General features: G+C 71.8%; 60 protein-coding genes and 1 riboswitch (2 of these 61 only partly in view). Of the genes, 29 read left to right on the forward strand and 31 right to left on the reverse strand.

Going from position 1 to position 54406, the window contains the following annotated elements:
• Nucleotides 1-587, forward strand: the 3' portion of a protein-coding gene (locus ABD140_RS18270) for a LytR/AlgR family response regulator transcription factor (RefSeq protein WP_344242063.1). It extends 496 nt beyond the left edge of the window; the window shows 587 of its 1083 coding nt (coding positions 497-1083); the start codon falls outside the window, past its left edge; it ends in the stop codon at nucleotides 585-587.
• A 355-nt stretch (nucleotides 588-942) separates the two neighbouring features.
• On the opposite strand, the gene ABD140_RS18275 is transcribed toward ABD140_RS18270, so the two are convergent.
• From ABD140_RS18275 to thiO, 5 genes are all read right to left on the reverse strand, one after another.
• Complete coding sequence (locus ABD140_RS18275) at nucleotides 943-1890, reverse strand: deoxyribonuclease IV (RefSeq protein WP_344242064.1); 948 nt, start codon at nucleotides 1888-1890, stop codon at nucleotides 943-945.
• 33 nt (nucleotides 1891-1923) lie between these two features.
• On the reverse strand, nucleotides 1924-3984 hold the full coding sequence (locus ABD140_RS18280; RefSeq protein WP_344242065.1) for a PASTA domain-containing protein: 2061 nt from the start codon (nucleotides 3982-3984) through the stop codon (nucleotides 1924-1926).
• Between the two features lie 135 nt (nucleotides 3985-4119).
• A complete protein-coding gene (locus tag ABD140_RS18285) occupies nucleotides 4120-4923 on the reverse strand; it encodes a thiazole synthase (protein WP_425544130.1) in 804 nt (267 codons plus the stop codon).
• Nucleotides 4920-5120: a sulfur carrier protein ThiS gene (gene thiS, locus ABD140_RS18290; RefSeq protein WP_344242067.1), complete on the reverse strand. Its 201-nt coding sequence runs from the start codon at nucleotides 5118-5120 to the stop codon at nucleotides 4920-4922. The genes ABD140_RS18285 and thiS overlap by 4 nt, the downstream gene beginning before the upstream one ends.
• A complete protein-coding gene (thiO, locus tag ABD140_RS18295) occupies nucleotides 5117-6220 on the reverse strand; it encodes a glycine oxidase ThiO (RefSeq protein WP_425544129.1) in 1104 nt (367 codons plus the stop codon). Before thiO ends, thiS begins: the two co-directional genes overlap by 4 nt.
• A riboswitch (TPP riboswitch) is annotated at nucleotides 6211-6318 on the reverse strand. It overlaps the preceding gene by 10 nt.
• Before the next feature lie 116 nt (nucleotides 6319-6434).
• Between thiO and ABD140_RS18300 the strand changes: the two genes are divergently transcribed.
• The 5 genes from ABD140_RS18300 to ABD140_RS18320 all read left to right on the forward strand — a co-directional run bounded on the left by ABD140_RS18300 (nucleotide 6435) and on the right by ABD140_RS18320 (nucleotide 9861).
• Nucleotides 6435-7616, forward strand: a complete 1182-nt coding sequence (locus tag ABD140_RS18300) for an NAD(P)/FAD-dependent oxidoreductase (RefSeq protein WP_344242068.1) — start codon at nucleotides 6435-6437, stop codon at nucleotides 7614-7616.
• A 27-nt stretch (nucleotides 7617-7643) separates the two neighbouring features.
• Nucleotides 7644-8021 carry an Rv2175c family DNA-binding protein gene (locus ABD140_RS18305; RefSeq protein ID WP_344242069.1) on the forward strand — a complete coding sequence of 126 codons (378 nt, stop codon included), beginning with the start codon at nucleotides 7644-7646 and terminating at the stop codon, nucleotides 8019-8021.
• Nucleotides 8021-8686, forward strand: coding sequence for a thiamine phosphate synthase (gene thiE / locus ABD140_RS18310; RefSeq protein WP_344242070.1), 666 nt, complete (start codon nucleotides 8021-8023; stop codon nucleotides 8684-8686). The genes ABD140_RS18305 and thiE overlap by 1 nt, the downstream gene beginning before the upstream one ends.
• 8 nt (nucleotides 8687-8694) lie before the next feature.
• The gene (locus tag ABD140_RS18315) at nucleotides 8695-8841 is read left to right on the forward strand and encodes a hypothetical protein (protein ID WP_344242071.1); all 147 of its coding nucleotides are present in this window, start codon (nucleotides 8695-8697) and stop codon (nucleotides 8839-8841) included.
• Between the two features lie 78 nt (nucleotides 8842-8919).
• Entirely contained in the window at nucleotides 8920-9861 is a 942-nt protein-coding gene (locus ABD140_RS18320; RefSeq protein ID WP_344242072.1) for a serine/threonine-protein kinase, read from the forward strand.
• Between the two features lie 27 nt (nucleotides 9862-9888).
• Here ABD140_RS18320 and ABD140_RS18325 read toward each other — a convergent pair whose 3' ends face one another.
• Together ABD140_RS18325 and ABD140_RS18330 are read right to left on the reverse strand one after the other, a co-directional pair.
• Nucleotides 9889-10362, reverse strand: a complete 474-nt coding sequence (locus tag ABD140_RS18325) for a GNAT family N-acetyltransferase (protein WP_344242073.1) — start codon at nucleotides 10360-10362, stop codon at nucleotides 9889-9891.
• 9 nt (nucleotides 10363-10371) lie between these two features.
• Complete coding sequence (locus ABD140_RS18330) at nucleotides 10372-11061, reverse strand: alpha/beta fold hydrolase (protein WP_344242074.1); 690 nt, start codon at nucleotides 11059-11061, stop codon at nucleotides 10372-10374.
• Between the two features lie 103 nt (nucleotides 11062-11164).
• Here ABD140_RS18330 and ABD140_RS18335 point away from each other — a divergent pair, with 103 nt between their 5' ends.
• Nucleotides 11165-12133 (forward strand): helix-turn-helix transcriptional regulator, encoded by a 969-nt coding sequence (locus ABD140_RS18335; RefSeq protein WP_344242075.1) that lies wholly within the window; start codon nucleotides 11165-11167, stop codon nucleotides 12131-12133.
• On the opposite strand, the gene ABD140_RS18340 is transcribed toward ABD140_RS18335, so the two are convergent.
• The gene (locus tag ABD140_RS18340; RefSeq protein ID WP_344242076.1) at nucleotides 12102-12986 is read right to left on the reverse strand and encodes a HEAT repeat domain-containing protein; all 885 of its coding nucleotides are present in this window, start codon (nucleotides 12984-12986) and stop codon (nucleotides 12102-12104) included. The two genes, ABD140_RS18335 and ABD140_RS18340, sit on opposite strands and share 32 nt — an antisense overlap.
• 113 nt (nucleotides 12987-13099) lie before the next feature.
• Entirely contained in the window at nucleotides 13100-14293 is a 1194-nt protein-coding gene (locus ABD140_RS18345) for a lipid-transfer protein (protein WP_344242077.1), read from the reverse strand.
• Nucleotides 14294-14442: 149 nt separating this feature from the next.
• Between ABD140_RS18345 and ABD140_RS18350 the strand changes: the two genes are divergently transcribed.
• A complete protein-coding gene (locus tag ABD140_RS18350; protein ID WP_344242078.1) occupies nucleotides 14443-16200 on the forward strand; it encodes a serine/threonine-protein kinase in 1758 nt (585 codons plus the stop codon).
• 6 nt (nucleotides 16201-16206) lie between these two features.
• Here the strand turns inward: ABD140_RS18350 and ABD140_RS18355 are convergent, their stop codons facing one another.
• The gene (locus tag ABD140_RS18355; protein ID WP_344242079.1) at nucleotides 16207-17259 is read right to left on the reverse strand and encodes a polyprenyl synthetase family protein; all 1053 of its coding nucleotides are present in this window, start codon (nucleotides 17257-17259) and stop codon (nucleotides 16207-16209) included.
• 107 nt (nucleotides 17260-17366) lie between these two features.
• Between ABD140_RS18355 and metF the strand changes: the two genes are divergently transcribed.
• Nucleotides 17367-18272: a methylenetetrahydrofolate reductase [NAD(P)H] gene (gene metF, locus ABD140_RS18360; RefSeq protein WP_344242080.1), complete on the forward strand. Its 906-nt coding sequence runs from the start codon at nucleotides 17367-17369 to the stop codon at nucleotides 18270-18272.
• Nucleotides 18273-18326: 54 nt separating this feature from the next.
• Here metF and ABD140_RS18365 read toward each other — a convergent pair whose 3' ends face one another.
• The 6 genes from ABD140_RS18365 to ABD140_RS18390 all read right to left on the reverse strand — a co-directional run bounded on the left by ABD140_RS18365 (nucleotide 18327) and on the right by ABD140_RS18390 (nucleotide 22270).
• Nucleotides 18327-18926: a GNAT family N-acetyltransferase gene (locus tag ABD140_RS18365; RefSeq protein ID WP_344242081.1), complete on the reverse strand. Its 600-nt coding sequence runs from the start codon at nucleotides 18924-18926 to the stop codon at nucleotides 18327-18329.
• A 34-nt stretch (nucleotides 18927-18960) separates the two neighbouring features.
• On the reverse strand, nucleotides 18961-19293 hold the full coding sequence (locus ABD140_RS18370) for a hypothetical protein (RefSeq protein ID WP_344242082.1): 333 nt from the start codon (nucleotides 19291-19293) through the stop codon (nucleotides 18961-18963).
• 2 nt (nucleotides 19294-19295) lie between these two features.
• Nucleotides 19296-20264 (reverse strand): hypothetical protein, encoded by a 969-nt coding sequence (locus ABD140_RS18375; protein WP_344242083.1) that lies wholly within the window; start codon nucleotides 20262-20264, stop codon nucleotides 19296-19298.
• Between the two features lie 158 nt (nucleotides 20265-20422).
• Nucleotides 20423-20770 (reverse strand): ArsC/Spx/MgsR family protein, encoded by a 348-nt coding sequence (locus tag ABD140_RS18380; protein WP_344242084.1) that lies wholly within the window; start codon nucleotides 20768-20770, stop codon nucleotides 20423-20425.
• A gap of 95 nt (nucleotides 20771-20865) precedes the next feature.
• The gene (locus tag ABD140_RS18385) at nucleotides 20866-21045 is read right to left on the reverse strand and encodes a sigma factor-like helix-turn-helix DNA-binding protein (protein WP_344242085.1); all 180 of its coding nucleotides are present in this window, start codon (nucleotides 21043-21045) and stop codon (nucleotides 20866-20868) included.
• 163 nt (nucleotides 21046-21208) lie between these two features.
• Complete coding sequence (locus ABD140_RS18390) at nucleotides 21209-22270, reverse strand: saccharopine dehydrogenase family protein (protein ID WP_344242086.1); 1062 nt, start codon at nucleotides 22268-22270, stop codon at nucleotides 21209-21211.
• Between the two features lie 101 nt (nucleotides 22271-22371).
• Here ABD140_RS18390 and ABD140_RS18395 point away from each other — a divergent pair, with 101 nt between their 5' ends.
• Nucleotides 22372-23319, forward strand: coding sequence for a helix-turn-helix domain-containing protein (locus ABD140_RS18395; RefSeq protein ID WP_344242087.1), 948 nt, complete (start codon nucleotides 22372-22374; stop codon nucleotides 23317-23319).
• Nucleotides 23320-23536: 217 nt separating this feature from the next.
• On the opposite strand, the gene ABD140_RS18400 is transcribed toward ABD140_RS18395, so the two are convergent.
• Complete coding sequence (locus tag ABD140_RS18400) at nucleotides 23537-25033, reverse strand: FAD-dependent monooxygenase (RefSeq protein WP_344242088.1); 1497 nt, start codon at nucleotides 25031-25033, stop codon at nucleotides 23537-23539.
• A gap of 86 nt (nucleotides 25034-25119) precedes the next feature.
• Between ABD140_RS18400 and ABD140_RS18405 the strand changes: the two genes are divergently transcribed.
• The 3 genes from ABD140_RS18405 (at nucleotide 25120) to ABD140_RS18415 (ending at nucleotide 27589) form a co-directional block, all read left to right on the forward strand.
• A complete protein-coding gene (locus ABD140_RS18405) occupies nucleotides 25120-25749 on the forward strand; it encodes a TetR/AcrR family transcriptional regulator (protein ID WP_344242089.1) in 630 nt (209 codons plus the stop codon).
• A 135-nt stretch (nucleotides 25750-25884) separates the two neighbouring features.
• Entirely contained in the window at nucleotides 25885-26286 is a 402-nt protein-coding gene (locus ABD140_RS18410) for a hypothetical protein (RefSeq protein WP_344242090.1), read from the forward strand.
• Nucleotides 26287-26440: 154 nt separating this feature from the next.
• Nucleotides 26441-27589 carry a trypsin-like serine peptidase gene (locus tag ABD140_RS18415; protein ID WP_344242091.1) on the forward strand — a complete coding sequence of 383 codons (1149 nt, stop codon included), beginning with the start codon at nucleotides 26441-26443 and terminating at the stop codon, nucleotides 27587-27589.
• A 152-nt stretch (nucleotides 27590-27741) separates the two neighbouring features.
• Here ABD140_RS18415 and ABD140_RS18420 read toward each other — a convergent pair whose 3' ends face one another.
• From ABD140_RS18420 to ABD140_RS18435, 4 genes are all read right to left on the reverse strand, one after another.
• The gene (locus tag ABD140_RS18420; RefSeq protein WP_344242092.1) at nucleotides 27742-28062 is read right to left on the reverse strand and encodes an aldo-keto reductase family protein; all 321 of its coding nucleotides are present in this window, start codon (nucleotides 28060-28062) and stop codon (nucleotides 27742-27744) included.
• Between the two features lie 249 nt (nucleotides 28063-28311).
• Complete coding sequence (locus ABD140_RS18425) at nucleotides 28312-28737, reverse strand: VOC family protein (protein WP_344242093.1); 426 nt, start codon at nucleotides 28735-28737, stop codon at nucleotides 28312-28314.
• Between the two features lie 123 nt (nucleotides 28738-28860).
• Complete coding sequence (locus ABD140_RS18430; protein WP_344242094.1) at nucleotides 28861-29058, reverse strand: hypothetical protein; 198 nt, start codon at nucleotides 29056-29058, stop codon at nucleotides 28861-28863.
• 81 nt (nucleotides 29059-29139) lie between these two features.
• Complete coding sequence (locus ABD140_RS18435; protein ID WP_344242095.1) at nucleotides 29140-29967, reverse strand: sulfurtransferase; 828 nt, start codon at nucleotides 29965-29967, stop codon at nucleotides 29140-29142.
• Nucleotides 29968-30072: 105 nt separating this feature from the next.
• Between ABD140_RS18435 and ABD140_RS18440 the strand changes: the two genes are divergently transcribed.
• A complete protein-coding gene (locus ABD140_RS18440; RefSeq protein ID WP_344242096.1) occupies nucleotides 30073-30540 on the forward strand; it encodes a MarR family winged helix-turn-helix transcriptional regulator in 468 nt (155 codons plus the stop codon).
• An 18-nt stretch (nucleotides 30541-30558) separates the two neighbouring features.
• Here ABD140_RS18440 and ABD140_RS18445 read toward each other — a convergent pair whose 3' ends face one another.
• Nucleotides 30559-31470, reverse strand: coding sequence for a LysR family transcriptional regulator (locus tag ABD140_RS18445; protein ID WP_344242097.1), 912 nt, complete (start codon nucleotides 31468-31470; stop codon nucleotides 30559-30561).
• 89 nt (nucleotides 31471-31559) lie between these two features.
• Between ABD140_RS18445 and ABD140_RS18450 the strand changes: the two genes are divergently transcribed.
• From ABD140_RS18450 to ABD140_RS18480, 7 genes are all read left to right on the forward strand, one after another.
• Nucleotides 31560-31859, forward strand: a complete 300-nt coding sequence (locus ABD140_RS18450) for a hypothetical protein (RefSeq protein ID WP_344242098.1) — start codon at nucleotides 31560-31562, stop codon at nucleotides 31857-31859.
• A complete protein-coding gene (locus ABD140_RS18455; protein ID WP_344242099.1) occupies nucleotides 31856-32839 on the forward strand; it encodes an alpha/beta hydrolase family protein in 984 nt (327 codons plus the stop codon). Before ABD140_RS18450 ends, ABD140_RS18455 begins: the two co-directional genes overlap by 4 nt.
• 89 nt (nucleotides 32840-32928) lie before the next feature.
• A complete protein-coding gene (locus tag ABD140_RS18460; protein WP_344242100.1) occupies nucleotides 32929-33381 on the forward strand; it encodes a MarR family winged helix-turn-helix transcriptional regulator in 453 nt (150 codons plus the stop codon).
• A 26-nt stretch (nucleotides 33382-33407) separates the two neighbouring features.
• Nucleotides 33408-34811 (forward strand): carboxylesterase/lipase family protein, encoded by a 1404-nt coding sequence (locus tag ABD140_RS18465; RefSeq protein ID WP_344242101.1) that lies wholly within the window; start codon nucleotides 33408-33410, stop codon nucleotides 34809-34811.
• A gap of 513 nt (nucleotides 34812-35324) precedes the next feature.
• Nucleotides 35325-36755, forward strand: a complete 1431-nt coding sequence (locus ABD140_RS18470; RefSeq protein ID WP_344242102.1) for a sulfatase family protein — start codon at nucleotides 35325-35327, stop codon at nucleotides 36753-36755.
• A 167-nt stretch (nucleotides 36756-36922) separates the two neighbouring features.
• A complete protein-coding gene (locus ABD140_RS18475; protein ID WP_344242103.1) occupies nucleotides 36923-38443 on the forward strand; it encodes an LVIVD repeat-containing protein in 1521 nt (506 codons plus the stop codon).
• Nucleotides 38444-38449: 6 nt separating this feature from the next.
• Nucleotides 38450-38971, forward strand: a complete 522-nt coding sequence (locus ABD140_RS18480; protein ID WP_344242104.1) for a hypothetical protein — start codon at nucleotides 38450-38452, stop codon at nucleotides 38969-38971.
• A gap of 21 nt (nucleotides 38972-38992) precedes the next feature.
• On the opposite strand, the gene ABD140_RS18485 is transcribed toward ABD140_RS18480, so the two are convergent.
• The 3 genes from ABD140_RS18485 to ABD140_RS18495 all read right to left on the reverse strand — a co-directional run bounded on the left by ABD140_RS18485 (nucleotide 38993) and on the right by ABD140_RS18495 (nucleotide 41084).
• A complete protein-coding gene (locus tag ABD140_RS18485; protein WP_344242105.1) occupies nucleotides 38993-39487 on the reverse strand; it encodes a hypothetical protein in 495 nt (164 codons plus the stop codon).
• A gap of 57 nt (nucleotides 39488-39544) precedes the next feature.
• Nucleotides 39545-40435, reverse strand: coding sequence for a trypsin-like serine protease (locus ABD140_RS18490; RefSeq protein WP_344242106.1), 891 nt, complete (start codon nucleotides 40433-40435; stop codon nucleotides 39545-39547).
• A 184-nt stretch (nucleotides 40436-40619) separates the two neighbouring features.
• Entirely contained in the window at nucleotides 40620-41084 is a 465-nt protein-coding gene (locus ABD140_RS18495; protein ID WP_344242107.1) for a YbaK/EbsC family protein, read from the reverse strand.
• Between the two features lie 47 nt (nucleotides 41085-41131).
• Here ABD140_RS18495 and ABD140_RS18500 point away from each other — a divergent pair, with 47 nt between their 5' ends.
• The 3 genes from ABD140_RS18500 (at nucleotide 41132) to ABD140_RS18510 (ending at nucleotide 43375) form a co-directional block, all read left to right on the forward strand.
• Nucleotides 41132-41989, forward strand: coding sequence for a sterol desaturase family protein (locus ABD140_RS18500; protein ID WP_344242108.1), 858 nt, complete (start codon nucleotides 41132-41134; stop codon nucleotides 41987-41989).
• A gap of 1 nt (nucleotide 41990) precedes the next feature.
• Entirely contained in the window at nucleotides 41991-42608 is a 618-nt protein-coding gene (locus ABD140_RS18505) for a lysoplasmalogenase (RefSeq protein WP_344242109.1), read from the forward strand.
• Nucleotides 42609-42934: 326 nt separating this feature from the next.
• Nucleotides 42935-43375 (forward strand): SAV_6107 family HEPN domain-containing protein, encoded by a 441-nt coding sequence (locus ABD140_RS18510; RefSeq protein ID WP_344242110.1) that lies wholly within the window; start codon nucleotides 42935-42937, stop codon nucleotides 43373-43375.
• A 572-nt stretch (nucleotides 43376-43947) separates the two neighbouring features.
• On the opposite strand, the gene ABD140_RS18515 is transcribed toward ABD140_RS18510, so the two are convergent.
• The gene (locus tag ABD140_RS18515) at nucleotides 43948-44517 is read right to left on the reverse strand and encodes a putative immunity protein (protein ID WP_344242111.1); all 570 of its coding nucleotides are present in this window, start codon (nucleotides 44515-44517) and stop codon (nucleotides 43948-43950) included.
• A 397-nt stretch (nucleotides 44518-44914) separates the two neighbouring features.
• Here ABD140_RS18515 and ABD140_RS18520 point away from each other — a divergent pair, with 397 nt between their 5' ends.
• Nucleotides 44915-45706 (forward strand): alpha/beta fold hydrolase, encoded by a 792-nt coding sequence (locus tag ABD140_RS18520; RefSeq protein ID WP_344242112.1) that lies wholly within the window; start codon nucleotides 44915-44917, stop codon nucleotides 45704-45706.
• A gap of 66 nt (nucleotides 45707-45772) precedes the next feature.
• On the opposite strand, the gene ABD140_RS18525 is transcribed toward ABD140_RS18520, so the two are convergent.
• The 4 genes from ABD140_RS18525 to ABD140_RS18540 form a co-directional block, all read right to left on the reverse strand.
• Nucleotides 45773-46768 carry a zinc-binding alcohol dehydrogenase family protein gene (locus ABD140_RS18525; RefSeq protein WP_344242113.1) on the reverse strand — a complete coding sequence of 332 codons (996 nt, stop codon included), beginning with the start codon at nucleotides 46766-46768 and terminating at the stop codon, nucleotides 45773-45775.
• Nucleotides 46769-46915: 147 nt separating this feature from the next.
• Entirely contained in the window at nucleotides 46916-48100 is a 1185-nt protein-coding gene (locus ABD140_RS18530; protein ID WP_344242114.1) for an FAD-dependent oxidoreductase, read from the reverse strand.
• Nucleotides 48101-48307: 207 nt separating this feature from the next.
• Nucleotides 48308-48991: a response regulator gene (locus ABD140_RS18535; protein WP_344242115.1), complete on the reverse strand. Its 684-nt coding sequence runs from the start codon at nucleotides 48989-48991 to the stop codon at nucleotides 48308-48310.
• Nucleotides 48988-50100 carry a sensor histidine kinase gene (locus ABD140_RS18540; protein WP_344242116.1) on the reverse strand — a complete coding sequence of 371 codons (1113 nt, stop codon included), beginning with the start codon at nucleotides 50098-50100 and terminating at the stop codon, nucleotides 48988-48990. Before ABD140_RS18540 ends, ABD140_RS18535 begins: the two co-directional genes overlap by 4 nt.
• 178 nt (nucleotides 50101-50278) lie before the next feature.
• Here ABD140_RS18540 and ABD140_RS18545 point away from each other — a divergent pair, with 178 nt between their 5' ends.
• From ABD140_RS18545 to ABD140_RS18555, 3 genes are all read left to right on the forward strand, one after another.
• Nucleotides 50279-50911 carry a hypothetical protein gene (locus tag ABD140_RS18545; protein ID WP_344242117.1) on the forward strand — a complete coding sequence of 211 codons (633 nt, stop codon included), beginning with the start codon at nucleotides 50279-50281 and terminating at the stop codon, nucleotides 50909-50911.
• A complete protein-coding gene (locus ABD140_RS18550; RefSeq protein WP_344242118.1) occupies nucleotides 50904-51449 on the forward strand; it encodes a hypothetical protein in 546 nt (181 codons plus the stop codon). Before ABD140_RS18545 ends, ABD140_RS18550 begins: the two co-directional genes overlap by 8 nt.
• 114 nt (nucleotides 51450-51563) lie before the next feature.
• The gene (locus tag ABD140_RS18555; protein WP_344242119.1) at nucleotides 51564-52946 is read left to right on the forward strand and encodes an MFS transporter; all 1383 of its coding nucleotides are present in this window, start codon (nucleotides 51564-51566) and stop codon (nucleotides 52944-52946) included.
• A gap of 99 nt (nucleotides 52947-53045) precedes the next feature.
• On the opposite strand, the gene bldD is transcribed toward ABD140_RS18555, so the two are convergent.
• Nucleotides 53046-53540: a transcriptional regulator BldD gene (bldD, locus tag ABD140_RS18560; RefSeq protein ID WP_106398443.1), complete on the reverse strand. Its 495-nt coding sequence runs from the start codon at nucleotides 53538-53540 to the stop codon at nucleotides 53046-53048.
• Nucleotides 53541-53905: 365 nt separating this feature from the next.
• On the opposite strand from bldD, the gene pyrR reads away from it, so the two are divergent.
• Nucleotides 53906-54406 carry the 5' portion of a bifunctional pyr operon transcriptional regulator/uracil phosphoribosyltransferase PyrR gene (pyrR, locus tag ABD140_RS18565; RefSeq protein ID WP_344242120.1) on the forward strand. Its footprint extends 87 nt past the window's final position, so the window shows 501 of its 588 coding nt (coding positions 1-501); the start codon lies at nucleotides 53906-53908; its stop codon lies off the right edge, out of view.

Consider the following 54406-nt stretch of genomic DNA (forward strand, 5'->3'; position numbering starts at 1 on the left):
ACTACGTGCGCCTGCACACGGTCGGCGAGGGCGCGGGCTACCTGGTCCGCATCCCGCTGACGGTGCTGGCCCGGCGCTGGGAGGAGGCGGGGTTCATCCGCATCCACCGCAGCACCCTGGTGGCGTCCGCGCACATCGAGGAGCTGCTCTTCGACGGGGGCCGCGCCTCGGTCCGCGTCGGTGGCGCGGTGCTGGCGGTGAGCCGCAGGCACACCCGCCGGGTGCGGGACCTCCTGGTCCGCGGCTTCAAGACCGACCGCCCTCCCACCCTCACGGGCCTCACCGTTCCCGCCCGTCCCAACAGCCCTGCGGGCCCCGCCCGTCCCAACGGTCCTGCCGGCACCACGGGCCCTGCCCGTCCCAACGGCCCTGTCGGCACCGCCGGCCCTGTCGGCACCGCCGACCCTGCCGGTTCCGCCGGTCCCGTCGGCACCACCGGTCCCGGCAATCCCACCGGTCCCGTCTCCGCCGGTCCCAGCGGTCCTGGACCCACCGTCTCCGCCGCCGGTCGGCGCGGCCTCGACCGTTCGTCGCACACGATCGGCCGTTCGTCCGAGGCTTACTCTACGTACATCGACGGCTACTGACCGTTGGTCGCGGGGGAGGGGCCGAGGTCTGCCCCTCGCCCGCCCGTCGGCCTACTGTTCTCTTCAGCAAGGCGATTCTGGAGGTCCTCCTCAGGGCCGGGGCTTCGGCCCCGGAACGGGAGGGTCACAGCCGCCGGATCCCGTACCGGGGGGGTGGGATCCGACGGTGATGGCTCAGGCGCCGAGCGGACAGTCGGGGGGTTGTCCGTCTCGGCGCCTGGGCGTTTCCGAGGCCTTCCCGGGGCTCACCGCTCATCCCGGGAAGGCCTCCTCCCGGTCTCTCAGGCCTCGCCCTTCTGCTCTTCCCGGCCCTGCTCGCCCCGGCCCTCGGCCCCGGCCCCCGGTCTTCCCGGCCCTAGTCTCCGGAACTCCGGGCCTCCCGGTCCTCGTCCCCGGCCTTCTCGGACTCCTCGCCTTCGAACGCCTCGTCCTCGGCGTCCTTCGCCTTCTCGGCGTTGGCGGCCCGCAGCCGCTTGAGGGTGTCGATGTCGGTCTTGTGGGGCTCGGCGGAGCGGCCCGGGGTCTCGATGATCAGGGGGACGCCCGCGGCGGCCGGGTGGGCCATCAGCTCGGCGAAGGGCCGTTCGCCGATGTGGCCGCGGCCGATGTTCTCGTGGCGGTCCTTGCGGGAGCCGCACACGTCCTTGGAGTCGTTGGCGTGGACGAGGCGCAGCCTGCCCTCGCCGACGGTGGCGACGAGGGCGTCGAGGGTCAGTTTCACGCCCTGGTCGGCGGTCAGGTCGTGGCCGGCGGCGAAGGCGTGGCAGGTGTCCAGGCAGACGCCGAGCTTGGGGTGGTGGTCCAGGGCCGCGAAGTAGGGGCCGAGCTGGTCGACGGTGGCGCACAGCATCGCGCCCTGCCCGGCCATCGGCTCCAGCAGCAGGCTCGGCGCGTCCTCGGGCAGCGCCTCCAGCAGCGGCAGCACCCGGGCGCGGATCTGCGCCATCGCCGCCTCCACCGGCTGGGAGACCGCGGAGCCGGTGTGCACCACCACGCCCCGCGCGCCGATCGCCGTGCCGCGCTCCAGCGCGTGCGCCACCGACTCCAGCGACTTCTCCAGGGTGTCGGCGTTCGGCGAGCCGAAGTTGACCAGGTAGGAGGCGTGCACGTAGACGGGCAGCTCCGAGGCGCGCAGCAGGGCGTCCTCCGCGGGCTTGCCCGCCGTCAGCGCCCACCCGCGGGGATTGCTGACGAAGACCTGGACGGCCTCGGCCCCGATCTCCGCCGCGTACTTCAGGCCCCCGGTGCCCAGCCCCCCGGCCACCGGCACGTGCGCCCCGATGGGGCTCGTCTGTGTGCTCATGATGGGGCCAGGGTAGTGGGCGCCGCCGACGTTTCAGTCGTGGATGGTGATCGTGGTGTTGGGGGGCACGCGGTCGCCGGGGCGGGGCTGCTGCTCGATGACCCGGCCGCTGTTCAGGCGGTGCTGCACGTTGACCTGGAAACCGCGCTCCTGCAGCTTCTGGACGGCCTCGTCGACGGCGCGCCCCAGCATCCACGGGACCTGGACGTTGCCCTGGCCGTCGGGGCCGTCGTCGCAGAACGGGTTGATGGCCGAGAGGAAGCAGCTCTCCTTCTTGTTGACGCCCAGGGTCACCGCGTCGCCCGGCTTGAGCAGGGTGCCCGGCGCCGGGTTCTGCCACAGGATGGAGCCGTCCTCCTTGGCCGGGTCGGTCTGCGTCTGCTCGTAGATCGGCAGGTCGCCGTTCAGCTGGCCCTTGAGGTCCTCGAGCAGGCCGTAGGCCTCGTCCTTCGACTTGCCCGACAGGTCGGGCATGGCCAGGCCGCTGCTGACGAACAGCACGAGCGGCTCGTCCCTGGCGTGCTCGGTGCCGGCCTTGGGGTCGGTGCCCAGGGCCATGCCCTCGGCGGCGGCGCCCGGCTTCTTCTCCTCGGTGAGGGAGACGAAGTCCTTGAGCGCCTCGCGCGCCTGCTCGGCCGACTGCCCCGCCACGTCGGGGACCTTGCGGGGGGTGAGGCCGCGGGAGAGCACCAGCGTGACGGTCTCGCCGGGGTCGACCTTGCTGCCGACGCCCGGGGCGACCGAGGCGACGGCGCCCTTGCGCGCGGTCTCGGAGTACTCCCGCTCGTCGGAGATCTCGTACGCGATGCCCTCGGCCTGCAGCGCCTCCACGGCGTCGGCCTGGCTCATGCCGATGATCTTCGGCACGTGGTCGTACTTGCCCGACACCTGGTACCAGGTCGCCCAGCCGATCACCATGGACGCGATGACGCCCAGGGTCACCAGCACGAACTTGCCGGTGATGAAGTGCAGGACCCGGTCGAACAGCATGACCGGTTCCTGCGGCGGCTCCTCGGGGACCATGGCGCGCGGCATGACGGTGGTATGCCCGCCGGGCGGCAGGGTGGAGTGCACGCTCGGCAGCACGCTCGTGCTGCCGTCCGGCGGGAGGGAGCCCGGCGGGACGGTGCCCGGCAGCGGACCCCTCGGCAGCGAGCCGCCGGGCAGCGAGCCGCTCTGCGAGGGCAGGCCCGGCACCCCCAGCACGGAGGTGGCGTTGTCGGGGGAGGCGGGGTGGCCCGGTGAGGCCGGAAGCTCCAGGGAGGGGTCGGTCAGCAGCGCGTGGAAGTGGTCGGCGTCGGCGGGGCGGCCCGCCGGGTCCTTGCTGGTCGCCGCGACCACCAGCGCGTCGATCCGCGGCGGGACGCCGGGCACCAGCTGGGACGGCAGCGGGATCTGCTCGTTGACGTGCCGCCAGGCCACCTGCAGCGGGGTCTCGCCGACGTGCGGCTGGCGGCCGGTGAGCAGCTCGAACAGCAGGATGCCCGCCGCGTACACGTCGGTGCGGGTGTCGGACCGGCCGGTGACGACCTGCTCGGGCGCCATGTAGGCGACCGTGCCGATGATCATGCCGGTCTTGGTCTGCTTGCTGTCGGTCTCGGCGCGGGCCAGGCCGAAGTCGGCGACCTTGACCTGCCCGTCGACGCTCAGCAGCACGTTCTCGGGCTTGATGTCGCGGTGGATCAGCCCGGCCCGGTGGGCGGCGCCCAGCGCGGACAGGACCGGGGCCATGATCTCCAGGGCGTCGCCGACCGGCAGCCGCCCGCGCTCGTCCAGCAGGTCGCGCAGGGTGCGGCCGGGCAGGTACTCCATGGTCAGGTAGGTGTGCGCGCCGTGGGAGCCCTGGTCGTACACCGCCACCACGTTCGGGTGGGACAGCGCCGCCGCGGACTTGGCCTCGCCCATGAACCGGCGGACGAACTCGTCGTCCTGCGCCAGGTGGGGGTGCATCACCTTGAGGGCGATCACCCGCTTGAGCTTGAGGTCGTGGCCCACGTAGACGGTGGCCATGCCGCCGCGCGCGACCTTGGCGTCGACGCGGTACCGCTCGTCGAGTACCTGCCCGACGAGCGGGTCCACTGCTGTCGCGTCCACCCGGGCAGTCTACGGGCGAAACGGACTACTCCCCATCGCTCTGCGGGACTACCTCGCGGCCGTTCCGCAACCGTGACAGTCGGGCGGAACGGCCGCGCGGGAGGGTCCGCGCAGGTGGCGGACGGCCGGGTGCCTCTAAAGGCCGGTGGCGGCCAGGCCCGCGAAGGACGAGGACGCCTGGGCCAGCCGCCGCACGGGGATGCGCCCCGCCAGCCGCGCCGCGCGGCCCGCCTCGACGGCGTGGCGCATCGCGGCGGCCATCAGCGCCGGGCGCTGCGCGCGGGTGACGGCGGTGGCCAGCAGGACCGCGTCGCAGCCCAGCTCCATCGCCAGCGCGGCGTCGCTGGCCGTGCCGATCCCGGCGTCCAGGATCACCGGCACGCCCGCCCGCTCGACGATCAGTTCGATGTTGTGCGGGTTGCGGATGCCCATGCCCGAGCCGATGGGCGCGCCGAGCGGCATCACCGCCGCGCACCCGGCCTGCTCCAGGCGCTGGGCCAGCACCGGGTCGTCGTTGGTGTAGGGCAGCACCGTGAAACCGTCGGCCACCAGGCGCTCGGCGGCGTCCAGCAGCTCCACCGGGTCGGGCAGCAGGGTGTGCTCGTCGGCGATGACCTCCAGCTTCACCCAGGGGGTGCCCAGCGCCTCGCGGGCCAGCCGGGCGGTGAGGACGGCCTCGCCGGAGGTGAAGCAGCCCGCGGTGTTGGGCAGCACCCCGATGCCGTGCCGGTCCAGCACCTCCAGGACCGACCCCTTCGTCGCGGGGTCGACCCGGCGCATGGCCACGGTGGTCAGCTCGGTGCCCGAGGCCAGCAGCGCCTCCTCCAGCACGTGCAGGCTGGGCGCGCCGCCGGTGCCCATGACCAGCCGGGAGCCGAACTCCCGGCCCGCGATCACCAGCGGGTCGGCGGGTGCGGTGTGCGTCGTCTCCACGCTCAGCCTCCCTGGACCGCGGTGAGGATCTCCACCCGGTCGGCGGCGCGGACGGGGGTGGCGGCCCAGTCGGCGCGCGGCACCACCTCGTCGTTCACCGCCACCGCGACGCCGCGTCCGGCCGCGGTGAAGCGCGACACGGCCGTCTCGACGGTCGCGTCCTCGGGCAGGTCCTGTTCCCGTCCGTTGATCGTCACTCTCATCTGCTGCCTCCGGTGGGGGCGAATCGGTCGGCGCCGAACGGTCGTATCGCCTCCGGCGGCTCCTTGCCCTCCAGGAGGTCGGCGATCGCGTCGGCGGTGAGGGGGGTGAGAAGGATGCCGTTGCGGTAGTGGCCGGTGGCCGCGATCAGGCCGTCCGGCCCCGCGGGGCCCAGAAGGGGGGAGTTGTCGGGGGAGCCGGGCCGGAAGGAGGCGTTGACCTCCTTGAACTCCAGCTCGGTGACGCCGGGGAAGAGCGCGCGGGCGTCGCGCAGCAGCTCCCACAGGCCGCCCGCGGTGACCCGGGAGTCGAAGCCGAGCTCCTCCTGGGTGGCGCCGACGACCAGCTCGCCGTCCGGACGCGGCACCAGGTACAGCGAGAAGCCGCGCACCAGGCCCCGGGTGGCGCGGGTGAGGAAGGGGTAGGGGCTGTGCAGCCGCAGGATCTGGCCCTTCACGGGCCGGACGGGCAGGTCCGCCAGGTCCGCCGACCAGCTTCCGGCCGCCACGACGACGCGGTCGGCGGCCAGGACGCCGCCGTCCTCCAGCCGCACGCCGCGCACCGCGCCGCCCTCCACGACGATCTCGCGGACCTTCCGCCGCACGATCTCGACGTCCTCGCAGGCGGCGAGCAAGGCCCGCACCAGCCGCCTGGGGTCGACGGAGCCGTCGTCGGGGGCGAGGATGCCGCCGCGCACGGACGGCGCGAGCATCGGTTCGAGCCTGCGGCACTCCCGGCCGGTGAGCAGCTCGGTGCGCAGCCCCAGCGACTCCTGGAAGCGGTGCTGGTCGGTGAGGAAGGCCAGGTCGTCGCCGTCGTAGGCGACCGAGAGGTTGCCCTCCTTGCGGTAGCCGATGTCGACGCCGGTGCGCTCGGCGAGCTCCGCGGCGAACTCCGGGTAGCGGTCGCGGGAGTCGATGCCGAGCCGGAGCTGCTGCTCCTCGCCGTACTGCAGCTCCCCGACGGGCGTGAGCATCCCGGCCGCCACGTGGCTGGCGCCGCCTCCGGGCTCGGGGTCCACCAGGGTGACCGGCAGCCCCCGCTGGGACGCCCGCCAGGCGATGCCGAGGCCGACCGCCCCGGCGCCGATGACCACGATCAAGGTCCGCTCCCTTCGCCGGCATGATCCGGATCAGGTTCTGGCGGTCGGGAGGCCCGCTCCCCTCTCAGCCCGCGTTCCGGGCTCCCGCGCTTCGTACGGAGCCAGCGTATGCCCTGAGCAGTATTGATCGGATATCAGGGCATCCTGTAACCGTCGCCGGACAGGCCGGAAGTTAGGGTGTCCTGCCAGGAGAAGCGGAGTCTCGGAGGACCGAATGGAACGCGTGATCGTGGTCGGGGGCGGGCTGGCCGGCGTGCGCGCCGTGGAAGCGCTGCGGGCCAGGGGCTTCGGCGGGAGGCTCACCCTGGTCGGCGCGGAGCCGCACCGCCCCTACGACCGTCCGCCGCTGTCGAAGGCGGTCCTGGCGGGGGAGCGCGACGACACCACGGTCGACGCCTCCTGGGACGCGCTCGACTGCGAACTGCTGCTGGGGCATCGCGCGACCGGGCTGCGCGTGGAGGATCGCGTCCTGGAGACCACGGCGGGCGAGCTGCCGTACGACGGCCTGGTGATCGCCACCGGCGCGGAGACCGTCCGGCTGCCGGGGCCGGGCCGCCAGCACGTGATCCGCACCCTCGACGACGCGCTGGAGCTGCGCGCGCTGCTGGTCCCCGGCGCCCGCGTGGTGATCGTCGGCGCGGGCTGGATCGGCGCGGAGGCCGCCACGACGGCGGCGAAGCTGGGCTGCGAGGTCACCGTGCTGGAGGCCGCGCCCGCGCCGCTGGCCGCCGCGCTCGGCCCCGAGCTGGGCGCGCTGACCGTCCCCTGGTACGCCGAGGCGGGCGTCACACTGCGCTGCGGGGTCAAGGTCTCCTCGATCGAGGAGGGCGGCGTCGCGCTGGTGGACGGGGAGTTCCTGGCCGCCGACGCGGTGGTCGTCGGCATCGGGGTGCGGCCCTCCCTGGACTGGGTGAGCGGCCTGGAGCTGGCGGACGGCGTGGTGGTGGACGCCTCGCTGCGCACCGCCCGCCCGGAGATCGTCGCGGTCGGCGACTGCGCGGCCTGGTGGTCCGACCGCTACGGGAAGCGGCTGCGGGTGGAGCACTGGGACGCGGCGCTCAACGCCCCGGACGTGGCGGCGGCCTCGCTGCTGGGCGAGGAGGCCGTCTACGACGACCCGCCGTACTTCTGGTCCGAGCAGTTCGGCCGGATGGTGCAGTACGCCGGGCACCACCCGGGCGCCGAGCGGATGGTCGTGCGGGGCGACCCGGCGAACGAGCGCTCCTGGTCGGTCTTCTGGCTCGACGGCGACGTGCTGCGGGCGGTCCTGACCGTGGCCTCGCCGCGCGACTTCATGCAGGCGCGCAGGCTCCTGACCGCGGGCACCCCGGTGGACGCGGAGAAGCTCACCGACCTCTCGGTTCCCGTGCGGAACACGGCTCTGGCTGTTTCGTAGGTCCCGGGAGATGGTAGACACGGAAACGTGACGAAGACGCACGTTGACATCGATCCGGAACTTGATGCCCTGGTGGGCGAATGGCTCAGTCCGGTCCAGGCGGCGCAGGCCGCGGGACTCCCGGCGGGCCGGGTGAAGCAGTGGGTCAAGGAGGGCAAGCTGCTGGCCGCCTACCGGCAGTCCGGGGGCGGCCCGCAGGTGCCGGCCGCCTTCCTGGACGCCGGACAGGTGGTCAAGGGACTGCCCGGCACCCTGACGCTCCTGTCGGACGCGGGCTTCGACGACGCCGCCGCGCTGCGCTGGCTGTTCACCGCCGACGACACCCTGCCCGGCACCCCGATCCAGGCGCTCCGCGAGAACCGGGGCACCGAGATCCGCCGCAGGGCCCAGGCGCTGGCCTTCTGATGCCGCTGCTGACGACCGACCGGGCGGTGGCGCTGCGCCGCCGCCTGGACGCCGCCCGCCTCTACCTGTGCACCGACTCCCGCTCGGCGCGGGGCGATCTTCCGGAGTTCCTCGACGCCGTCCTGGCGGGCGGGGTGGACATCGTCCAGCTCCGGGAGAAGGGCATGGAGGCGCGGCACGAGATCGAGGTGCTGAAGGTCTTCCGGGAGGCCTGCGACCGGCACGGCGCCCTGCTGGCGGTCAACGACCGCGCCGACGTGGCGTTCGCGGTGAAGGCCGACGTGCTGCACCTGGGCCAGGACGACCTGCCCGTGGAGGTCGCCCGGCACATCGTCGGCGAGGACATCCTCATCGGCCGCTCCACCCACTCGGCGGAGCAGGCGGCCGCGGCCGCCGAGGAGCCGGGCGTCGACTACTTCGCGGTGGGCCCGGTGTGGCCCACGGCCACCAAGCCCGGCCGTCCGGCGGCGGGCCTGGAGCCGCTCGCCTCGGCGGCCGCGGGCGGCACCCGCCCGTGGTTCGCCATCGGCGGCATCGACGCGGGCAACCTCGACCGGGTGCTGGCCGCCGGGGCCACCCGGGTGGTGGTGGTGCGGGCGCTGACCGAGGCCGTCGATCCGGGCAGGGCGGCGCGCGGGCTGGCCGACCGGCTGCACGGGCGATAATGGGAGGCATGGACCCCAAGACCACGGATCCGCGGGCCGCGGAGCGCCCGCTGCTGTCCGACCGCTCGTCCGACGACCAGGACGCGGGCTGGGACTGGCGGGAGGACTCCGGCAACGACGACAGGCTGCGCGAGGACGTGCCCCCGCACTGGTGACGCGGAACGCCTGAACGATAAGGCGGAATGCTGATATGTATGCATTCCGCCTTATCCTTCTGGCCGGAGTGTGCTCAGGTGCAGACCAAACAGGTAAAGACCGGGTCCGACACCCCGCTGCGTCCCGGCGACCCCCGCCGGGTGGGCGGGTACACCCTGACCGGAAGGCTCGGCGAAGGCGGCCAGGGCGTGGTCTACCTCGCCCACGACCGCGAGGGCGCCCAGGTGGCGATCAAGCTCCTCAAGGGCGGCGCCGCCGCGGGCACCCGGGCACGGGCGCGCTTCACCAAGGAAGCGGCCGCCGCGCGCCGGGTGCAGGCGCCCCAGATCGCCCGCCTCCTCGACGCCCGCGTCACCGGCGACCGCCCCTACCTCGTCAGCGAGTACGTGCGGGGCCGCACCCTCCAGGAGGTCGTGGCCGCCGACGGGCCGCTGCGCGGGGCGGAGCTGCGCAAGACGGCCCTGCGCACCGCGGCCGCGCTCAACGCGATGCACAAGGCCGAGATCGTGCACCGGGACTTCAAGCCCGGCAACGTGGTGCTCGGGCCGCGCGGCGCCAAGGTGATCGACTTCGGGGTGGCGCGGCTGCTGGACGGCGGCACCCCGCTCACCTCCCGCCCCGTGGGCACCCCCGCCTACATGTCGCCCGAGCAGATCGAGGACCTGCCGGTGGGGCCCAAGTCCGACGTCTTCTCCTGGGGCGCGACCATGGTCTACGCGGCGACCGGGCGCCCGCCCTTCGGCGGCGGCACCGACGCCGCGGTCATGCGCCGCATCACCGACCGCGAACCGGACCTGGGCGCGCTGCGCGGCGGCCTGCGCGGCCTGGTCGCCCGCTGCCTGGACAAGGAGCCCGCGGCGCGCCCGACCGCGGCGGAGATCGCCAGGTTCCTGCGGGCGGAGGCGGCGCCCCCGGCCCGCAAGGCCGCGAAGGTGCCGCGCTACCGGTCGAGCATGATCATCGCGCTGGGCGCGGTGATGGCGCTCGGCTTCGCGCTGGGGCTGATGATCGGCCACTGAGCGGGCCCGCCGCCGGGCCCGCCGGGCTCAGCGCCGGTGCGTCAGCGCCAGCAGGGTGGCGGTGCTGCCGTCGGGGGAGAGGTGGAGGGCCGGCCGCTCGTCGGCCGGGACGAAGCCCTCCTGGCCGTAGAACTCCAGCACGTGCTCGTCCGTCGAGCGCACGTGCAGCCACACCTGCTGGGCGGCGTGCTGGCCGTAGGCGCGTTCCAGCAGCGCGCGCAGGAGCATGCGGGCCAGCCCGTCGCCGACCCACTCGTGGGACAGCGCGACCCGCCGCAGCTCCACCCGCGGCGAGCCGATCCCGGACAGGACCGCGAACCCCACGGCCTGGGCGCGGATCTCGGCCAGGAGGTGCTCCTGCGCCGGATCCTCGAAGGCCTGCTCGTGCCAGGCGCGCCCGGTCTCGTTCCCCCAGGTGACGCTCCGCGCCGTCTCCCGGTGCTCGTCGATCGCCACGACCCGGTGGATCTCGGGTCTGCTCGTCGGCCTGATAGTGAACACACTTCAGATTTAGCACATGGCGGCGAGTCGCGCAGGCTCGGTGATCTGCGGCCAGTGCCCGGTGGGCAGTTCCAGGAAGGTCCACTCCGGCCCCGCCAGCTCCGCGAAGGCCGGCGCCGTGCCGATCATGGACCGCACGGCGGCGAGCGGGATCGTGCAGCAGATCATCGTCTTGGGCAGGGCGGGGCGCTCCGCCGGGCGGACGAGCGGCTGGGTCGCCGCCCCGAACGGCTCGGGCGTGGCGTGCGCGAGGACGTGCGCGCGCTGCTCGTCGGTGAACCCGGCGTCCGCGAAGTCCGGTACCGGGATGGTGAAGCCGTCGCCCACCGCCGCGCGGACCGCGGCCTGCTCCTCCGGCTCCTGGAAGTCGATCTGCGCCATGCCCGACGGGAGCGGCGCGGTGTCGACGTACACCACGCGGGCCAGCCGCTCGGGGACGCGGTCGGCCACCGCCGTGACGGGCATGGCCGCGCCGCTGTGCCCGACGAGCACGACGTCGCGCCGGTCGCCGATGACGTCCAGGATGTCCTGGGCGTGGGTGTCCACGTCCACCTCCGGGGAGGCCTCCGCGGCCCGCTCGGCCAGTCCGGTGAGCGTCACCGGCAGGACCTCGTGGCCCTGCCCGCGCAGCACCGCCGCCACCTCGTCCCACGCCCACGCGCCGAGCCAGAAACCGGGGACCAGAACGTACGTCGCCATTCTTCGTGCACCTTCCTCGTGTGTTCGCCGCCCTCCTTCCGGGCGGTGATCCGAAGGTAGGGTGATTACCGGACAGAACCTGTCCGGTAAGGAGATGTGTGCCATGTCACATCCCACCACCCGGGTGCTGACGCTGCTGGAACTGCTCCAGGCGCACCACCGGATGGGCGGCGCCGAGCTGGCCGAACGGCTCGGCGTGGACGAGCGGACCGTCCGGCGGTACGCGCGGCGCCTCGACGAGCTCGGCATCCCCGTCGTCGCCGAACGCGGCAGATACGGCGGCTACCGGCTGATGCCCGGCTACAAGCTGCCGCCGCTGATGCTGAACGACGACGAGGCGACGGCGACGGTGCTCGGCCTGCTGGCCGCGCGCCGGCTCGGACTGGCCGCGACGGCGGCGGAGGCCGCGCTCGCCAAGGTGAGGCGGGTGCTCCCCGCCGCACTGGGGGAGCGGGTGGAGGCGCTGCGGGAGACCCTGGGATTCACCCTCGCCGAGCGCCAGGCCGTCACACCGGACGCGGACAAGGTGCTCGGCCTCGCCTCGGCCGTGCGGGAACGGCGGCGCGTGGTGCTCCGGTACCGCTCGTACCAGGGCGCCGAGACCGAACGCGAACTCGACGCCTACGGGATCGTGTTCCACTCCGGCCGCTGGTACGTGACGGGACACGACCACCGCTCGTCCGAGACGCGCACCTTCCGGTTGGACAGGGTGCTCTCGGTGACTCCCGGAACGGCCACCTATGAGATCCCCGCGGACGCCGATCCCGTCCAGCACGTCACCAGGTCGCTGGCGAACGTGCCTTATATGCACCGGGTGGAAGTGGTCGTGCACGCGCCTCTGGAGGAGCTGAGAAAGCGCCTCCCGCCTTCGGTGGGCACGTTGACGGCCGTCGAAGGCGGAACGCTTCTACAGGCCCGTGCGGACTCCCTGGACGGAATGGCGGCCCTGCTCGCCGGTCTCGGCGGCCGTTTCACCGTCCAGGAGCCGCCGGAACTGGCGGAGGCAGTACGGCGGCTGGCGGCCGCGCTGCTGGAGAGCGTCAGAACAACCAGCTCAGCCAGTCCCGCTTGAAGCGCTGGCGGACCCTCTCCAGCGTCAAGGGGCGCTGCGCCGGCTCCCGGGCGGCCCAGCCCTGCTCGTGCAGCCTCTTCAGCTCCTTGCGCAGGGCGCGCTTCACCTTCCGGGACTCGCTCCACGCGCCGACCCGTCCGATCTTCGCGACGAACTCCTCCTCCGGATCGGGGCCGCGCAGGACCTCCACCATCCGTTCGAGGGCGTGCTGGTCACCGCGGACGACCAGCCGGGAGAGCGCGCTCCCGTAGACGGCCGGGTCGGAGGAGTTGAGCAGGCGGGGCAGCAGGGCGTCGATCTGCGGGTGCGAGTCGAGCGACCACAGCAGCCTGTCGGCGGCCTCGCGCCGCACCGGACGCGCGGAATGCTCCAGCAGCTCCGTCAGCACGCCGATGACGCGCTCGCGCGTGACGGGGTTGAAGCCGTCCCAGTCGTGCAGGCGGGCCAGCGAATGCAGGACGCCCGCCGCGGTCTCCGGATCCTGGTGGTGCAGGATCCACAGGTACTCCTCCAGCGCCCGCTCGCTCAGCCGGGCGTCCTCGAGGGACTCCAGGACGTAGACCGCGGCGAGGGCGACCCCGGGATGGGGGTGGCGCAGGAAGGGGAAGACCTCGTCGGCGGCCTCGAACACCGCGAAGAACTCATAGGCGTCGAGCAGGGCCTCCAGAACGAACGGATCGTGCCGCCACCGGGCGAACAACCCGCGCAGGAACGGTTCGAGAGCCGGGTCGTCCTCGTCGCCCAGCACGTTGATCGCGGCGATGGCCTGCCGGGGATCGTCGCTCCGGCACGCGATCAGAACGTCCTGGAGGTGCTGGTCCTGGGCTTTCAGGGGAGGGTGCTGGGCTGCCACGCGTCACCTTTCGGGTCCGGTGGCGGGGGACGAACCGTATGACGCGCCTCGGGCGGAAGAGGTTCCCGTGCGGCCCGTGGGAGAGAGGTCGGGCCGCACGGGAAGAACGGGGGTCAGCGGGTGGGCTTCTTGTAGACCGCGACGGCGCAGGCGCTGCCGAGGCCGATGTTGTGCTGCAGCGCCACCTGGGCGCCCTCCACCTGGCGGGCGTCGGCCTTGCCGCGCAGCTGCCAGGTCAGCTCGGCGCACTGGGCGATGCCGGTCGCGCCCAGCGGGTGGCCCTTGGAGATGAGGCCGCCGGAGGGGTTGACGACCCACTTGCCGCCGTAGGTGGTGGCCTGGGCGTCGATGAGCTTGTGCGCCTCGCCGATCTCGGCCATGCCCAGCGCCTCGTAGGTGATGAGCTCGTTGGCGCTGAAGCAGTCGTGCAGCTCGATGACGTCGACGTCGTCGATGGCGACCTCGGCCTCGTCCATGGCCTTCTTGGCCGCCCGCTGGGAGCAGCCGAAGCCGACCACGTTGATGGACGACTTGTCCTCGAAGCTGTCGGGGGTGTCGGTGGAGATGTACTGGCCGGCGATCTCGATCGCCCGGTCCCACAGGTCGTGCTCGTCGACGAACCGCTCGCTGGCCACGATCGCGGCGGCGGCGCCGTCGGAGGTGGGGGAGCACTGCAGCTTGGTCAGCGGCTCGAAGATCATCGGCGCGTTCTGGATCTCCTCCAGGGTGTACTCGTCCTGGAACTGCGCGTACGGGTTGTTGGTGGAGTGCTTGTGGTTCTTCCACCCGATCCACGCGAAGTGCTCGAGCTGGGAGCCGTACTTCTCCATGTGCTCGCGGCCCGCGTTGCCGAACATCTGCGGCATCGGCGCCGCGGCCTCCCAGCCGCCGCGCCCCTCGACCATCGCCCGCAGGTGGTGGTCGATGATGGTGACCTTGGAGCTCTCCATGCCCGCGCCCAGCGAGCCCTTCTGCATCTTCTCCATGCCCAGGGCGAGCGTGCAGTCCGCCAGGCCGCCCCGGATCGCGTTGCGCGCCAGGAACAGCGCGGACGAGCCCGTCGCGCAGGCGTTGGCGACCGTCATCACCGGGATGCCCGTCATGCCGGTCTCGTACAGGGCGCGCTGCCCCATCGACCCGTACATCGACCCGGCGTACGCCTGCTCGACCTTCTCGTAGGCGATCCCCGCGTCCGCCAGGGCCTTGCCCACGGCCTCCTTGGCCATGTCCGGGTACTCCCAGTCCCGGGAGCCCGGCTTCTCGAACTTGGTCATCCCGACCCCGACCACGAACACCCGACCGGCCATGCGCTCACTCCTCGATCACGGGTCCGTGCGACCCGAAACGGATTCGGTCCCCGAGCATAGACTCTGATAAGGAAGCACTTGCTTGGGCGGGGTGTCCCACCGTGCGGGACTACCCCGGCCGAACGCGTTCGCCGTAGCCTGAGCGGACCATGGAACTCCCCCCGCGGCTCGGCCCGTACCGCCCCCTGGAGCACCTCGGCACGGGCGGCATGGGCGAGGTCTACCTGGCCCGCGCCCCCGACGGCGCCCTCCTCGCGGTCAAGACGATCCGCGCCGACCTCCTGGACCGGCCCGCCCTGCGCGTCCGCCTTCGGCGGGAGGCGGAAGCCCTCTCCCGCGTGCGGGGCGACCACCTGGCCGAGCTCGTCGCCCACGACCTGGAGTCCGACCCGCCCTACCTGGCCACCCGGTACATCCAGGGCCGCTCGCTGCGGGACGTGGTCGCCGCCGACGGCCCGCTGCCGCCCGTGCTGCTCTGGCGTCTCGCCGACGGCCTCGCCCGCGCCCTGGCGTCCGTCCACGGGGCCGGCTACCTGCACCGCGACCTGAAACCCGCCAACGTGATGATGGCCGACGACTCACCCGTCGTCATCGACTTCGGCATCAGCCACGCCCTCGACGAGACCCGCCTCAGCCGCCACGGCCGCGCCAGCGGGACACCCGCCTACATGGCCCCCGAACTCGTCGCGGAAGGACGCGCAGAGCCGGCGGGGGACGTCTACTCATGGGCCGCGACCGTCACGCACGCGGCCACCGGCCGCGATGCGCAATGGTCCGCGCTCTCCCCCGCGGCCCTCGCCCGGATCCTCTTCTCCGCCGAGGACCTCTCCTCAGAGCTGCGCGACCTTCTGGACGCCGCTTTCGCCCCCGACCCGGCCGCCCGGCCGACCGCCGACGACCTGGTGGCCCGCCTCGCGCCGCTGGCCCCCGCGCCTGGCGCGGACATCCACCTGGACCACCCGCACGTTCCCGGAACCGCCTCGGTGGCCCTCACCCTCCCCGGCGGTCGCCGTACCGTCCTCACACTGCCCTCCGACGCCGGACCGGGCGAGACCCTCGGCTTCCCCCACCGAGGCCACCTGGGCCGCCACGGCGGCCCGGGTGGCACCCTCCACCTCCACCTGGTCTCCCCGGAGAGGAACCGGCTGGCAGAGGAGGAGCCCGCACCGGTGCGCTCCAAGGGCCGACGGGTGCGAGGCGCATTCCTATGGGTCCCTGCACTCCTGATTCTCGGGGCTGTGGTCGGCCCCCGAATCGATACCGATGATGATGGTAAGGAAGTTGAAGCGAAGAGCGGGCCGCCGCTAGCCGCCGTCAGTTCACCAGCAAAGAGTTCATCTTCCCCGAAGGCCGATACGTCGATCGTATATGCGTCAGTTCCGAAAAGCTGTCAGATTTTGGACTTGGCCAGCGTGCGGGGGCTTGTGCCTACAGCCGAACTTCCGGATCCGAGCCGTGAATCGCCACGATTGAGCTCATGTGACATCTACAGGGGTGATCGAGGGCTGAGTGTTCGCCTGAATTCTTTTGGTATAGCGCCCTATATAGGGGCTTCTGAGACCGCCGAGCGAGTATTCAAAATCGGGCTGGACGACGAAGAGAAGAATCCCTACTCGCAGGTGGTATCCCGGGATTTGGGGGTGGGTGACCGATCCTTCTCTTACGTGAGGACAGGAGGTGACGTGCCATCCGGAGTCGAGCCTGCGCCTACCGATAATGATTACGTGGTAACAGGTATTGAAGTGCTCGTGAGAAACGTGAGCGTGAGAGTCGTACTTTTCCAGGAAGCGGGTGACTATGGGGATCCGGAGAAGCAGTCCACCTTGCAGGAGAAGCTCAAAGAGCTGACCGGAGAGATCGTCGCTGCTCTCCCCGGCCAAGCTGTTGAGGCCACTCCGGGTTCTTGATCGAACTCAGACGCGGCGGGCGGTAGCGGCAACGGTGAGGTCGGTGAGAGCCGCACGAGCCTCATCGGTGATCTGGATTTCGCCGAGAGCCGTGTACGCCTGCGAGGCAAAATTCTCGATGAGGGTTTCGCAGCTTTCCAGTGCCTTGGTATCCACAAGGATCGCGCGCAGCTTCTTCACACCTTCGAGATCGAGATCAGGATCACCGAGGTGCTTGTCCAGGGCTTCGCGCTGAGCCGCATCGGCCTCCTGATAGGCCAGGGCGATCAGCGCGGTGCGCTTGCCCTCGCGGAGGTCGTCGCCGGCGGGCTTACCGGTCTCGGCGGGGTCACCGAAAACCCCCAGAACATCGTCCCGGAGCTGGAAGGCCGCGCCCAAGGGGAGTCCGTAGGAGGAGAGCGCCTCTAGATCCTCCTTGGAAGCTCCGGCCATGGCCGCGCCCAAGTGGAGAGGCCGCTCGATCGTGTACTTGGCGCTCTTGTACTTGACCACGCGTAGAGCGGACTCGACGTCGCCGGTGCCGCGAGCCTGTTCTAGCATGTCGAGATACTGGCCGCACATGACTTCGGTGCGCATGATGTCGTAGATCGGACGCCCGGCGCTCAGCGCCTCCTGAGGAAGGCCGCTGGTATCGAACATCTCGCCGCACCAGGAGAGCACCAGGTCGCCGAGGAGAATGGCTGCTCCGGTGCCGAAGGCCTCTGATCCACCGGGCCAGCCCTCCGCGTGGTGCATGGCCTCGAACTTGCGGTGAGCTGAGGGCTGACCGCGCCGGGTGTCGCTGCCATCCATGACGTCGTCGTGGATGAGAGCGCTGGCCTGAAGGAGTTCCAGGGAAGCTGCTGCCGCCAGGATCTCAGGGCAGTCCGCGCCGCCCGCTCCGCGCCAGCTCCAGTAGCAGAAGGCGGGGCGCAGGCGCTTGCCTCCTGAGAGCAGGGAGTCCAGGGCTCCGAGCATGGGAGCGAGGTCCTCGGTGATCGAGAGCAGAACGGGACGCTGTCGATCAACGAAGGCGTAAAGGGCCTCGTCGACCTCTTTGCGGACACGGCTCGGAGTCATGCGCGCCAGCCTAATGGGGAACGATCGATTTCTGTACCTTTGGGCGTTCTGTTGTTTCTCTGCTCCCAGTCACCTCCCGGTGCACACAAGGTCGGTAATCTTCTCCCATGACCTCCGCACGCTCCTCCATCCGTGATCTCCTCGCCACGGGCGAGAAGTCCTTCTCCTTCGAGTTCTTCCCGCCGAAGACGGAGCAGGGAGCGATCAACCTGTGGCGGAGCATCCGGGAGTTGGAGGCGCTCCGGCCCACCTTCGTCTCGGTGACCTATGGCGCTGGCGGCTCGACCCGCGACACCACCGTGGAGATCGTGGAGCGGGTCGCCACTGACACCACGCTCACCCCGGTGGCGCACTTCACGGCGGTGAACCACTCAACCGCCGAGCTCCGTCAGCTCATCGGGCGATTCGCGTCCGTGGGCGTCACCAACCTGCTCGCACTGCGGGGAGACCCGCCCGGCAACCCCATGGGGGAGTGGGTCCGCCACCCCGAAGGCGTGGAGTACGCCGAAGAACTGGTTCAGATGATCAAGGCCTGTGGTGACTTCTGTGTAGGCGTCGCGGCCTTCCCCTACAAGCACCCTCGCTCCCCTGACATCGAGACGGACACCCGTCGCTTCGTGGAGAAGTGCCGGGCCGGTGCCGACTACGCGATCACCCAGATGTTCTTCAAGGCCGAGGACTACTTCCGGCTGCGGGACCGGGTGGCGGCGCAGGGCTGTGACATCCCGATCCTTCCCGGGATCATGCCCGTGACACAGCTCAGTACGATCGAGCGCTCCGAACAGCTCTCCGGAGCGCCGTTCCCGCCCGAGTTGGCCGAGCGGTTCCATGCCGTCGCCGACGATTCGGAAGCGCTGCGGCAGTTGGGCATCGAGCACTGCGCGGAGCTTTGCCAGGAGCTCTTGGACGCTGGAGCGCCCGGCATCCACTTCATCACCATGAACCGTTCGACCGCGACACGCGAGGTCTTCGGGCTGCTGGGCGCGAAGGCCGCGTCGACCGCGGCCCCTTAGATCATCACCCGGTGCTGGAGACACCTTTGATCGAAGGCACCGGGATGAAGGTCTTCACTGGGGCTTGGCGCTTTCGGCGAGCGGCACTCGGACGAGGGGGAGCGGCGCGCCCATCACCGCATAGGGCGGACCGCCGCCGGGGAACTCGAAGTTGCTGAGAAGATCGGCGAACCCGACGGACCGGTAGAGCCGGTGGGCGGGAGTCTCCGGCCGCCGATCCAGGGTGGAGAGTACGACCGTGCTCTCTGGGCGGTCGGCGCATAGGACGTTCAGGAGCTTCCGCCCGAGTCCCCTGCCCTGGTAATCGGGATGGACATGGAGCTCGGCCACCTCGTAGGCGTCCCTCAGCCAGTGTTCGGAGTGTTCACGACCGCTTCTGGCGTACAGCTCGGACGCGACGACGTCATGCCACCACTGCCCGGCCGCACCGTGGAATCCGTAGATGAACCCGACGACGGTGCTGCCCAGGGCACGGCGACGTTCTACGACGAAAGCACGGAAACCCGGATGATTCGCATGCCGCTGCATGATCGACTGACGGCCGGGAAGCTGGCTCCTCGGTGGGTCCATCGCGGCGATGTACACCTCGATCATGGGGGTGAGCATCCGCCGGAAGGTTTTGACGTCGATCTCGCGCAGGGTGGGCTCTCTCACCCATCCGAGCCTAAGCCCGGATGGTCACCTGTGGTCAACCAGTCGGCAGACTTCGTTCGGTACTGGTGAGTTTTTCGTAGATGCTCCACAGAATGCTGTCTGCAGCTTTCCGTATGTCTTTTTGGCCCTTCAAGAGGCTGTTGCCCCAGACGCGGGCCTCGGGACCGAGCCAGGCATCTGTTGCGTTGAAGGTACGGACAGCGGGATTGAGAGCCTCCCGCATCTGATCAATATTGCGGTAAGCGGCGCTGTAGCGCTGGAACAGCTCGCGGTAGGCCGGGTTGGGGACGCTTCCCGGGGGCACCGTCGCCGGGGTGTAGGGCGGGGGGACGCTGCCCGGGGGAGGGGGAGCAGCAGGCATGCCCATGGTCAGCTCACTTTCGCCGCGGTGGTGAGTCTCGTGGTGGCGGCGACGGGGACGGCGTCGTCCAGGCGCGGGGCCAGGGGGGTGGCCTGGAGGACCTGGAGGACCTCGGCCCGGTTGCCGAGCTTGTCGGCTTCGCCGAGGAGCGCCGCCACCCACTTGGAGTCCATGTGGAACTGGTTGTTCGCCGTCGCGATCGACTGGGTGATCGCGTCCAGTTTCGCCTTGTCGCCCTCGGCCGCGTCGATGAGCCGCGCCACTCCCTCGGGGCCGAGCCGCTCGTAGTAGGCCGCCGTGTACTCGGGGTCCTTGGCGTGCGCGGTGAGGTTCTTCCACACCCCGGTCGCCACCGGGGTCCCGCCCTGGAACGAGGTGCCGGTGGCGTACGCGTCGGTGACGGCGACCTTCACCGCCTCGTCCGTGCTGGCGAACCCTCCGAGGTCGTTGCCACTGCCGGGGGGAGCGGCGGGCTCGGCCGGGGTGACGTTCCCGACGGGCTCGACGGTGGGCTGACCCGTCCCGCCGTCCCCGTTGCCGACGGGCGAGGTCTGCGGCGGCCTGGTGTCGCCGTTCTCCCCGACCGGAGCGGCCGGAGCGGGGGTCGTGGTGCCCCCCGGCGTCTGCTCGTCGACCTCGTCGAAGGTGTCGGTGTCGTTGCCGTCAGGGTCGGCGGGCCTGGTGTTGCGGCCCAGTTCGGGAGCGGTCGGAGCGTTGACGTCCGGCTCCTCCCGCTGCGCCAGCGCGAGGTTCCGCCGCCGCGTCAGCATGCCGAGCTGCTCGGTGATCCACTGCTGGACGGCACGCGCCTGCTGGTACCCGGCGGCCGACACCCCGGCCGGCGCGGGATTGGCGCGCAGCCACTGCTCGATGTCGCCCGCCGCCCGCTGGAGCTGCTGGATCACCTGTCCGAGCGCGGCGGGGTCGATGCCGCGAAAGTTCGGGTCCCGGCTGCCCGGACCTGACCGCATGCCCATCGGCGCTCCCCGCTCCCGGCTACCTCTCGTGATTTTTGTGTATCACAGGTCTTCTGGATACGTCTGCCATGTCAACAGCCAAGGTGGATTTTCCAGGAAAAGGAAAAGGGCCGAAGACCGTCGCCCCCGACGCCCCTCGGCCCTTCGACGTGCGCGGTTCAGGAAAGCGCCTCCTGCACCGTCTCCGGGTCGCGCGCCACATAGGCGCGCCCGTCGTCGGTGATGACGATCGGCCGCTGGATGAGCGAAGGATGCGTGGCGAGGGTCTCCACCCACAGCGTCCGGTCCCGCTCCGCGTCCCGCAGCTTCAGCTCCTTGGCGAGCGGGTCGTCGATCCGCGTGATGTCCCACGGCTCGAGCCCCAACTTGTCGAGCACGCTCTCGATTTCCGCCGCGGTGGGCACGTCCTCCAGATACCGCCGCTCCCGCACCTCCCGTCCCGTGTGCTCCAGCGCCTCCCGCGCCGCCCGGCTTTTGGAACATTTCGGATTGTGCCAGATCTCCATACCTCCGACTCTAGCTCTGTTCTCTCCCGCCACCAGGGGCGCAGGCGGGCCAGGGCCTTCGGCTCGCCGCCCGGAACGGCCGCGCCGGAGCCGCCTCAGGCGATTTCGAGATGCCGGTCGTCGATATCGATCGCGATGTCCACTGCGCCGCCCAACGCCTCGGCGTAGGACGCCGACGTCGACACGCGGACCACGTCCAAGGTTTCGGTTTCGATGGCCGAGACCCGTTGTTGGCTCACGCCCATGCGCTCGGCCGCCTCGTGCTGTGCCAGCACCCGCCGGAGCCACCGATGCCGACCGGGCGGCGACCGAACTCGCCGAATGGAGTGAGCGTAAATCTCGCCTCTTTCCCCTGGAGGCTGTCACGGGGGCGCTCGACCGACTGACCGAGGCCCGCCTGCCGGACTGGGTCGAGAGCCCGCCTTCTCAACGAGTTCTCTAGGTCAGGTTCGCGGGCTGCTGGTGATCGGTTGCCGGGGTGTGCAGGGAGAGGTGGGGGGACAGGGCGCGGAGGAAGTCCGGGGCGTCGAAGAGGGCGCCTGCGGAGGCGACGCCGGTGGTCGTGGTGCGGCCGGTGAGGATGCGGTCGACGGCCTCCACCGCGAGGGGCGCGCTGATGGCGTAGATGTCCTGGCCGGTGGCGGCGATGCGGCGTTCCGTGCCGCCGGAGCGGACGATGACGTCGACGACGAAGGTCTGCGCGGAGCGGCCGCGCTCGTCGACGGCGGTCGGCGCGGAGGCGTCGGGGGCGGACAGGTCCGCGGCGGCCTTGGCGGCCATGTAGGTGCGCACCTCCGGGATGGCCAGGTGGCTGGGGACGGTGACGACGTCGGCCATGGTGAACTCTCCGATGACCCGCTGGGGGCCGAGCGGAGCGGGGAAGCGCCAGTCCAGGGTCGGCAGGGCGTCGTCGTGGTGCTCCAGCCGTCCGCCGGTGTAGCGGATACGGCGGCCGCCCCGTCGCCGTCCCGAGACCGTGCCCGAGGCGAGCGTTCCGGTGGTGGGGTGCCAGCTGCTCAGTCCGTAGGCGATGTGCGCCTCGTCCGCCGACGTCCAGTCGTCCATCGCGGCGGTGACCAGCAGGTCGCCGAGGCCGCCGTAGAAGGCCATCGCCGGGACCACCACGGTGCCTGCGGCGCGGGCGGGCTCGGCGAAGTGCGCGAACGTGTCGAGGTTCGCCTCGATCTCGGCCGCCACGTCGACGTACGGGATGCCGGCGCGCAGCGCGGCCTCGATCAGCGGGGCGGCGGTCGAGGCGAAGGGCCCGGCGCAGTTGATGACGGCGGCCGCGCCGTTCAGCGCGCGGTCGAGCGAGGCGGGGTCCTCGGCCGACGCCTGCCGTGCCTCGAGCCCCGGGCGGGTCTGCGCCAGCGCCAGCAGCTTGTCCCGGTCGCGGCCGAGGAGCAGCGGGACGTGCCCGCGCTCGCGCAGCTCCGCGACCACGAACCTTCCGGTGTGCCCGTACGCGCCGAACACCGCCACGTTCCGACCCGGTTCCATGCCTGCTCCCGCGTGTCCAAAGTGATCCAACGCGTTCATCCTGGCGGCGTCGGCCGCCGGTGCCCAGTGTCCGGAACGACATGACCCGTACAATTCCCGACATGAGCTCTTTCCGGCATTCGGTGGCGATCGCCGCCACCGAGGGGATGCTGCACCTCGAGCTGGCCCTGGCCTGCGAGGTCTTCGGCCCGGCACCGGCCGCCCTGCCGGGCCCCTGGTACGACCTCGGCGTGTGCGGCACGCACCCCGTCCGGGTCGGCCGGTTCCTGGTGGAGCCGGACCACGGGTTCGACCGGCTGGCGGACGCGGACACCGTGATCGTCCCCGCCCTGGCCGACGTCGACGAGGACCCGCCGGCCGACCTGGTCGAGGCGGTGCGCGCGGCCCACGAGGCGGGCGCGCGGGTGGTCTCCCTGTGCACGGGCGCGTTCGTGCTCGCCGCCGCGGGCCTGCTGGACGGGCTGCGCGCGACCACGCACTGGGCGCACACCGGGGAACTGGCCGCGCGGTATCCCCGGGTGGAGGTCGACCCGGACGTGCTCTACGTCGACAACGGCAGCGTGCTCACGTCCGCGGGCAAGGCCGCGGCGATGGACCTGTGCCTGCACCTGGTCCGCCTCGACCACGGCTCGGCGGTCGCCAACGTGGTCGCCCGCCGCCTGGTCGTGCCGCCCCACCGGGAGGGCGGCCAGGCCCAGTTCGTCACCACGCCGGTGCCCGCCCGGGACGGCCACCCCCTGGCCGAGCTGCTCCCGTGGGCGATGGGGCGCCTGGACCGGCCGCTCACCGTGGAGGACCTGGCCCGCCGGGCGAACATGAGCTCGCGCCACCTGGCCCGCCACTTCCGCTCGGTGACCGGCACCACCCCGCTGCGGTGGCTGCTGGCGCAGCGGATCCGCCGCGCGCAGGAGCTGCTGGAGACCACGGACGAAAGCGTCGACGCCATCGCCTCGGCCGCCGGCATGGGCACGGCGACGACGCTGCGCCGCCACTTCCAGCGCACGATCGGCGTGCCACCGGACACCTACCGCCGGACGTTCCGTACGTAAGGCCGCGCTCTGTGCGGGGTGGGTACCGCTGGATGTTCCGTATGTAAGGCCGCGCTCTGTGCAGGGCGGATATCGCCGGACGTTCCATATGTAAGGCCGTGCTCTGTGCGGAGCGGATACAGCCGGACGTTCCGTACGTAAGGGCGTGCTCTGCGCAGGATGGATACGGGCCGGTGGCGCCGCTGGGTCGTGCCACCGGCCGTGGTGGTCCCGGGGTTCAGCGGGCGCCGAGGCGGGCGAGGTAGGCGGTCGTCTCGGCTTCGTCGGGGGAGTCGGTGGCGAGGCCGATGTAGCCGTCGGGGCGGAGGACGAAGAGGGCGGTCCCGCCGGGGGCGACGCCGTAGGCGGTGTGCGCCGTGCCCTCCTCGTCGGGGAAGGCGGGGGAGCCGATCGCGACGGTCGAGGCGGGGGCGACGGCCCGGGCGACGCGGGCGGCGGCCGGGCCGAAGGCCAGGAGCACGGGGGCGCCGGTGTGGATCAGGGGGAACAGGCGCCGGCGGCCCGTGACGGCGTCGGGGGCGCGGTCGCCGGCGTACGGCTCGGTGGGCGACGTGCGGTGCTCGGCGCTGAGCGGGCCGTCGGGGTAGCCCAGGGTGAGCTGGCGCAGCCGCGGGTCGTCGCGGCGGTGGGCGTCGGCGGCCTTGTCGCGGATCTTCTGGTGCAGGGCGCTGCTGATGCCCAGGACGTCGGCTGCGACGGGGAGCCGCTCGGCCTCGTAGGAGTCCAGGAGGTCCTCGTCGGCTCCGCGCAGGACGGCGGCGAGCTTCCAGCCGAGGTTGTAGGCGTCCTGGACGCCGGTGTTGAGGCCCTGGCCGCCCGCGGGGGAGTGGACGTGCGCGGCGTCCCCGGCCAGGAAGACGCGGCCGACGCGGAAGCGTTCGGCCATCCGGATGTTCGGGCGGAAGACGGAGGACCACACCAGCTCGGTGAGCTTGATGCGGCCGGGGCCCGCGGCGCGGTCCACGGCCTCCTGGAAGACCTCCAGCGTCGGCTCGGCCGCCGCGCCCGGCGGGGAGGGGAGCACGAGCTGGAAGGTGTCGGTGCCGGCGAGCGGGCACAGGGTCACCGGGAAGGGGTTCTCGCCGCCTCCGCCCTGCGGCCACACGTGCCAGAACCCCCGGTCGGCGCCCTCGGCGCGGACGTCCCCGAGCAGCGCGCGCTCCTCCTCGTGCGTCTCGCCGAGGAAGGCGACGTCCAGGACGCGGCGCACGGTGCTGCGTCCGCCGTCGGCGCCGACCAGGTACTTCGCCCGCACCTCCCGTTCGGCGCCGTCCACGCGCAGGACGGCGGTCACCCCGTCGTCGTCCTGGGTGAAGGAGACGAGTTCGGCGTTCGGCGTCACGGAGCCGCCCAGTTCGGTGAGGCGCTCGCGCAGGATGAGGCCGGTCCGCCACTGCGGCAGCATCCACCCGTTCGGGTACGGCACGTCGGAGGTGGGCTCGCCGGGCTCGTCCATGTGGCCGGTGAAGACGACCTCGCCGTCGATCTCGGCCCGCATCGGCGGGTAGGCGCCGCCGAGCTCCAGCACCCGCTCCAGGACGCCGAGGTCCTCGAAGACCTCCAGCGTGCGGGGCTGGAGGCCCTTGCCGCGCGCCCCGGCGAACGGCTCGGCGTCGCGTTCGGCGACCAGGCAGGCGACGCCCCTGCGGGCCAGCTCGCAGGCGAGGGTCAGCCCCGCGGGTCCGGCTCCGGCGATCAGTACTTCGGTCCGCATGCGCGCTCCTTCGGTGAATCACAATTCATTGAATCAAGATTCACCATAGGCGGATGCTAGTTTTCTGGCAAGCAGGGAGGTGCGCGGTGGTCGTCAGGGGACCGGAGGGCGGGGTGCGCAAGGCGCGCGCCGCGCAGACCGAGGCCGCGCTCAAGGAGGCGGCCGTGCGGGTCTTCGCGCGCGCCGGCTACCTGAACGCCAAGATCGCCGACATCACGGCGGAGGCGGGCCGCTCGGCGGGCTCGTTCTACAGCCACTTCGCCGACAAGGAGGAGCTCCTGGAGGCGCTCCTCCAGGACATCCTCGACGCGGGCGACCGCGACGTCCTCGAGGACCCCGCGCACGACCCCGACTTCACCTCGCGCGCCGCCGTCCGCTGGCACGTCGCCTCCTCCTGGTCCTTCACCACCGCGCACGGCCCCGTCATGACGGCCCTGCGCCAGGCCGCGATGGTCGACCCCCGCTTCGCCCGCCGCCTGTGGGACCTCATGGACCCCGTGGCCGCCGACCTGGCGGGCCACCTCGACCACGTCACCGCCGCCGGCCACACCCTCCCCGGCCCCCCGCAGGAGGTGGCCCGCGCCATGATGACCCTCGTCTCCGAGTACGCCTCCCTCTGGACGGACCAGCCCCCCGAGTCCCGCCTCGCCCCCGACGCCGCCATCGACCTCCTCACCGACCTCATCCACACCGGCCTCACCGGCCCCCGCCCCTGACCCGGCCCGGGTGGGCCGGCCCGGGTGAGTCGGGGCGCCGGCCGCTCTTCCGGGCGTCGAAGCCTCCCGGCGAACCGGGCCGTCTCGTGCCGAAGCGGCCCGCCCTCTCCGTCGGCTGCGGTATCCATGTCCTTCATGGCGACGAACAGCGACGGCCCGGAAGAGGCCGGAGGGGACGGCCGGGGGCCGGAGGCGTTCGGGGCGGCCGGAGGGGACGGGGGGCTGGCGGGCGGCCGGGCGGTCGAGGAGGCCATCGACGTCCGGGTGGCGCTGGAGGCGGCCGGGGAGGCGTTCCGCGCCTGCGCCTACTACCTGTCGGCGTCCATCGCGGGGGAGCACAACATGCGTCCGCCCACGAAGGACGAGCGGGAGGTCATGGCGATCCTGCGCGCGAGGAGCGGAGCCGACGACGTGGAGATCGCCACGGCCATGAGCCGTATAGCGGACGACCTCCTGGACCATCTGCACCTTCAGCTGGCGCTGCGCAGGAAGCACATGCTCTCCGGCGAGCAGGGCCGCGACGGGAGCACCGGGTGAAGGAGGCCGCCGCGCCGCGCGGGCGGCGGCGCGGTTCCGGGGACCGCGGAGCGGATCACGGTCTCACACTCAGATAGACGTAACTGTTCTTCTGGGCGTAGGTTGCGGTCGGTGATCTTCACCGATCCCGATCCCCCCTGAGAAGGACGGTACGTTGACGTTGTTCAGAGTATTCGTGCGCGGCGCCGTCGCGCTGACCGCGATGAGTCTGCTGTACCCGGCCCAGCCGGCGCTCGCCGCCGACTTCGTCGAGCTGCCCCGCCTGGTCCGGGCGGGAAGCGACCACCAGAGCGACCTCGCCTCCGACATCAACTTCTGGACCGTGAAAGAGCTGGCGAAGTCCGACAACGGCGGGCTCAACGCGGACGGGGTCGACGCGACTCCGCCCCCCGGCGGCTGGGACGACCGCAGCCGCCCGTGGGCGGGGAGCGGACTGGTCTCCCGCACCGCGGGCAGGCTCTTCACACGTTACCGGGGCAGCTTCGACGGCAAGATCGTGAAGTCCAGCTGCTCCGCGAACGTGGTGACCAGCGGAAACAAGCGCACGATCGTGGCCGCCGCCCACTGCTTCAAGGTCAGCTCCCAGTTCCGGGGCGGCCTGTACGGCGACGACATCGCCTTCAACACCGTCTTCATCCCGGGCTACGACGGGAGCTCTCTCGTCCGCGACAGCACCGACACCGCCCTGCCCGGCCCCGCCGTCGCCCCGTACGGCGTCTGGGCCGTCACCCGGGCCTGGATCACCAACACCTGGAACCAGAACGACTACTGGGGCCTGGGCGGCGACGTGGCGATGGCCACCGTCGAGCGGCTCGGGGACACGACCGGGATCGAGGACGTGACGGGGGCGCAGGACATCGCCTTCGGCGTCGACACCAACCCGCACGATGCCTACCAGTTCGGCTACCCCGCCGACAACTACCGCAACTGGTACCGGCCCGCGGACGTCACCGGCACCGCCAAGGTCCCCGTCGAACTCCGGCGGCGCTTCGACGGCCGCACCCTCATGTACGCCCGCGGCACGACCTACGACGACGCCCAGCTCGGCGGCTACGGGCACGACATGATCTCGGCGATGTCGCCCGGCTCCAGCGGCGGCCCCTGGCTCGTCGACTTCGACCCGGCCACCGGCACGGGCACCCAGATCGCCGTCACCAGCCGCTTCACCAACGAAACGGGCGACGCCCCGTTCATCGACCTCGCCGGCGGCCCCGGCTGGAGCGAGGGCCCCGCCTCGGTCGGCGCGGGCTTCGGCCCCCTCTCCCAGTCCATGTACGACCACGTCCAGACCGCCACCCCCTGACCGGTCCCGCCCTCCGCGAAGCCCCGGTCCCCCACCCGGAGACCGGGGCTCCACCTCACTCCGACACCACCGACACCCCGGACTTCGCGATTCGAGAGGGCCGGACGATGCCGGCGGCTGGAGTCGGTGGGCGGTGCCAGGGCGCGGAGCGCTCAGATGCGGAGCAGGGTGATGGTGCGTCCGGACGGGCTGGTGGTCTCGGTGAAGGTCGGAAGCTCGGAGTGCTGGTCGAACACCACGAGTGTTCCCTGGGCCAGGCCCAGGCGGTCGAGGTGGCGGTCGAGTTGGACCAGGCCCCGGGTGAGGGGGTCGGGTCGGCCGGGGCGGTGGACTTTGAGTTCGATGGCCTCCCACTGCTCGGTGCGGTCGGGCAGGGGCCAGCGGATGAGGAGGTCGATACGGCCTCGTCCGATGGCGTATTCGCGGTCGATGAGGCCGCCGCCGTTGACGACGCGGTGGAGCCAGCCCAACACATCGACAGAGCGTGTCGTACTGTGCCTGTGGACAACTGCCACCTGACGGCTCCCCGCATCTGCTGCGTCGACGGATCGGCAGGTCAGGCCGTCCGGATCGTCGGGTGACCGGCCTGCGGATGGCTGCTCATAGGCGATGAAGCGCGGGGCTGTGGCAGGTGCTGCAGCGACCGGCAGGGCGAAGTGGCCACCCGGGCCGGGACATCGCCGTTCGCCCTGGTGAACGTCCCGCCGTCATCTGGGCGCTCGTCACCACTGTGCCGGTGAGCCGTCGCGCTGCAGGAACTCCAGTCGGTTGCCCACGGCGTCGCAGGTGTAGAGGCGGCGGTGGCCGGGGAAGCCGTCGTCCCAGGTGACCTCGATCCCCGCGCGGGTGAGGCGCCCGGCCAGGGCGTCGATGTCGGCGACCAGGATGCCCGGGTGCGCTTTGCGCGCGGGCCGGAAGCCGGTCTCGACCCCGAGGTGGAGTTCGAGGCCGTCGGCCCTGACCCACAGTCCGCCTCGGGCGGCCAGTACCGGCGGTTTCGTCAGCTCGACCATGCCCAGGACGCCGACGTAGAACTCGCGGCACAGCGGTTCGCCGCCGGGTGGAATCGCGAGCTGGACGTGGTGCAGTCCGTACCCGGCTCCGGTCTCGTGGACGGGTCCGTACCCCTGGCCGGAAGTCTCGGTCATCGCCCGCACTCCATCCGTCGACGTCCTCTCATCCCACCCAACACCGGAAAGGGGCATCCGCCTAGAAGTCGGACCGGACGGGTGGAACGCGACGGCGGCCCTGTTCCCGGCGTTCGGGGCGGGTCACGTCGGGGCGAAGAACAGGACGACCAGGGCCACGATGTGGAAGAAGACGACCAGGGAGAGCAGGCCGATGAACACGTACTTGGCGACCGGGACGTCGAAGTACCGGCTGTCGTACTCCTGGACCTTCTGCTCCTGCCTCCTCCGCCGCTCGTCGGCCTTCTCCTGCCGGGTCTTCTTGTTCTGCAGGTTCGTCATCGGGAGTTCCTCTCCTCGGCGGTGCGGCCGGTGGGCGAAGGGCGGGCTCCCCGGAACGGGTCGGGGAGCCCGCGAAGAAGGTCAGCGTTCGACGGGGGCGCCGATGAGGGAGCCGTACTCGACCCAGGAGCCGTCGTAGTTCTTGACGGCGGGGCGGCCGAGCAGTTCGCTGAGCACGAACCAGGTGTGGGCGCTGCGCTCGCCGATGCGGCAGTAGACGATGGTCTCGTTCCCCTGGTCCACGCCGGCCTCCCCGTACAGGCGGCGCAGCTCGTCGTCGGACTTGAACGTGCCGTCGTCGTTGGCGGCCTTCGACCAGGGGACGTTCCTGGCGGTGGGGACGTGGCCGCCGACCTGGGGCTGCTCCTGCGGCAGGTGCGCCGGGGCCAGGATCCTGCCGGAGAACTCGTCGGGGGAGCGCACGTCGACGATGGTCGCGGTGCCGATGGCCGCGAGCACCTCGTTGCGCATGGCGCGGATGGAGGTGTCGGGCTCCTGGGCGCGGTACTCGGTGGCCGGGCGGCGGACGGGCTCGTCGGTCAGTTCGAGGCGCTCCAGCTGCCACTTCTTGCGGCCGCCGTCGAGGAGGCGCACGTCGCGGTGGCCGTAGACCTTGAAGTACCAGTAGGCGTAGGCGGCGAACCAGTTGTTGTCGCCCCCGTACAGGATCACCGTGTCGTCCTCGGAGATGCCCTTGCGCGACATCAGGGCCTCGAAGGCGTCCTTGTCGATGAAGTCGCGGCGGACGGGGTCCTGCAGGTCGTCCCGCCAGTCGATCTTGACGGCCCCGCGGATGTGGCCGGTGTCGTAGGCGGAGGCGTCCTCGTCGACCTCGACGACGACCACGCCGGGCTCGTCCAGGCGGCCCAGTGCCCAGCCCGTGTCGACCAGGACGTCCGAGCGGCTCATGCGTCTCTCCTTGGGAGGGTTGTTGATCAGTGCCCTAATGATTAGTGCACTAATTGTTAGTGTACTCGACCCGGTAGGATCGGCCGAGAGCACAGAGGGGGACGCATGAGTGACCTCGGCGACGTCGCCGATCCGCTGGCCCTGGAGAACCAGGTCTGCTTCGCCCTGGCCGTCGCCTCCAGATCGGTGATCGGGCTCTACCGGCCCGTCCTGGAGCCCATGGGGCTGACCCACCCGCAGTACCTGGTGATGCTGGCGCTGTGGCAGTACGCCCCGCTGTCGGTCAAGGACCTCAGCCGCATGCTGCAGCTGGAGCCCGCCACCCTCTCCCCCCTGCTCAAGCGGCTGGAGGCCGCCGGCCTGGTCGAACGCCGCCGCGCCGCCGCCGACGAACGCTCCCTGGCCGTCTCCCTCACCGCCGCCGGCCGCGCCCTGCGCGCGGAGGCCGAGCGGGTCCCCCCGGCCATCGTCGAGCGCCTCGGCATGGACATGTCCGAGCTCCAGTCCCTCCACCAGGCCCTGACCCGCGTGATCGCCGCCGCGACCGGAACCCCCGCCCCCGCCGAGGACTGACCCCGCGAAGGGCCCGGGTCAGGAGGGGTCGGGGAGCCAGTCGCGGGAGGGGTCGTGTTCGAGCCATCTGCTTCGGCGGGCCTGGGCGGCGCAGGACGTGATGAGGCGGTCGAGGGCGGGGTGGGCGGTCTCGGAGCGCCAGAGCAGCGACCAGGCGTAGAGCGGAGAAGGGCGGGTCAGGGGGATCGAACGCAGTCCTGCGGACTTCGGGAGGGGCAGGTCGGCGGGGAGGAGGGTGAAGCGGCGCGGGTCCGCGGTGAGTCCGGTGAGGAAGTGGGCGAGTCCCAGGTTGGTGCCCTCGGCTCTGGCGGTGACGCCGAAGCGGTCCGCGAAGCGGTGCAGGAAGTCGAGGCGGTCCAGGGCGGCGGGCGCCCACAGGACGGAGTCGCGCAGTTGGTCCGGCCGCAGCTCTGTCGCGGTGGCCAGCGGGTGGTCGCGGCTCAGTACGGTGTCGACGGGTTCGAGGCGGACGAGCCGGTGCGTGAGCCCGGACGGCAGAGGCGGATGCACCCGGCCGAAACCCGCGTCGATGCCGCCGTGCAGGAGCGCCGCCGCGACCGCGGGCAGGTCGCGTCCGTGCCCCGGCTCCAGCGCGGTCCCGGCGACCTGGGCGAGTGTGCGCATGGGCGCGAAGAGATGGCCCCAGACGTCCACCCGCAGCGGGCGGTCCCGGTGGGCCACCGCGGCCGTCGCCGCGTCGCCCGCGGCCAGGGCCAGGCGGGCCGGTTCGAGGAAGCGGCCGCCCTCCTCGGTCAGCCGCACGCCCTGGCCGCCGCGCTCCAGCAGGCGCACGCCGAGCAGCGACTCCAGCCGGGCGATCCGCTTGGAGAGCGCCTGCTGGGAGAGGGCCAGACGCCCGGCGGCCCGGCCGAAGTGCAGTTCGTCGGCCGCGAGGACGAAGGCGTGCACCTGCCCGAGGTCGAGATCCACGCGCCTCACCATAAGCGACAACCATCGGTTGTCGGATCTTCCGGATGGCTGTTGGACCGCGAAGCATCCGGCGGGATTGCCTGTCCCGCATGCGAAGACTGATTCCCACCGGGGACCCCGCACGTCCGGTGGAGCCCACCGACACGCCCCAGCCGGCCCCGGCGCCCGGCGAGGCGCTGGTCGAGGTCGAGGCGTTCTCGCCGAACCGGGGCGAGACCTTCCTCCTCGAACGGCCGAAAGCCGGATACCTCCGCCTGGTGTCGGACGGCCGCCTGCACCCGGAGATCGGACGGGTCGCCGACTGGTCCGCGACCGCAGACGTCCTGGCAGATCTGCGAGAACGCCGAATCCGCGGCAACACGGTCCTCGCGACGGGAGTAGGCCGATGAACGGGGGAGCCGAATTCGCCGCCTCCCAATGGACGCGAGCCACCGGCCTGGGGCTCGACCCGCACGAGTACCAGCGCGTCACCTCCGCCCTGGAATCCGTCGACGATTGGGGACCCGCTTTCGTCGAAGCGGCGCGCGGCCACCTCGCCCGCGCGGCAGACGCCTGGTCCCCGGTGTCGGAAGGCGAACACCTGCTGGCGGCGGCCCGGTGGTTCCACGCGGCCACGCTGGCTCCGTACGCGGCGGCGGGACAGGCCGCGCAAGAAGCGGACTCCGCTTTCGGACGAGCGCTGGCACTCCTGGAACCGGACTCCCGGCGGATCGAAGGCGAGGAGTTCACCGGCTGGCTGCGCGGCCCCTCCGACGCCCCTGCCACGGTGGTCATCGTCCCCGGAATGGACTCGGCCAAAGAAGAATTCCTCGACGTGGCATCGGCTCTGCTGGCGCGCGGCCTGGCCGTGTTCGCCATGGACGGCCCCGGCCAGGGCTCCTTGGCCCCCACGACGACCATCCGAGCCGACTACCACCAGGTCGTAGGCCGCGTCCTGGACGCCCTCGACGTGAACCGCGCGGGCATCGTCGGCCTCAGCCTCGGCGGCTACTACGCGGCGGAGACCGCCGCCCTGGAACCCCGCATAGCCGCCGCCGCAACCGTCAGCGGACCCTTCCGCCTGACCTGGAACGCCCTGCCCGAGCCCGTCCAGGCCATCCTCACCCGCCGCGCAGGAGGCCCCGAGGCCGCCCGCGCCTTCACCCGCCGCGTCGACCTCTCCACCCTGGCCCCGAACATCACCCCTCCGCTCCTCGTCATCGACGGCGACCAAGACGTCATCCCCGGCGTCGAGAACGGAAGGCGGCTCGCCGCAACGGCCCCGCACGGCGAATACCTGACCATCCCGCCCGGCGACCACCTCCTCGGCAACACCCGCCCCGACTGGCTCCCCCACCTCGCCGACTGGATGACCCGAACCCTCACCTGACCGCCGCCCCCACAACTCGCGTCCTTCTGACCCGGGTGGCGTCGTATCCGGGGCGGGTCCGGCCAAGATTCGTTATAGTTCATAACGTTATGACTTTTAACGAGTTCGGGCCTCCGGAGGATCTGCGGCGCTGGACGGGGTTCCTGCTGTCGTGGGTCGCCGCGCACGCCCGTGAGTCCTATGAGGCGGTCGTCGCCGAGGTCGGGTTGAAGCCGCAGCATCTGGGGGTGCTCGTCCAGATCAGGGACGGGCCGATGATCCAGTCGCGGCTCAGTGACCGGTTGCGGGTGTTCAAGCCCGTCATGGTCGGGCTCGTCAACGATCTGGAGGCGGCCGGGTTCGCCGAGCGCCGTCCGCATCCGACCGACCGCAGGGCGGTGGAGGTCCACATCCTTCCGGCGGGGCTGGAGGCCGTGCGGCGGGTGGACGCGCTCGCCGAGAACGCTTCGCGGGAGTTCTTCTCTCCGCTTGACGAGAGCGAACACCAGACGTTGCACGCCCTGCTCACCAAACTCGCCGACACCATGGCTGACCGTCCGTGAACGGACCGCGACGAGGGGAACGACCAATGGAAGTCCGAGTGAGGACGGGATACGGCGAACTGCGCGGTCGGCTTGAAGGAGATGTCCGCGTTTTCAAGGGCGTTCCTTACGCGGCGGCGCCCGAAGGCGTCCTCCGCTTCGCGGCTCCCGTGTCCCCCGAACGGTGGGCGGGGGTGCGCGAGGCCGTCGCGTTCGGTGCGGCGCCGCCGCAGCGTCCGCCTGCGCCGGGTGTACCGCCGGTGTGGCGGCCCGAGGACGGGCTGGACTGCTTGCGAGTGAACGTGTGGGCCCCGGGCGGGCACGGTCTGCCGGTGCTGGTGTGGATCTACGGCGGAGGCTGGGCGTACGGGGCTCCGTCGATGCCGCAGTACGACGGGGCCGCGCTGGCCGCGCACGGCGTCGTGGTGGTGACGTTCGGCTACCGGACGGGTTTCGAGGGGTTCGGCCACGTGCCGGGCGCGCCCGACAACCGGGGGCTGCTCGACCAGCTCGCCGCGCTGCGCTGGGTCCAGGAGGAGATCACCGCGTTCGGTGGCGACCCCGGCAACGTGACGGTCGCGGGTCAGTCGGCCGGGGCGTCGTCGCTGCTTCTGCTGGCCGGGTCCGGGAAGGCCGAAGGCCTGTTCCGTAGGGGCGTCGCACAGAGCCCTCCCCGCGGCTGCCGGACGCGGGAAGAAGCGGAGGCCGTCACCGCGGCCCTGGCCGAGGCCGTCGCATCCGACGCACGATCCCTGGCAGACATGCCTCCGCAGGACCTGCTGTCGATATCCGACGCCGTGCTTACCAAGGGCGCACCGGGCGGCCCGTTCGGTCCGATCCTGGACGGTGAGCTGGTGACGGGCGAGCCGTGGGAGGCGGCGGCCGTGGCGGGGAACGTCGCCCTGGTGATCGGAAGCACCCGGGAGGAGTACCGGGGCATCGGCGGCCCGCTCCCAGGCGACGCACTGGCCGGAGTGGCCGAACACTGGAACCTGCCGCCGGAAGCTTCCGAGACCTACCTCAAAGAGACAGGAAACCCGTCCGAAGCACTGACGGCACTGCTGTCAGACGCGCTGGTACGCATGCCCGCTCTATGGGCCGCCGAAGCGCACGCGGCGGCAGGCGGCCGCACGTGGCTCTACGACTTCGCCTGGGCTGGCCCGACGCTCGGAGCCGCACACGGGATCGACCTTCCGTTCGTCTTCGGACTGCCGCACAGCCGCTTCGCCACACGTTTCTTCGGCGCGGAACCACCGCCGGTCTTCACGGAACTGTCAACGGCGATGGCGAAGGCATGGACGGGCTTCGCCGCCACGGGCGATCCCGGCTGGCCGCGCTTCGAAACGGAGACCGGAACGGTGCGCGTATGGGACGCCCACCCGCATGACGAGGCCATCCCGGAAGAGGGCACGCGCGCATTGTGGCAACGCCCGGCCGACCGCTGCAGGTAGCCGTCGCAGTGCACCTCGCCCTTCAGGATGGCGTTGGTCGGAGCGAAAGAGCCACCGATTCCCCACGGTCACCTTTTCGGCGGCGGGCTCCCCGGATTTCCAGGCCGGTCTCCGGCCGATAAAAATGCTCACTTACTGCGTGTTTCCGATAGCTCCCTGAATGCGATTCAGGTCATGTCGCCAGGCCATTCGCATAAAAGTGCGTTCAGGCCGCTCCGAAATCCGGAACGGGAGTGCGGCCCCGGTGGCCCGCCCGGGCCGGGCGTCCCGTCGCCCCCTCGGGTGGGCGATACGAACAGTTTGCCGATCTTGGGGATGTCCGCCGCGTCCGTACGGGAAAGCCATGTATGGGGCGGGTTCTCAGTCGGCCGGTTCCGGTCCGCGCCGAACCCATTGACACAATCCATACCTGAAAACTAGGCTTCTAGTTTAGGTGATCCTTCGCCTTTGGGGCATTCTGTACGGCGGAGTCATGCGCCGAGGTCGCGCCCTGTGGAAGAGAGAGGTGGCCTCTTGGGCACGGAAATGCAGCTGGGAAGGCGTGGTTTCCTGGCGGGTGCGACCGCCGTCGCCGCGGTGGGCGCGGGGTGCATGCCCGGCGTCCATCCGGTCCTGGAGGTGCACGCCGAGTCCCGGGCGATCCCGGAGGCCGGCCGGGCGCGGCGCCGCCCGAACGTGCTGATCATCGTCACCGACGACCACCCCAAGCACGCGGCGTGGGCGCTGCGCAAGACGCGCAGGTGGCTGGTCGACCAGGGCGTGGAGTTCGTCAACGGGCACACGACCACGCCCCTGTGCGCGCCGGCGCGGGCCTCCATCCTCTCCGGCCGCTACGCCCACAACCACGGGGTCCGCGACAACCACCAGAAGCTGAGGCTCGACCAGGACGCCACGCTCCAGCGGCACCTCAGGGACGCGGGCTACCGCAACGGCATGTTCGGCAAGTACCTCAACGAGTGGCGGATCGCCAGCCCGCCGGAGCACTTCGAGGACTTCGCGGTGCTGAGCCCCGTCGGCTACGTCGACGGCCGGTTCAACCACAACGGCCGGATCGCCAGGCTCCCCGGCTACACCACCCACCGGATCCGCGACTTCGCGCTCGACTTCATCCGCCGCGGCGCCGCCGACCCCAGGCCCTGGTTCGCCTACGTCGCCCCGTACGCCTCCCACGCGCCCTTCACCCCGGAGGAGGCGTACGCGGACGCGCGCGTGCCCGCCTGGACGGGCCGCCCCTCCACCGCCGAGGCCGACAAGGGCGACAAGCCCGCCTACCTCCGCGGCGCACGGATCTCGGCGGCCCGCGGCAAGACCATCCGCCGCCAGCAGATGCGCACGCTCCTGACGGTCGACGACACCGTCCAGGCGCTCCGCGACACGCTGAAGGCCACCGGGCAGCTCGACAACACCCTCGTCATCTTCATCGGGGACAACGGCTTCCTCTGGGCCGACCACGGCTGGGCCCGCAAGTCGGTGCCCTACCGCCCCGCCATCGAGGTGCCGTTCTTCCTGTCCTGGCCCGCCGGCGGCCTCGCCTCCGGTACCAAGGACCGCCGCCTCGCCGCCAACATCGACATCTCCGCGACCGTCCTGGACGCCGCCCGCATCAAACCCACCACGCCCCAGGACGGCCGCTCCCTCCTGCGCTCGGGCTCCCGCGACCACCTGCTCGTGGAGTTCTGGAAACAGGGAGGCGACCCCCGCCCGCCCCACTCGTGGGCGTCGTACGTGACCAGGACCGAGCAGTACACCGAGTACTACGACCTGCACACCAACAAACGCGGCGAACCCGTGGGCAGCGGAAAGGTCCTCTTCCGCGAGTACTACGACCTCCTCAGAGACCCGCACCAGCTCGTCAACAAACTCCACGGCGCCACCCGCGCCCAGGAGAAGTCCTGGGGCATCTCCGCCAAGGCCGCCCGCCTGGCCGCCTCCCGCTCCATCTGATCCGCCCCCGCGACACGAGGCCGGGCCGCAGGATCCTTCGCCGCCGGGTTACCGTGTCCGTCGGCGGGTGGGCCGTTCCGTTCTTCGGCACACGAACTTCTCGACCTCGTTCCTCGGTGTTGGGATGACGCCGCTTCGACATTTCCCACCCCCCAGGAAGGCTGTCGATGAACGAGCGAGATTTTCCGTCCGAAGAGAGCACGAGAGCGTTCGGGCGGGCGGCCGGTGAGCGGCGCTGGGTGAAGGCGCTCGCCGGCGCGTCCGCGGTGGGAGTCGCGGTGTCGCTGGCACTCGTCGGCCAGGCGGCGACCGCGGAAGCCGGCGGGGTGAGCTCCGTCGTGCCGCGTGCCGAGTGCGGGCCCGGTTCGTCCCCCGAGACCGGGCTGCAGGGGCAGGTGCCGCTCGCCGACCGCAGGAACGGTCGGAGCAAGCAGGGCTATTCGTGCAATCTGGAGCTCGTCAGCCGTTTCCAGGGCGAGGGGCAGGGAGCGGTGGGCGCCCGTTACGGGACCTGCCAGTACCTGGGGACCACGTTGCTGGGGGCGCTCAACAGCAAGAAGCCCGGCGTCCAGGTCGTCGACATGAAGAACCCGAAGAAGCCGCGGCTGTCCACCACGCTGGTCAGTCCCGCGACCACGGCGGGGACGTGGGAGACGCTCAAAGTCCACGAAGGCCGCGGGCTGCTGGCGGCGGTGTCGGTCGGGATGCTCACGGGCGGGTTCTTCGTCTCCGTCTACGACGTCAAGACCGACTGCGCAAGACCGCGCCTGCTCAACGGCATCAAGGGCACCTCGCTGACGATGCCCGGCGCGATCCCGGGCCATGAGGCGAGCTGGTCGCCCGACGGGCGCACCTACTGGGCGGCGGGAAACGTCGGGGGCACGATCGCCGCCCTCGACATGACGGACCCCCGCAAGCCCAAGGTCGTCTACAACGGCGTCATCGGGCTGACCGACCACGGCATCGGCATCCGCCCCGACGGTGACCGCATCTACGTCTCCAACGGGCTCACCGGCGGCGTCACCCTCTTCGACTCCACCGAGATCCAGCAGCGCCGGTCCCATCCGCGGCTGCGCCGCATCTCCGAGATCACCTGGAGCGACGGCCTGGCCACCCAGCACGCGATCCCGTTCACCGACCGGGGCCGCCCCTACCTGATGGCCGTCGACGAGCTGGGCTCCGGCGGCGCCCGGATCATCGACATCGCCGACGAGCGCAAGCCGAGGATCATCCGCAAGCTCAAGCTGGAGATCAACCGGCCGGAGCACCTCGCCCTGCGCGAAGCCGAACTCGCGAAGAACGGCATGTTCGGCTACGACTCCCACTACTGCACCCTCGACCGCGGCAAGGACCCCGAGATGATGGCGTGCGGCTGGTTCCAGTCCGGCATCCGCGTCTTCGACATCCGCGACCTGCGCAAACCCCGCGAGATCGCCTACTACAACCCGCCCGCCCAGGCCGGGATGCGCGACAGGCTTCCGCAGTCCGCCCACGCGGCCTTCCCCGTGGGCGCCTACCTCTCCGACGTCCTCACCGAGAGCGGCCCCTCCGCCTACACCGGCAAGCCCGACATGACCGCCGACTGGTGCTCCTCCCCGCCCTTCTTCGACGGGAACCGGCTCTGGGTCGCCTGCAGCGACAACGGCGCCCTCCTCCTACGCCTCACCAACGGCGCGAAGCGGATCTGATGAGGCGTGTGCTCCGAGGGGCGGGAAGGATTCTCCCGCCCCCGCCTGCGGCTCGCCTCGTGGCGGGTCCCCGCGGACCTCGCCGACGACATCCTGCTCTCCGCCGTCGAACTCGTCGGCAACGCCTGCGACGCCACCCCCGCCGCCCGCATAGCCTTCCGCGCCCGCCGCGACCCGGCCACGGGCGCGATCTGGGTCGGTGCCCGGGACACCTGCCGCGCCCTCCCCACCGCCCGCCTCCCCGAACTCACCCTCGAAGACCTCGACGCCCTCCCCGACGACCACGCCTTCGGCGGCTGGGGCCTCCCCTCGTCGCCGCCCTCGCCGCCGACTGCGGCGCCACCCGCACCCCCGACGGCAAATGGGTACACGCCCTCTTCCTCCCGCGCTGACCCTTGCGGCTCCGACACGACGAAAGCCTTCTACCACCTCCGGCGCGAGAACCCGGACATCTCGCGTACCGCCGAGGCGACGTCGCCGATGCCGATGCGAGGGCCTGGAACCTCCCCGCCCGTTCCGCGACGATGATCGTCCGGGCGGGGACGGGTGTCAGAGATGGATTTCGACCGCGCCCATGCCCTCGGTCAGGCACCGGCCGACGACGTTCTTCTCCCTGAGTCTTTCGAGAACGGCGGCTGAGAGTTCCCATGCCGCAGATGTGAAGCGCTCGTCTTGGAGGATCGTTCCGCGCGAGGTCCTGACACCGGTCCTGCCGTCGCGGACGACCGGCTCGGCTCCCTTAGGCCAGAAGGGAAGAAACCGGGGAGCCCCGGCCTCCTCAGGATGCACGGGCTCGACGTACACGCATTCGCTGTCCGGGTCGTACCTGAGAAACCAGTGCGAAGTGGAGGTCTGCACGACCCCGGACGGAGGAGGGGCCGGTTCGACGATGCCGAGAGGGGGGTTCGTCGCGGTCGACGTGTAGGTCGCGCGAGACTCCGCCAGCGTCGGACCGGTCTGCCTCGCCGCGGGCGCTTCCGCGTCCTGCGCACCGCAGCCGATCGTGGCGAACACCCCCAGCACGGCAAGAACATGCTTTTTCATTCACTGCCCCTTGGCGAGGGAAGGCACTTGGGCGAACACATCCCCTTCATCGCCGGATCACCGGGTGACGACCTGCCAGCCGTTGAGCGCGTTCGGAATGAAACGCGCCTGGGAGAACCAGCAGTTGCCGTTCGAGGTCGCGCTGGTCAACCCGTAGGCATTGCCGCCCCAGTAGAAGGGCCCTCCGCTGTCGCCTCCGATGCACGCGCCGCCGTTCATATAGACCTGGCGGCCCACGGTGACGCCACCGGGGTTGACATAGGACACGCCGACCGAGTTGACGGTGCCGCAGACGGCGCCGGACGCACGGCCGAACTTGCACAGCGTCTTGCCGGGCTCGTTCGTCATCGCGTATGTCGCCACCTGGTCGACGTAACGCTTTTGATTCCAATCGTAGTAGTAGGTGTCGGTCGAGGTCATGGTGCCAGGACCGTAACGGGCGAAATCCCCTTCAGGCCCTTCGTAGTAGAGCTTTCTTTGGATCTCGGTCGACCCGCCGTCACCCGAGTGGTTGGCGTATCTCCGCGCTTCGGTCGACTTCGCGCAGTGGCCGGCGGTCGACGGACTGCGCATACCGTCTTTGTGGATGTTGAAGCCGATGGTGCAGAGCGAGCCGCCGTCCTTGAGGTCGAGCAGCCCTCCTCCCCGCAGCCACCCGTCGACCTGCCGTACCGGGGTGTCGGAAACCAGCTCCACTCGGAACTTGATCCTGGGGTTCGCGGCAGGCTCCGGTCGCAGTTCGGCAGAGGACTTCACGGACCGGCTCTGCTGCGCCCGGACGAGGATCTCCCCGGTCCTGACGTCGGGCGCGACCATGGCGGAGACGCCCGCCGGAATCCGGGAGGCGGCACGATCGGCCTCCTGCTGGAGTTCCATCCGGGTGTACCCCCTGCCGCCGACGATGGCGGCTTTCGAGAACATCCCGTTCACGCGTTCTGCAAGTGCCATGGGAGCGGGGAGAAGGCGTCGCAGGAAACGGTGGGCAGCACGGGAAACCGGCGGATCGCCGCGGAATTCGAACCGAGCCTCACCACGCGGGCGGCATCCGGTGCACCCCGGCGGACGTACGGCCGCCTGTGGCGGCGGGGTTCCGGTTGCCGGGCGGGATGGGGCTCGAGGTGGTGCCGGCGGGTCAGGCGACGTCGGCGGGGGTGCCGCCGGTGAGGCGGAGGAGCTCTTCGTAGGTGGTGGGGAAGACGGTGTGGGGGTGGCCGCCGGCGGCCCAGACGACCGGGTGCTCGTGCAGCCAGGTGTCGACGATGGTGAGGAGGGGGGCCGGGTGGCCTACGGGGGCGACGCCGCCGATGGGCTGGCCGGTGGTCTCGCGGACGAACTCCGGGGTGGCGCGCCTGACCTCGGCGGCGCCGACGACCGCGGCGATGTGCTTCACGTCCACGCGGTGGGCGCCGCTGGTGAGGACGAGGAGGGGGGAGCCGTCGGCGTCGAAGACGAGGCTGTTGGCGATGGCGCCGACCTCGCAGCCGAGCAGGTCCGCGGCGGCGCGGGCGGTGGGCGCGGGCTCGGCGAGTTCCACGATCCGGCCGGAGGCGCCCTTGGCGGCCAGGGCGGCGGCGACGCGTTCGACGTTCGGGTGCACGGCCACAGCCTATCGACGTGCGAAGGAACGGCCCCTAACATCCGGCCATGAGTGATTTGCCCGACGTTGTCCTATGGGCCATCCCCGCGTTCGTGCTGCTCCTGGCGCTCGAGGCGGTCTCGTACCGGCTGCGGCCCGACGGGGACGGGCCGGGTTTCGCGGGGAGGGACACCGCGACGAGCCTCGCGATGGGCGTGGGCAGCCTCGGCTGGGACCTGCTGTGGAGCGTGCCCATCGCGGTCGCCAACGGGCTGCTCTTCGGCTGGCTGTACGACCTGACGCCGTGGACGGTCCCCGTCACCTGGCAGTGGATCGTCGTCGCGGTCTTCGTGACGGACTTCTTCTACTACTTCTCGCACCGCGCGCACCACCGCGTCCGCGTCCTGTGGGCCTCGCACGTCGTCCACCACTCCAGCCGCCACTACAACCTCGCGACGGCGCTGCGCCAGCCGTGGACGAATTTCACCGGCTGGATCTTCTACGTCCCGATGGCCGTCATGGGATTCCATCCGGCGGTGATGGCCTTCTCCTACGGGGTCAACCTCGTCTACCAGTTCTGGATCCACACCGAGCGGATAGACAAGCTGCCCCGGCCTTTCGAGTACGTCTTCAACACCCCGTCCCACCACCGCGTGCACCACGGTTCGCAGGGTTCCTACCTCGACCGGAATTACGGCGGCATCGTGATCCTGTGGGACCGGTTGTTCGGGACGTTCACCCCGGAGACCGAACGCGTCGTCTACGGGCTGACGAAGAACATCGACACCTTCAACCCGCTGCGCGTCGCCTTCCACGAATACGTCTCGATCGCGCGGAACGTGATGTCGGCGTCCAGCTGGCGCGGCCGTATCGGTTACGTCTTCGGCGAGCCCGGATGGAAGCCCGCGGCGAAGGCCGGTGAATGAGATGGCGCGCATCCTGTTCTTCGTTCTGGGGGCTGTGCACCTCGTGGTGCTGGCCGTCGGGATCCCCGTCGTCGAGTTCACGACGAAGGCGCTGCTGATGCCGGTGCTCGCCTGGTGGCTGCACGGGCAGGGCGGGCCGCGGCTCATGGTCGCGGGCCTGCTGCTGTCGACCGGGGGAGACGTCGCGCTGGAATTCGACGGGTTCTTCATCGTCGGGATGGCGTTCTTCGCGGCCGCCCATGTTTGTTACGTCACGTTCTTCGCGCGTTCTTTCGCGGCGGCCGGGCGCCGGCGGTGGACGATCACCGGTGTTTATGCCGTCGTGTGGGCGGTGCTCGTCGTTCTTCTGTGGCCGGGGCTCGGAGATCTGCAGATCCCGGTGGCGGTGTACTCGCTTCTGCTGACGGCGACCGCCGTGTTCTCGGCCGCCCGCGGAGTGCTGACGGGCGTGGGCGGCGCGTTGTTCCTGGTCTCGGACTCGCTCATCGCCTTCCGCATCGCCGATATGGAACTCCCCATGCACGGATTGCTGGTGATGCTGACGTATATGGCGGCGCAGTATCTGCTCGCCTCGGGATCTCTCGCGCGCTCCGGAGGACGCTCTCCCGCGCTCGCGTGACCAGTTTTGTCAGACCCGTGTGTTCTCCTCGGAAGTACCCGGTTGACCTGGGGTTCGGGTGGATCTCGAACACGCCGATCGAACGTATTGACGATGGGTGGGCGGTCAGGTTTACTGGGGGCATGTCGAACCGATGTTCGACATGGTGTGGGACTCGCGGCCCGCACGGGAGCACGGGCGAACCGGAGGCAGCGCACCGCCGGTTCGCACCGGCCCGGGCAGGGGGGAGGGGAAGCCCCTCTCCCGGGCCGGACGCTCCGGCGCGGACGCGAGTGATCGTCCCAGGTGAGGCCGGTCGGCCACGCCTGGCGAAAGGAGGCCACGCAATGACCGTGCACCCCATGCCCCCCGGACTCCCGTCCCCCCGGACGGTCTCGACCGCCCAGTACAAGCTGCGCCTGGCCCGTCAGCACCTGGCGGACGCGGCCGAGTCCACCCACTCCAACATCCGCTACTCCCGCGCCCACGTCGCCGCACTCCACGCGGCCGCCGCCGTCCTGGCCGCCCGGGAGACCGCCGCCCCCGCCCGCCGCGGCCGCCCCCGCACCGCCTGGGAGCGCCTGGCCGCCGCCGAGCCCGTCCTCGCCGAGTGGGCGGTCTTCTTCGCCTCCGGCGCCGACAAGCGCGCCGCCGCCGAAGCCGGCCTCCCCACCGCCACCACCCCCGCCGAGGCCGACACCCTCCTCCACGACGCCAACCTCTTCGTCACCCTGGTGGAGGACATCCTGGGCATCCCCACCCAGCAGTCCCTCCCCCTGACCGGCTGACCCCGGCCCGGACCCAGGGCACCACCGAAGGCACGCGGTCCGGGAGGTGCAGATCAAGCCCGGAGCACCGCCGACGGCGTAGTGCAGGTGACGCGGACCGGACCCGAGGCACCGCCGCCGACGGCATGCCTTGCGCATCGGGTTCCGGACACCTACGGCGTCGCATGGTGCGGGTGGCGCAGACCAAGCCCGGAGCAGCGCTGAGGACGTGGTGCAGGTGGCGCGGACCGGGTCCGGGGTACCGTCGACGGCACGCAGTGTGGACCAGGTCCGGGGTACCCCGGCGGCACGCGGTCCGGGCGGCGCAGATCAAGCCCGGGGCACCCGCCGAGGGCGCGGGCGGTGTGACCCGAGGGCGTGGGCGGTGTGACGTGCCGCGAGATCCTCTGCGCGGGCTCGGACGGGGCGAGGCCCCGGCCGGGACGAGTTCGCTGCTGCACTGCCTGGAAGCGCCCGTCTGCGGCTGCACGTTCTGGGAGCGTCTGTCTACCGCCGCGTCGCCGGGGAGTGCTCGGTCGCGGGGCGTCGCGGCTTTCGGTCGGTGGAGTGCTTCCAGCGGCGTGTCAGCGGGGTCATCGCAGCGAGGCGTCCAGCAGGCGGATCAGTTCTCCGACTCGTCCGCCGCCGGGCGGGGCGAGCGGATAGCGCCTCAGGACGTCCACCACGACGGGGCGCGCGAGAGTCCGCGTCTGCGCGATGTGGTCGGCTCCGGTGGCGGGGTCGCCTCCGGCGGTGAGCTCGAACGCCCGCGCGGCGTGGGCGGCGGAACCGAGGATGTGCTTGACCTGAGAGGCCTTCGCCAGCGGGTGGAGGAACGCCGCGCCGGCCGCGCCGACGGCCGCGCGCGCGGCGTCGCTCGCCGCGTCCCGTCCCGCGTCGCGGGCCTCCTGGGCGGCTCGCCAGGCCGCCCATGCGCTGTCGCGCAGCGCCTTGGTCCGCTCGGCTCCGTCGGCGAACGCCTGCGCGGCATCGACCGCGTCCCGTGCGCGCCGGTCGTCAGGACGTTCACGTTCGAAGATCGCCAATGCGGGCCGTGCGCAGACCACCGCGTAGCGGGTGACCTCACGGAGCTCGGACAGGCTGAGCGCGATCGTCGTGGAGCCGTCCGCCACAGCGCGGCCCTTCTCCTCGGGGGACACCATGATTTCAACCGTATCGTTGAACTTCCGGTGTGAACTTTCATGCGGAAAGCCGTGATCAATGAGGGCATAGCTTAAAAGCGCTGCTGAGCCCTGTCGCCGAGGGGCGAGTCGGATGCCGGACGCGCTCGTGGTCGGATGCCTCATCCGCCGGGGCCGGCGCAGGTGCGACCAGGGCGCTGACCGCCGCACCCAGGACCATGGCCGCGAACAAGAGGAGGCCGCGCGCCGTGAGCTGATGAGGTGCGGGGCCGCAGGGTGCGGACTCCGGATGGAGACAAGGTGCTGACAGCCGCCGGTGCGCGGTCGTCAGCCGCTGGTACGCGGGCGGTCAGCGGGGGCGAGCAGAGTACTGATCACCACGGAGCGCACCCGCTCTCCAGCTCTCGGAGGTTCTGCCATGAACAACGCCACCCCGGTCCGGCGTGAGATCGCCATCGACGGCCGCCGCCTTTCCTACCTGGACTTCGGCGGCGCCGGCCGACCGCTGCTGGCTCTGCACGGGCACCTGTACGAGGGGGAGACCTGGGGCGCGCTGGCCGAGGCGCTCGCGCCGCACTGGCGGGTCATCGCCCCCGACCAGCGCGGCCATGGCGACTCCGACCGGGCGCCGTCCTACACCCGCGACGACTACGTCGCCGACGCGATCGCCCTGCTGGACCACCTGGGCATCGAGGAGGCCGCTGTCCTCGGCCACTCCGGCGGAGGCATCACCGCCTACCAGCTCGCCGCCCGCCACCCCGGCCGCGTCAGCGCGGTCGTCAACGTCGAGGGCCCGGTCTGCGACCTCGACGACGGCCCCAGCGCCCTGGCGTTCGTCCTGGGCCTGCCCTACACCGCCCCGACCAAGGAGGAACTGCTGGCGGACATCGGCCCTCTGGCCGCGATGTTCGGCGACAAGCTCCGTCCCACCCCCGACGGCGGATGGCGCCTCCCCTTCCACCCCCAGGACACCCTCGTCTCCGAGTCCGCCACCCGCGGCGACCACCGCGCCGACTGGACGGCGAGCACCTGCCCCGCCCTCTTCGTCCTCGGCCGCAACAGCCAGGTTTTCACCCCCGACGAGGGCCGCCGCCTCGTCGCCGACCGCCCCGGCACCCGCCTCGCCGAACTCGACACCGACCACTTCGTCCACACCGCCGACCCCGAGGGCTTCGCCACCGCGGTCAGGGACTTCCTCACCACCCTCTGACCCGCCCCGCGCCCCGATCCGATGAGACCGGCCCGCCGGGAGCGGGACGGTTCTAGACGGAACGGGTCAAAGGACGAGGACGGCGGCGCCGTTGACGCGGTCGGCGGCCAGGTCGGCGAGGGCCCGGTCGGCTTCGGCGAACGGGTAGGGGCGGGTGGCGACGGCCAGGGGGAGCCGGGCGGCCAGGCGGAGGAACTCGGCGCCGTCGGCCCGGGTGTTCGCGGTCACCGAGCGGACCTGGCGTTCCTGGAAGAGGTGGCGCTGGTAGTCCAGTGGCGGGATGTCGGTGAGGTGGATGCCGGCGATCGCCAGGGTTCCGCCGCGGTCCAGGCGTTCCAGTGCGGCGGGTACGAGCTCTCCCGCGGGCGCGAACAGGATCGCCGAGTCCAGGGGCTCGGGGGAGGGGTCGAAGGAGTCGCCCGCCCAGGCCGCGCCCAGTTCCATGGCGAGCCTCCGCGCGGCCGGGGCGCGGGTGAACACGTACACCTCCGCCCCTTCGGCCAGTGCGATCTGGGCGGTGAGGTGGGCGGATCCGCCGAAGCCCCAGATGCCGAGCCGTCCGCCCGGCGGCAGTTCGGCCCGCCGCAACGACCGGTATCCGATGATCCCGGCGCACAGCAGCGGCGCCACCTCGACGTCCGAACGGTTCGCGGGCAGGTCGTAGACGTAGGCGTCGGGGGCCACGACGTACTCGGCGTACCCGCCGTGCGCGTCCCACCCCGTGTAGGACGAGCGCTCGCACAGGTTCTCCGCGCCCCTCCGGCAGAACCGGCAGGCCCCGCACGTGCTCCGCAGCCAGGCCACACCGACCCGATCCCCGCGCTCGTGCAGGCTTCCCTCTCCGGCCTCCACGACCTCCCCGACGACCTCGTGCCCGGGTGTCACCCCCGCCAGATGCACCGGGAGGTCACCCTCGGCGACGTGCAGATCGGTCCGGCACACCCCGCAGGCACGTACCTTCACCAGCAGTTCGCCCGGCCCCGCCGGCGGCACCGCCCGTTCCACCGGTTCCAACGGCCCGGTGGCCATCGCACCCGGCCGCCGTACGCTCCACGCCCTCATCGCCGCCTCCCGCGTCCCCTTCCGGCACCTTCCCCGTCCGTACCGTCCCGAAGACCCCCTTCACGGTCATGAGCGCCGCGCTAAGATCACCGGCCACCCTCTCTGTTCCGGAGCGCTCTGGGAAGGCCCCGCTGAGGGCGAGTGCCGTCAGACGCGGGCGGTGATGCTCGCGGTGAGCAGTCCGAACGCCGCGGTGGCGAGGCGGTCGGGGACGAGGGAGGCCAGGCGCAGTGCCGGTTCGGTCTGGACGAGGGTCTGGGGCCCGGTGAGGGCGATGGCGTGGCCGCCGGCCGTCGCGGCGAGGGCGGCGCGCCAGCCGCGGCTGCGGGCGTAGCCGCGGAGGGCTCCGCCCGGGACGGGACGTCCCGGGGCCAGGCGCCGCAGGAGTTCGGCGACGTCCTCCAGCGCCTGGTTGGCGCCGAACCCGAAGGTGGGCGACATGGCGTGGGCGGCGTCGCCGAGCAGGACGCAGCGGCCGCGCCTCCAGCGGTGCGGCGGGCGGAGGCGGTGGTGCGGGTAGGGGCGCAGCTCCACCTCGCCGACGGCCTCCAGCTCGCCGAGCGCGTCCAGGACGTCGGGGATCGGCGGCGCCCAGCGGCCGTACCGCTGCCGGAGGAGGGCCAGCGGCTCCGGTCGGGCCGGGCCGGGCCGCCACGGGACGTCGAAGAACCACTGGGTGAGGCCGTACCCGGCCGGGGTGAGCCCGACGAGGCCCTGCCTGCCGAGGAACATCAGGGACCGGTCCCGCAGGTCCAGCGGCAGGCGGGCCAGCCCCTGGTGGCTGGCGACCCGGGCGCGGAGCGCGCCGTCACGACCCGAGCGCGCGCCGCGGCCGAAGAGCGCCGCGCGGATCCCCGAGCGGGCGCCGTCGGCGCCGATGAGCAGGTCGGCGGTGTGGTGGGCGCCGTCGAGGGTCTGGATCTCCACCTGCCCGTCGCCGTCCCGGCCGCCGGAGCGCAGCGTGGCGAACTCGGCGCCGAACCGCACCGTGCCGTCCGGCAGCGTCCGGGCGAGCCGCTCCAGGAGCACGCCGCGGGGGACCATCAGCACGGCGCCGCCGAGCCGGTCGGCCAGCCGGCGCGCGTCCAGGCGCAGTACCGGCCGTCCCGCGGCGCTGAGCGCCTCCAGGCTCCGCAGCCGGTGGCCGGCCCCGCCCAGGTCGGCGCCGAGCCCGGCCAGCACGCGGACGCCGGTGCCCAGCAGGCTGATCGCCCCGCCCCCGGTGCGCGGCGCGGCGGCCCGCTCCAGCACCGTCACCCGGTGGCCGGCCTCCAGCAGCCCCCGCGCCGCCGCCAGCCCGGCGATCCCCGCACCCACGACCAGCACCCGCACCGCGCACCTCCACGACAGTCGGTAGTACTACGATGTGTAGTACTCGTGGCCGGTGCCGTAAAGCCGGACGGGCGTGTGACATCCCTCACGCTCCGGGCGGCGGGCGCCGTCCTCTCCGGGACGGGAGCGGAAGCGCGCGCCGTCGACCGGCGCCGCCCTGATCTCCACGCCGCGCGACGTCCGCCGGCCGTCGCCTGAAGGACGGCGTCACCCGGCCGGCCCCCGCGGGGCGGGACCGGCCAGGCCGTTCTCCCAGGACCAGGCGGCGATGCCCACGCGGTTGCGGGCCTTCAACTTCGCCTGGACGTTCGCGACGTGGGTCTTGACGGTGCCAGCCGAGATGAAGAGCCTCCCGCCGATCTCGGCGTTGGTGAGGCCCTCGGCGATCAGACGGGCGACCTCCCGTTCCCGGGCGGTGAGGGACGAGGGGGCGGGGGACGCCGCCGGGGCGGAGGCGAGGGTTCGGAGCAGGCGGACGGTGATCTGGGGGCTGATGAGGACGTCCCCGGCCATCGCCGCCCTGACGCCCTCGATCAGCAGCCCGGGGCCCGAGCGCTTGAGCAGGAACCCGCAGGCGCCGTCGCGCAGTGCCGTGCGCACGTAGTCGTCGTGGTCGAAGGTGGTGACGACGAGGACGCGCATCGGGTCGGGCACACCGGGGCCGGTGAGGAGTCGGGTGAGTTCGAGTCCGTCCAGGCCCGGCATGCGGATGTCGGCGAGGACCACGTCCGGGTTCAGGGTGCGGGCGAGGCGGACGGCGGTGAGGCCGTCCGCGGCTTCGCCGACCACGGTCATGTCGGGCTGGGAGCCGAGGATCAGGCGGAAGCCGCTGCGGACGTCGTCCTGGTCGTCGGCGATGAGGATACGGGTCGGGCCGGGGGGCTTCGTCATGAGGTCTCCTCCAGGAGCGCGGTCGGCAGAACGGCGGTGAGCCGCCAGCCCCCGTCGCCGTACGGACCCGCCGAGAGGGTTCCGCCGAGTGCCTGGGCATGCTCGGCCAGGGCGGGGAGGCCGAGGCCGCCTCGGGAGGCGCGGCGGCGGGGCGCGGCGGGGCGGGCGCCGCACTCGTTGGTGACCCGGATCTCCACGGCGGTGGCCGTGGGAGTGAGCGCGACGGTGGCGCGGGGGGCGTCGGGGGAGTGCCGTCGGATGTTGGTCAGCGCCTCGACGACGATGCGGTACGCGACCGCGCCCGCCTCGCGGGAGAGCGCCTCCGCGGCCCGGGGAGGCATGTCCAGATGCACCTCGGTGGCTCCCGCGGAGGTGAAGTCCACCACCAGGGACGGCAGCCGGGACACGCCGGGGAGCGGCTCGGTGGCATGGGCCTCCGGGCCGTGCAGCATCTGTACGGTCCGGTCCATCGCGGCCAGGGCGCTCAGTCCGGCCTTTTCGATGCGCTCCAGGGCGAGCATCGCCTGGGAGGGGTCGGTGGCGGCCACGAAGCGGGCCGCCTGGGCCTGGACGACGATCCCGCTGATGTCATGGGCGACGAAGTCGTGCAGGTCGCGCGACAGCTGCAACCGCTGGGCGCGGCGGGCCTCCGCCACGGCATGGCGGCGGCGGAGCTCCTGGCGACGGGGATAGGCGCCCGCGGCCACCGCGGCGACCACGGGAAGCAGCCAGAAGGCGACGATGCCGATGCCCTCCAGGACGGATTCGCCCGTCACCAGCGGAAGGGGCCAGAGGACCACCGCGAGGGCGGTCGCCGGAAGGGCCGACCTGAGCGCGCGCGGCGGTGACCAGCGGGTGACCACGGCCAGGAGGAGCAGGAGGACGAAGGACTCCGCCAGCTTCCAGCCGGCATGGGCACCGGCGGCCGGCAGGGTGAAGCCGGTGACCAGGGAGAGCACCGCGCAGACCGTGGCCGGGCGGGCGAGGCGGCCGAGCCGCTGACGGACCGCGGCACGGGGACGGGCGACGGCCCACACCAGCACGCCCGCGGCCGCGAGCGTCGGCAGAGCTGCGAACGCGTCGACGGCCGGGCCGGTTGACTCCCACATGTGGATCAGCGTACGGGCGCCGGTCCGGCGGGGCTCTCTGCCGAACGGCAGAGGCGGGCCGGGCGACGGCGCGAACTTTGTGCCGATCGGCGGATGGGATCACAAGGGGCGTCGGGGCGAAGCTTGAACCGTTCCGCCGAACACGGCGAACCCCCCTTCCCCCACACAGGAGTTCATCATGCGCAACACCGCAATCGGTGCCACGGCGGCCGTCGCCGTCCTCGCCGGCCTGCTCACCGCCGGGCCGGCTCCCGCGACCCCGGCCGCGTCGGCGTGGAAGAAGCCGGCGAAGACCGCGAGCGTCCACGGGCAGGCGCGCATCTCCTACATCGAGTCGGTCGACGACGACATCCGCTTCACCGTCCATGCCGAACAGACGCCGTTCACCCGGCCGGTGCTTCCCAACGCTCCGAAGGGGCTTTCCACAGACGCCCGGGGCACGCTGAAGTTCTCCCACACCACCCGGACCGGAGCGACGGGATGGGCGGAGGCCGAGGTGGACTGCCTGGTGACCAGTGGGCGGACGGCGACCCTGACCGCGGTCGTGACGAAATCGAACATCGAAGAGGCGGGAGCCAGGCTGGGCATCAGCGTCCAGCAGGGCGGCAGGGGCGAGCCGGACCGGCTCGGCTTCTCCTGGGGCGTGGTGAACGTCGACCCCGGGCACGTCGACGAGAACGGTCACCCCGTGCGGCCGCAGGCCGGCACGTGCATGGCCCCCGCACCGTTCACGACCGTGGTCAAGGGCGGCTTCGAAGTGGTGCACGCAGAGATCACGAAGACTCCCGAGGCGGCGACCCGCCGTGGCTGACCTCCTGACGCGCGGAACGCCCGCGCCGGCCGCCCCGCAGGTCTCCCGTTCCGTCCGCCTGGCGGCGCACGCCGCCGCACTGACCCTGGTGCCGTCCGGACTGTGGCGTATCGCCGTCGCCCTGGGCTGGGACTCCGGATTCACCGATGAGGTCCTCGGCCCGGAGAACTTCCCCGGGGAGGCGACCCCCTACCTGATCGGACTCAGCCTGCTCGCCGAGGCGCTCGGGCTGCTCACCCTGGGCCTGGTCCACAGGTGGGGCGAGGAGGTCCCCCGGTGGGCACCGCTCCTGGGCGGCCGAAGGATTCCCGTACCGGCCGCGGTGATCCCCGCGTCCCTCGGCGCGGTGTTCGTCACCCTCATCACGGTCATCGGCGCTTTCAGCTGGAACGATGCGGACAACATGGGCGCGGTCGGATCCCCCGACGGCCTCCGCTACTGGCTGATGACCGCCTGCTACCTGCCGCTGCTGGCCTGGGGGCCGCTGCTCGCGGTGGTCACGGCGGCCTACTACCGCCGTCGGCGTCGAAGCCGCTGAGTCCGTGCGCCCGCGGCGGCATGGCGGACGTCCCCGGCGCCACGTTCCTCCGGGCCGTCGGCGTTATGGCAGGCTGATCCGGCTATGGGGTCATTTGGGGCAGGCGAGCGACCGGTGGTGCCGCTGCTGGCGTTCCTGGGAGCGATGGCGTATTCGCTGCCGATGGCGGTGATGACGCCGGCGCTGCCCGATCTGCAGGCCGAGATGGGGACGAGCCCGGCGGGCGCCGCGTGGAGCGTCACCGGGATGGTGCTGAGCGCCTCGGTGGCGACGCCGGTGGCGGGACGGCTGGGCGACCTGCTCGGGGCGCGGCGGGTGCTGCTGTGGGTGCTGGCGATCGGCTTCGCGGGACAGGTCGTCTCGGCGGTGGCGGGCACCCTGCCGGTGCTGCTGGCGGGGCGGGTGCTGGCGGGGGTGGGCAGCGGGGTGTTCCCGCTGGCCTACACGATCATCCGCAAGGGGTACCCGCCGGAGCGCTCGGCCTCGGCCATCGGGCTGATGTCGGCGATGCTCGGGCTGGGCGGCGTGCTGTCGTGGGTGATCGCCGGGCCGGTGATCGACCACCTCGGGTGGCGGTGGCTGATCTGGGTGCCCGCGGTGATCCTGCTGCCTGGAACGTTCCTGGCCCGGCGGGTGCTGCCGCCGGTCGCGGGGGAGCCCGGCCGGGGCGTCGACTGGTGGGGGGCGCTGCTCTTCGGCGGCTGGCTCACCGCCGCCCTCACCGCGCTCACCCAGGGCTCGGCGTGGGGCTGGACGTCCGCCCCGGTGCTGGGCCTGCTGGCGGGCGCCGCCGTCGGCGCCGCGGTCTGGGCGTACGTCGAGGCCCGGGTGCCCGCGCCGCTGGTGGACCTGCGGCTGATGCGCGTACGCGGCGTCTGGACGGCCAACCTCGGCTCGCTGCTGGCGGGCTTCTGCCTGATGGCGGCGGGCCTGCTCTTCCCCCTGCTGATCCAGATGCCGGAGAAGGAGGGCTTCGGGTTCGGCGGCACCGCCACCGACACCGCGATGGTCGCGCTGCCCGCGGGCGTCGCGATGACGCTCATGGGTCTGGTCAACGGCAGGCTCGACCGCCGTTTCGGCGCCCGCACGGTCCTGGCGGCCGGCGCCGTCCTCACCGCCGCCGGCTACGGGATGCTGGTCGTGTGGCACACCGAGCTGTGGCAGCTCGTGCTCCCCAACGTGCTGCGCGGCGCCGGCCTGGGCATGGCCTACGCCGCGGTGGCCACCCTCGTCGTCGCGGCCGTCCCCGTCTCCCAGACGGGCGCCGCCACCGGCGTCAACACCCTCCTGCGCACGGTCGGGGCGGGCCTGGGCACCCAGCTGACCGCGATCCTCGTCGCCGCCTACGCGCTGAGCCGCACCGGGTTCGTCCTGGCCTTCGCCGTCTGCGGCGCGCTGGCGGCGGCCATCCTGGCGGTGGCGCTGCTGGCCCCCCGCCGCCCGGCTCCGGCCGAGCCGCCGACGGAGCGTCACGACGGCCCGCCCGCCACGTTCTGAGACCGGCGCCCCCGGGACCGGTGCCGCAAAGGCGAGGGCCCGGCCCCGTCGGACGGGGCCGGGCCGCACGTGAACCCGGGCGGGATCTTCGGGAGGTGCTCAGAAGCTCTCGACGGCGCGGCGCGCCTCCGGGTCGAGCACGCCCCAGTTGATCAGTTCCTCGGTCAGCTCGGCCGGGGACTTGTCATAGATCACTGCCAGCGACCGCAGGTCCTCCTGCCGGATCGACAGGACCTTCCCGTTGTAGTCGCCGCGCTGGGACTGGATCGTCGCCGCGTAGCGGGCGAGGGGGCCGGCCTTGTCCTTCGGAAGCTGGGCGAGGCGCTCGAGGTCGATGACGAGCTTCGGCGTCGGGCCCAGGGGGCTCGGCGCGGCGCCGCCGGGGAGCAACTCGTTGACGGGCACACCGTAGAACTCGGCGAGCTCGTTCAGCTTCTGAACGGTGACGGCGCGGTCGCCCCGCTCGTACGAACCCACGACGACGGCCTTCCAGCGGCCGCGGGACTTCTCCTCCACGCCGTGCAGGGACAGGCCCTGCTGGGTGCGGATGGCGCGAAGTCTCGCGCCCAGAGCCTTCGCGTATTCAGACGGCATCTTTGCGGCCCCCCAGGCTCATTTTCTCGACGGACGTTGTCATCAGGGCGGACCGGGGTTCCGAGGGTATCGGATGACCACCCTGAGTATGGTTACGGACAGTGACGGTAAAACGGAGACGGCCAAAGGTCAAGCTGTTCGGAAAAATCAGGTCGAACCTGTCACCGCAGGTTGACCCTCCGCAAGGAGAACGGACCCGCCCCCAAGGGCGTTCCCGGCCCGTTCGCGGCCGGGTGTGACCCCTCTCACCTGCTCTTATGAACCCCGCGGGCGCGCGTCGACCCAGCGGAAGGGACTGATACCGTAAAGAAGCAATCACGTCCTTTAAGGCCCGTCCCGTGAGGCGGGGAAGGAGGTTGACGGCGGTGAGCGCTGCCCGAAATCAGGAGAGACCGCAGTACAAGGCGGTCCTGGAGGCCCCGGAGATCCGCCGGGCCCTCACCCGCATCGCCCACGAGATCCTCGAGCGCACCAAGGGCGGCTCCGACGTCGTCCTGCTCGGCGTCCAGACGCGGGGCGTGAACCTCGCCCGCATGCTGTGCCGCCGCCTCGAAGAGGTCGAGGGCCTGAAGATCCCCTGCGGATCGCTCGACGTGACGATGTACCGCGACGATCTGCGCATGAAGCCGGCCCGCGCCATCGGCCGCACCGAGCTCCCCGGCGACGGCATCGACGACAAGGTCGTGGTCCTCGTCGACGACGTGCTCTTCTCCGGCCGCACCATCCGCGCCGCCCTGGACGCCCTCAACGACCTGGGCAGGCCCCGCGCCGTCCAGCTCGCCGTCCTGGTCGACCGCGGCCACCGGGAGCTGCCGATCCGCGCCGACTACGTCGGCAAGAACCTGCCCACCTCGCTGAAGGAGACC

Origin of the sequence: Actinocorallia libanotica, assembly GCF_039525175.1 — a bacterium.
In the GTDB taxonomy this organism is placed as follows: domain Bacteria; phylum Actinomycetota; class Actinomycetes; order Streptosporangiales; family Streptosporangiaceae; genus Actinocorallia; species Actinocorallia libanotica.

Bases quoted from the DNA above. Each gene is read 5' to 3' on its own strand.
- ABD140_RS18275 (WP_344242064.1), bottom strand. From the start codon at position 1,890: ATGAGCACACAGACGAGCCCCATCGGGGCGCACGTGCCGGTGGCCGGG.
- ABD140_RS18430 (WP_344242094.1), bottom strand. From the start codon at position 29,058: ATGACGAACCTGCAGAACAAGAAGACCCGGCAGGAGAAGGCCGACGAG.
- ABD140_RS18355 (WP_344242079.1), bottom strand. From the start codon at position 17,259: ATGACTCCGAGCCGTGTCCGCAAAGAGGTCGACGAGGCCCTTTACGCC.
- ABD140_RS18510 (WP_344242110.1), top strand. From the start codon at position 42,935: ATGACCGTGCACCCCATGCCCCCCGGACTCCCGTCCCCCCGGACGGTC.
- ABD140_RS18485 (WP_344242105.1), bottom strand. From the start codon at position 39,487: ATGAAAAAGCATGTTCTTGCCGTGCTGGGGGTGTTCGCCACGATCGGC.
- ABD140_RS18425 (WP_344242093.1), bottom strand. From the start codon at position 28,737: ATGACCGAGACTTCCGGCCAGGGGTACGGACCCGTCCACGAGACCGGA.
- ABD140_RS18395 (WP_344242087.1), top strand. From the start codon at position 22,372: ATGAGCTCTTTCCGGCATTCGGTGGCGATCGCCGCCACCGAGGGGATG.
- ABD140_RS18515 (WP_344242111.1), bottom strand. From the start codon at position 44,517: ATGGTGTCCCCCGAGGAGAAGGGCCGCGCTGTGGCGGACGGCTCCACG.
- ABD140_RS18525 (WP_344242113.1), bottom strand. From the start codon at position 46,768: ATGAGGGCGTGGAGCGTACGGCGGCCGGGTGCGATGGCCACCGGGCCG.
- ABD140_RS18545 (WP_344242117.1), top strand. From the start codon at position 50,279: ATGCGCAACACCGCAATCGGTGCCACGGCGGCCGTCGCCGTCCTCGCC.
- ABD140_RS18540 (WP_344242116.1), bottom strand. From the start codon at position 50,100: ATGTGGGAGTCAACCGGCCCGGCCGTCGACGCGTTCGCAGCTCTGCCG.
- ABD140_RS18535 (WP_344242115.1), bottom strand. From the start codon at position 48,991: ATGACGAAGCCCCCCGGCCCGACCCGTATCCTCATCGCCGACGACCAG.
- thiS (WP_344242067.1), bottom strand. From the start codon at position 5,120: ATGAGAGTGACGATCAACGGACGGGAACAGGACCTGCCCGAGGACGCG.
- ABD140_RS18345 (WP_344242077.1), bottom strand. From the start codon at position 14,293: ATGGCCGGTCGGGTGTTCGTGGTCGGGGTCGGGATGACCAAGTTCGAG.
- ABD140_RS18460 (WP_344242100.1), top strand. From the start codon at position 32,929: ATGACTTTTAACGAGTTCGGGCCTCCGGAGGATCTGCGGCGCTGGACG.
- ABD140_RS18455 (WP_344242099.1), top strand. From the start codon at position 31,856: ATGAACGGGGGAGCCGAATTCGCCGCCTCCCAATGGACGCGAGCCACC.
- ABD140_RS18465 (WP_344242101.1), top strand. From the start codon at position 33,408: ATGGAAGTCCGAGTGAGGACGGGATACGGCGAACTGCGCGGTCGGCTT.
- ABD140_RS18475 (WP_344242103.1), top strand. From the start codon at position 36,923: ATGAACGAGCGAGATTTTCCGTCCGAAGAGAGCACGAGAGCGTTCGGG.
- ABD140_RS18400 (WP_344242088.1), bottom strand. From the start codon at position 25,033: ATGCGGACCGAAGTACTGATCGCCGGAGCCGGACCCGCGGGGCTGACC.
- bldD (WP_106398443.1), bottom strand. From the start codon at position 53,540: ATGCCGTCTGAATACGCGAAGGCTCTGGGCGCGAGACTTCGCGCCATC.
- ABD140_RS18520 (WP_344242112.1), top strand. From the start codon at position 44,915: ATGAACAACGCCACCCCGGTCCGGCGTGAGATCGCCATCGACGGCCGC.
- ABD140_RS18435 (WP_344242095.1), bottom strand. From the start codon at position 29,967: ATGAGCCGCTCGGACGTCCTGGTCGACACGGGCTGGGCACTGGGCCGC.
- thiE (WP_344242070.1), top strand. From the start codon at position 8,021: ATGCCGCTGCTGACGACCGACCGGGCGGTGGCGCTGCGCCGCCGCCTG.
- ABD140_RS18490 (WP_344242106.1), bottom strand. From the start codon at position 40,435: ATGGCACTTGCAGAACGCGTGAACGGGATGTTCTCGAAAGCCGCCATC.
- ABD140_RS18440 (WP_344242096.1), top strand. From the start codon at position 30,073: ATGAGTGACCTCGGCGACGTCGCCGATCCGCTGGCCCTGGAGAACCAG.
- ABD140_RS18390 (WP_344242086.1), bottom strand. From the start codon at position 22,270: ATGGAACCGGGTCGGAACGTGGCGGTGTTCGGCGCGTACGGGCACACC.
- ABD140_RS18330 (WP_344242074.1), bottom strand. From the start codon at position 11,061: ATGGCGACGTACGTTCTGGTCCCCGGTTTCTGGCTCGGCGCGTGGGCG.
- ABD140_RS18375 (WP_344242083.1), bottom strand. From the start codon at position 20,264: ATGGGCATGCGGTCAGGTCCGGGCAGCCGGGACCCGAACTTTCGCGGC.
- ABD140_RS18335 (WP_344242075.1), top strand. From the start codon at position 11,165: ATGTCACATCCCACCACCCGGGTGCTGACGCTGCTGGAACTGCTCCAG.
- ABD140_RS18300 (WP_344242068.1), top strand. From the start codon at position 6,435: ATGGAACGCGTGATCGTGGTCGGGGGCGGGCTGGCCGGCGTGCGCGCC.
- ABD140_RS18505 (WP_344242109.1), top strand. From the start codon at position 41,991: ATGGCGCGCATCCTGTTCTTCGTTCTGGGGGCTGTGCACCTCGTGGTG.
- ABD140_RS18410 (WP_344242090.1), top strand. From the start codon at position 25,885: ATGGCGACGAACAGCGACGGCCCGGAAGAGGCCGGAGGGGACGGCCGG.
- ABD140_RS18450 (WP_344242098.1), top strand. From the start codon at position 31,560: ATGCGAAGACTGATTCCCACCGGGGACCCCGCACGTCCGGTGGAGCCC.
- ABD140_RS18380 (WP_344242084.1), bottom strand. From the start codon at position 20,770: ATGGAGATCTGGCACAATCCGAAATGTTCCAAAAGCCGGGCGGCGCGG.
- metF (WP_344242080.1), top strand. From the start codon at position 17,367: ATGACCTCCGCACGCTCCTCCATCCGTGATCTCCTCGCCACGGGCGAG.
- ABD140_RS18350 (WP_344242078.1), top strand. From the start codon at position 14,443: ATGGAACTCCCCCCGCGGCTCGGCCCGTACCGCCCCCTGGAGCACCTC.
- ABD140_RS18370 (WP_344242082.1), bottom strand. From the start codon at position 19,293: ATGGGCATGCCTGCTGCTCCCCCTCCCCCGGGCAGCGTCCCCCCGCCC.
- ABD140_RS18500 (WP_344242108.1), top strand. From the start codon at position 41,132: ATGAGTGATTTGCCCGACGTTGTCCTATGGGCCATCCCCGCGTTCGTG.
- ABD140_RS18315 (WP_344242071.1), top strand. From the start codon at position 8,695: ATGGACCCCAAGACCACGGATCCGCGGGCCGCGGAGCGCCCGCTGCTG.